47 protein-coding genes (1 of these 47 cut by a window edge) are annotated in these 57,671 nt (G+C 59.3%); 11 read left to right on the forward strand and 36 right to left on the reverse strand.

Annotated features, from left to right (window positions below; all coding sequences use genetic code 11):
* From eno to whiA, 7 genes are all read right to left on the reverse strand, one after another.
* Window positions 1–609 carry the 5' end (the start) of a phosphopyruvate hydratase gene (gene eno, locus VB144_02875; protein MEA4882599.1) on the reverse strand. 675 nt of this gene lie to the left of the window's left edge, so only the first 609 of its 1,284 coding nucleotides appear in the window; the start codon lies at window positions 607–609; its stop codon lies beyond the left edge, outside the window.
* A gap of 76 nt (window positions 610–685) precedes the next feature.
* Complete coding sequence (tpiA, locus tag VB144_02880) at window positions 686–1,462, reverse strand: triose-phosphate isomerase (GenBank protein MEA4882600.1); 777 nt, start codon at window positions 1,460–1,462, stop codon at window positions 686–688.
* Complete coding sequence (locus tag VB144_02885) at window positions 1,459–2,655, reverse strand: phosphoglycerate kinase (GenBank protein MEA4882601.1); 1,197 nt, start codon at window positions 2,653–2,655, stop codon at window positions 1,459–1,461. Before VB144_02885 ends, tpiA begins: the two co-directional genes overlap by 4 nt.
* Before the next feature lie 55 nt (window positions 2,656–2,710).
* The gene (gap, locus tag VB144_02890) at window positions 2,711–3,715 is read right to left on the reverse strand and encodes a type I glyceraldehyde-3-phosphate dehydrogenase (GenBank protein ID MEA4882602.1); all 1,005 of its coding nucleotides are present in this window, start codon (window positions 3,713–3,715) and stop codon (window positions 2,711–2,713) included.
* A gap of 33 nt (window positions 3,716–3,748) precedes the next feature.
* Window positions 3,749–4,804: a sugar-binding domain-containing protein gene (locus tag VB144_02895; protein MEA4882603.1), complete on the reverse strand. Its 1,056-nt coding sequence runs from the start codon at window positions 4,802–4,804 to the stop codon at window positions 3,749–3,751.
* Window positions 4,805–4,981: 177 nt separating this feature from the next.
* Window positions 4,982–6,412 (reverse strand): RNA polymerase factor sigma-54, encoded by a 1,431-nt coding sequence (rpoN, locus tag VB144_02900; protein ID MEA4882604.1) that lies wholly within the window; start codon window positions 6,410–6,412, stop codon window positions 4,982–4,984.
* Between the two features lie 6 nt (window positions 6,413–6,418).
* Window positions 6,419–7,366 carry a DNA-binding protein WhiA gene (gene whiA / locus VB144_02905; protein MEA4882605.1) on the reverse strand — a complete coding sequence of 316 codons (948 nt, stop codon included), beginning with the start codon at window positions 7,364–7,366 and terminating at the stop codon, window positions 6,419–6,421.
* Between the two features lie 132 nt (window positions 7,367–7,498).
* Here whiA and VB144_02910 point away from each other — a divergent pair, with 132 nt between their 5' ends.
* A complete protein-coding gene (locus VB144_02910; GenBank protein ID MEA4882606.1) occupies window positions 7,499–8,101 on the forward strand; it encodes a nucleoside recognition domain-containing protein in 603 nt (200 codons plus the stop codon).
* On the forward strand, window positions 8,098–8,631 hold the full coding sequence (locus VB144_02915; protein ID MEA4882607.1) for a spore maturation protein: 534 nt from the start codon (window positions 8,098–8,100) through the stop codon (window positions 8,629–8,631). The genes VB144_02910 and VB144_02915 overlap by 4 nt, the downstream gene beginning before the upstream one ends.
* Here the strand turns inward: VB144_02915 and VB144_02920 are convergent.
* Genes VB144_02920 through VB144_02935 form a run of 4 tightly spaced genes read right to left on the reverse strand, consistent with a single transcriptional unit; the run spans window position 8,606 to window position 12,952 of the window.
* Window positions 8,606–9,610: a gluconeogenesis factor YvcK family protein gene (locus tag VB144_02920; GenBank protein ID MEA4882608.1), complete on the reverse strand. Its 1,005-nt coding sequence runs from the start codon at window positions 9,608–9,610 to the stop codon at window positions 8,606–8,608. The genes VB144_02915 and VB144_02920 overlap by 26 nt on opposite strands.
* Before the next feature lie 8 nt (window positions 9,611–9,618).
* Window positions 9,619–10,521: an RNase adapter RapZ gene (gene rapZ, locus VB144_02925; protein ID MEA4882609.1), complete on the reverse strand. Its 903-nt coding sequence runs from the start codon at window positions 10,519–10,521 to the stop codon at window positions 9,619–9,621.
* A gap of 20 nt (window positions 10,522–10,541) precedes the next feature.
* Window positions 10,542–11,336 (reverse strand): glucose-6-phosphate isomerase family protein, encoded by a 795-nt coding sequence (locus tag VB144_02930; protein MEA4882610.1) that lies wholly within the window; start codon window positions 11,334–11,336, stop codon window positions 10,542–10,544.
* A 41-nt stretch (window positions 11,337–11,377) separates the two neighbouring features.
* Window positions 11,378–12,952, reverse strand: a complete 1,575-nt coding sequence (locus tag VB144_02935; protein ID MEA4882611.1) for a 1,4-alpha-glucan branching protein domain-containing protein — start codon at window positions 12,950–12,952, stop codon at window positions 11,378–11,380.
* A gap of 174 nt (window positions 12,953–13,126) precedes the next feature.
* On the opposite strand from VB144_02935, the gene VB144_02940 reads away from it, so the two are divergent.
* Both VB144_02940 and VB144_02945 read left to right on the forward strand, forming a co-directional pair.
* Window positions 13,127–14,032, forward strand: coding sequence for a DUF4912 domain-containing protein (locus VB144_02940; GenBank protein ID MEA4882612.1), 906 nt, complete (start codon window positions 13,127–13,129; stop codon window positions 14,030–14,032).
* The gene (locus VB144_02945) at window positions 14,032–15,633 is read left to right on the forward strand and encodes a 1,4-alpha-glucan branching protein domain-containing protein (GenBank protein MEA4882613.1); all 1,602 of its coding nucleotides are present in this window, start codon (window positions 14,032–14,034) and stop codon (window positions 15,631–15,633) included. Before VB144_02940 ends, VB144_02945 begins: the two co-directional genes overlap by 1 nt.
* A gap of 28 nt (window positions 15,634–15,661) precedes the next feature.
* Here the strand turns inward: VB144_02945 and VB144_02950 are convergent, their stop codons facing one another.
* From VB144_02950 to ugpC, 6 genes are all read right to left on the reverse strand, one after another.
* A complete protein-coding gene (locus VB144_02950; GenBank protein MEA4882614.1) occupies window positions 15,662–18,124 on the reverse strand; it encodes a sugar phosphate nucleotidyltransferase in 2,463 nt (820 codons plus the stop codon).
* Window positions 18,121–19,314 carry a glycosyltransferase family 4 protein gene (locus VB144_02955; protein MEA4882615.1) on the reverse strand — a complete coding sequence of 398 codons (1,194 nt, stop codon included), beginning with the start codon at window positions 19,312–19,314 and terminating at the stop codon, window positions 18,121–18,123. Before VB144_02955 ends, VB144_02950 begins: the two co-directional genes overlap by 4 nt.
* A gap of 77 nt (window positions 19,315–19,391) precedes the next feature.
* Window positions 19,392–21,818, reverse strand: a complete 2,427-nt coding sequence (locus VB144_02960; protein MEA4882616.1) for a hypothetical protein — start codon at window positions 21,816–21,818, stop codon at window positions 19,392–19,394.
* Between the two features lie 33 nt (window positions 21,819–21,851).
* Window positions 21,852–22,751, reverse strand: a complete 900-nt coding sequence (locus tag VB144_02965) for a glucodextranase DOMON-like domain-containing protein (protein ID MEA4882617.1) — start codon at window positions 22,749–22,751, stop codon at window positions 21,852–21,854.
* 19 nt (window positions 22,752–22,770) lie between these two features.
* Window positions 22,771–23,748 carry an ROK family protein gene (locus VB144_02970; GenBank protein ID MEA4882618.1) on the reverse strand — a complete coding sequence of 326 codons (978 nt, stop codon included), beginning with the start codon at window positions 23,746–23,748 and terminating at the stop codon, window positions 22,771–22,773.
* A 123-nt stretch (window positions 23,749–23,871) separates the two neighbouring features.
* Window positions 23,872–24,972: a sn-glycerol-3-phosphate ABC transporter ATP-binding protein UgpC gene (gene ugpC, locus VB144_02975; GenBank protein MEA4882619.1), complete on the reverse strand. Its 1,101-nt coding sequence runs from the start codon at window positions 24,970–24,972 to the stop codon at window positions 23,872–23,874.
* Window positions 24,973–25,117: 145 nt separating this feature from the next.
* On the opposite strand from ugpC, the gene VB144_02980 reads away from it, so the two are divergent.
* Window positions 25,118–26,329 carry a LysM peptidoglycan-binding domain-containing protein gene (locus tag VB144_02980; GenBank protein ID MEA4882620.1) on the forward strand — a complete coding sequence of 404 codons (1,212 nt, stop codon included), beginning with the start codon at window positions 25,118–25,120 and terminating at the stop codon, window positions 26,327–26,329.
* A 148-nt stretch (window positions 26,330–26,477) separates the two neighbouring features.
* On the opposite strand, the gene VB144_02985 is transcribed toward VB144_02980, so the two are convergent.
* The 10 genes from VB144_02985 to sleB form a co-directional block, all read right to left on the reverse strand.
* Complete coding sequence (locus VB144_02985) at window positions 26,478–27,797, reverse strand: hypothetical protein (protein MEA4882621.1); 1,320 nt, start codon at window positions 27,795–27,797, stop codon at window positions 26,478–26,480.
* Window positions 27,798–28,294: 497 nt separating this feature from the next.
* Complete coding sequence (argF, locus tag VB144_02990; protein MEA4882622.1) at window positions 28,295–29,263, reverse strand: ornithine carbamoyltransferase; 969 nt, start codon at window positions 29,261–29,263, stop codon at window positions 28,295–28,297.
* Window positions 29,264–29,276: 13 nt separating this feature from the next.
* Complete coding sequence (gene amrS / locus VB144_02995) at window positions 29,277–30,284, reverse strand: AmmeMemoRadiSam system radical SAM enzyme (protein MEA4882623.1); 1,008 nt, start codon at window positions 30,282–30,284, stop codon at window positions 29,277–29,279.
* A gap of 7 nt (window positions 30,285–30,291) precedes the next feature.
* On the reverse strand, window positions 30,292–31,692 hold the full coding sequence (gene amrA / locus VB144_03000; protein MEA4882624.1) for an AmmeMemoRadiSam system protein A: 1,401 nt from the start codon (window positions 31,690–31,692) through the stop codon (window positions 30,292–30,294).
* A 2-nt stretch (window positions 31,693–31,694) separates the two neighbouring features.
* Window positions 31,695–32,978 (reverse strand): UDP-N-acetylglucosamine 1-carboxyvinyltransferase, encoded by a 1,284-nt coding sequence (gene murA, locus VB144_03005; protein MEA4882625.1) that lies wholly within the window; start codon window positions 32,976–32,978, stop codon window positions 31,695–31,697.
* 89 nt (window positions 32,979–33,067) lie between these two features.
* Window positions 33,068–34,399 carry an N-acetylmuramoyl-L-alanine amidase gene (locus VB144_03010; GenBank protein ID MEA4882626.1) on the reverse strand — a complete coding sequence of 444 codons (1,332 nt, stop codon included), beginning with the start codon at window positions 34,397–34,399 and terminating at the stop codon, window positions 33,068–33,070.
* 117 nt (window positions 34,400–34,516) lie between these two features.
* Window positions 34,517–35,125 carry a methyltransferase gene (locus tag VB144_03015; GenBank protein MEA4882627.1) on the reverse strand — a complete coding sequence of 203 codons (609 nt, stop codon included), beginning with the start codon at window positions 35,123–35,125 and terminating at the stop codon, window positions 34,517–34,519.
* Window positions 35,126–35,207: 82 nt separating this feature from the next.
* Complete coding sequence (gene ypeB / locus VB144_03020; GenBank protein ID MEA4882628.1) at window positions 35,208–36,632, reverse strand: germination protein YpeB; 1,425 nt, start codon at window positions 36,630–36,632, stop codon at window positions 35,208–35,210.
* A gap of 24 nt (window positions 36,633–36,656) precedes the next feature.
* Complete coding sequence (locus tag VB144_03025; protein ID MEA4882629.1) at window positions 36,657–37,112, reverse strand: cell wall hydrolase; 456 nt, start codon at window positions 37,110–37,112, stop codon at window positions 36,657–36,659.
* A gap of 20 nt (window positions 37,113–37,132) precedes the next feature.
* Window positions 37,133–37,840, reverse strand: coding sequence for a spore cortex-lytic enzyme (sleB, locus tag VB144_03030; protein ID MEA4882630.1), 708 nt, complete (start codon window positions 37,838–37,840; stop codon window positions 37,133–37,135).
* Between the two features lie 290 nt (window positions 37,841–38,130).
* On the opposite strand from sleB, the gene VB144_03035 reads away from it, so the two are divergent.
* Window positions 38,131–39,129, forward strand: coding sequence for an ATP-grasp domain-containing protein (locus VB144_03035; GenBank protein MEA4882631.1), 999 nt, complete (start codon window positions 38,131–38,133; stop codon window positions 39,127–39,129).
* Window positions 39,130–39,304: 175 nt separating this feature from the next.
* Here VB144_03035 and VB144_03040 read toward each other — a convergent pair whose 3' ends face one another.
* Entirely contained in the window at window positions 39,305–39,763 is a 459-nt protein-coding gene (locus VB144_03040) for a MarR family transcriptional regulator (GenBank protein MEA4882632.1), read from the reverse strand.
* 249 nt (window positions 39,764–40,012) lie between these two features.
* On the opposite strand from VB144_03040, the gene VB144_03045 reads away from it, so the two are divergent.
* The 4 genes from VB144_03045 to VB144_03060 all read left to right on the forward strand — a co-directional run bounded on the left by VB144_03045 (window position 40,013) and on the right by VB144_03060 (window position 48,869).
* Window positions 40,013–43,042: a VWA domain-containing protein gene (locus VB144_03045; protein ID MEA4882633.1), complete on the forward strand. Its 3,030-nt coding sequence runs from the start codon at window positions 40,013–40,015 to the stop codon at window positions 43,040–43,042.
* A gap of 177 nt (window positions 43,043–43,219) precedes the next feature.
* On the forward strand, window positions 43,220–44,887 hold the full coding sequence (locus VB144_03050) for a DUF255 domain-containing protein (protein ID MEA4882634.1): 1,668 nt from the start codon (window positions 43,220–43,222) through the stop codon (window positions 44,885–44,887).
* A 113-nt stretch (window positions 44,888–45,000) separates the two neighbouring features.
* Window positions 45,001–46,752, forward strand: a complete 1,752-nt coding sequence (locus VB144_03055) for an ABC transporter ATP-binding protein (GenBank protein MEA4882635.1) — start codon at window positions 45,001–45,003, stop codon at window positions 46,750–46,752.
* A 23-nt stretch (window positions 46,753–46,775) separates the two neighbouring features.
* Window positions 46,776–48,869: an ABC transporter ATP-binding protein gene (locus VB144_03060; protein MEA4882636.1), complete on the forward strand. Its 2,094-nt coding sequence runs from the start codon at window positions 46,776–46,778 to the stop codon at window positions 48,867–48,869.
* 184 nt (window positions 48,870–49,053) lie between these two features.
* Here VB144_03060 and VB144_03065 read toward each other — a convergent pair whose 3' ends face one another.
* From VB144_03065 to VB144_03085, 5 genes are all read right to left on the reverse strand, one after another.
* Window positions 49,054–49,323 carry a spore coat protein gene (locus VB144_03065; protein ID MEA4882637.1) on the reverse strand — a complete coding sequence of 90 codons (270 nt, stop codon included), beginning with the start codon at window positions 49,321–49,323 and terminating at the stop codon, window positions 49,054–49,056.
* 33 nt (window positions 49,324–49,356) lie between these two features.
* Window positions 49,357–49,572, reverse strand: coding sequence for a hypothetical protein (locus VB144_03070; GenBank protein MEA4882638.1), 216 nt, complete (start codon window positions 49,570–49,572; stop codon window positions 49,357–49,359).
* A gap of 223 nt (window positions 49,573–49,795) precedes the next feature.
* Entirely contained in the window at window positions 49,796–50,872 is a 1,077-nt protein-coding gene (locus VB144_03075) for a DUF933 domain-containing protein (GenBank protein ID MEA4882639.1), read from the reverse strand.
* The gene (locus VB144_03080) at window positions 50,869–51,387 is read right to left on the reverse strand and encodes a phosphoribosyltransferase family protein (protein ID MEA4882640.1); all 519 of its coding nucleotides are present in this window, start codon (window positions 51,385–51,387) and stop codon (window positions 50,869–50,871) included. The genes VB144_03075 and VB144_03080 overlap by 4 nt, the downstream gene beginning before the upstream one ends.
* A 24-nt stretch (window positions 51,388–51,411) precedes the next feature.
* A complete protein-coding gene (locus VB144_03085) occupies window positions 51,412–53,097 on the reverse strand; it encodes a nucleoside kinase (protein ID MEA4882641.1) in 1,686 nt (561 codons plus the stop codon).
* Between the two features lie 174 nt (window positions 53,098–53,271).
* Here VB144_03085 and VB144_03090 point away from each other — a divergent pair, with 174 nt between their 5' ends.
* Window positions 53,272–54,348, forward strand: a complete 1,077-nt coding sequence (locus tag VB144_03090; protein ID MEA4882642.1) for a VCBS repeat-containing protein — start codon at window positions 53,272–53,274, stop codon at window positions 54,346–54,348.
* A gap of 80 nt (window positions 54,349–54,428) precedes the next feature.
* Here the strand turns inward: VB144_03090 and VB144_03095 are convergent, their stop codons facing one another.
* The 3 genes from VB144_03095 to VB144_03105 are packed head-to-tail and all read right to left on the reverse strand — an operon-like array spanning window position 54,429 to window position 56,879.
* Window positions 54,429–55,268: a hypothetical protein gene (locus tag VB144_03095; protein MEA4882643.1), complete on the reverse strand. Its 840-nt coding sequence runs from the start codon at window positions 55,266–55,268 to the stop codon at window positions 54,429–54,431.
* 19 nt (window positions 55,269–55,287) lie between these two features.
* Window positions 55,288–56,277, reverse strand: coding sequence for an ABC transporter ATP-binding protein (locus tag VB144_03100; GenBank protein ID MEA4882644.1), 990 nt, complete (start codon window positions 56,275–56,277; stop codon window positions 55,288–55,290).
* Window positions 56,274–56,879 (reverse strand): winged helix-turn-helix domain-containing protein, encoded by a 606-nt coding sequence (locus tag VB144_03105; GenBank protein MEA4882645.1) that lies wholly within the window; start codon window positions 56,877–56,879, stop codon window positions 56,274–56,276. The genes VB144_03100 and VB144_03105 overlap by 4 nt, the downstream gene beginning before the upstream one ends.
* Between the last annotated feature and the right edge of the window lie 792 nt (window positions 56,880–57,671).

Raw genomic sequence — 57,671 nt, forward strand, 5'->3', positions numbered from 1 at the left:
ACCCACGGCGGTTGACAGGTTTCGCTTCTTCAGGACCGACTTGAGCGAATGGTACACCTCGGCGCCAATACGGAGCGCGTCGGAGAAGCTATCTGCGCCGGCCGGGGCGATCATGAACTCCTGGATATCCACGTTGTTATCGGCATGCTTGCCGCCGTTCAGGATGTTCATCATTGGCACCGGCAAGGTGCGTGCATTCACTCCGCCGAGATACTGAAAGAGGGGGAGGCCAACATAGTCGGCGGCAGCGCGAGCCACTGCCAGCGACACTCCAAGAATGGCATTCGCGCCGAGTTTGCCCTTGTTGGGAGTGCCATCCAGTTCCAACATGGTCAGGTCTACCAGCGCCTGCTCCCTCGCGTCCATCCCCACTATCTCATCGGCAATAGGGCCGTTCACGTTATCCACGGCCTTCGCGACACCGCGGCCGAGATACCGCTCGTGCTCGCCATCGCGAAGCTCCAGCGCCTCATGCTGTCCGGTGGATGCGCCTGATGGCACGCAGGCCCTCCCCACAGTGTCATCAGCCAGGGTCACCTCCACCTCGACGGTGGGATTGCCCCTGGAATCGAGGATCTCACGTGCGTATATGTCAGCGATCGTGGACATTCTCAATCGGCGAGCTCGCCTCGCCTCCGCTCCCTTCTCAGCCTTGCTTATTAGGGCCACGCCCCTGCGCGGCGGCTTAGCGCAGTCTCTTCGATTCTATTGTGGCCTGTATGATCCGGGCGAAATCCGATGCCTCAAGGCTTGCTCCTCCAACGAGCGCTCCGTCGATCTCAGGCTGCCGAGCAAACTCCGCCATGTTCGACGCCTTCACACTGCCGCCGTACTGAATCCTCACAGCCTGCGCCACCTCTGAGGAATACAGCCGTAGCAGCGCGCTCCTGATTCCAGAGGCCACGGCATTTGCGTCCTCCCCATTTGAGGCGCGTCCGGCGCCTATGGCCCACACAGGTTCATAGGCAACTACCAGCTTCGCCGCAGCCACTGCAGGAAGGCCCACGACGGCCCCTTCCACCTGTCGCCTAACGACATCGTCAGTGATTCCAAGTTCTCGCTGTTCTAGGGTCTCTCCAACACACACGATGGGCAGAAGCCCGGCCGCCATGGCCGCTTTCACCTTCTGATTCACCGTAGCGTCAGTCTCCCCAAACATCGCACGCCTCTCAGAGTGTCCGATGACCACCCACCGACAGCCTGCGTCAACAAGCATCGTGCAAGACACTTCTCCGGTGAAAGCGCCCTTGGCCTCCCAGTGTACGTTCTGGGCGCCAACCTCTATTCCGGAGCCTGACACCCTCTCGGCAATCGCGGCCAGAGCGGTGAATGGCGGGCATAGCACCACTTCACATTCGCCAGTCAGCTCGTTGGATCTGTTGGCGAGTTCGGAGGCGAGGGCGAGTCCCTCCGGGATCGTCTTGTGCATTTTCCAGTTGCCAGCCACGATACTGCGTCTCACTTCAACCCCTCCGTATCGCCATTATCCCGAAGAGCGGCCACGCCAGGCAACACCCTGCCCTCCAGGAACTCCAGGGAAGCCCCGCCGCCAGTTGACACGTGGGTCATCCTGTCGGCCAATCCGAACTGCTCGCATGCAGCGGCGGAATCGCCCCCTCCCACGATGGTCACCCCTCTTGACGCTGCCATCGCTCGTGCGATCTCTCGAGTGCCGGATGCAAATGGCGCCATCTCGAACACGCCCATTGGGCCATTCCAGATGATCGTTCCCGCTCCACGGATGATCGCAGCAAATCGGCCGGATGTTTCAGGGCCGATATCCAGCACCCTCCACTCCGGAGGTATCTGGTCAACACGGACCACCTTGTGAGGCGAGTCAACGGCGAACCTCTCCGCCGCCACGACATCTGTTGGAATCTCGAACATGATCCCCCGCTCCGTGGCCTTGGCCAGCACTTCTCCGGCGTAGCCCACATGGTCCGGGTCCAGGATTGAGGCGCCAATCTCGTACCCTTTTGCTTTGAGGAAAGTATTCGCCATTCCGCCGCCAATGAGCAACCCATTCACCTTATTGAGGAGGTTGTCGATGACTCCGATCTTGTCCGCGACCTTGGCGCCGCCAAGAATGGCTATGAATGGGCGCGCGGGATCAGCCAGAGCCCGCCCCATCGTGGAGATCTCCTTCTCCAAGAGCAATCCAGCCACTCCAGGGATGTGCCTAGCTATGCCCTCGGTAGATGCATGCGCCCTGTGGGCGGCGCCGAACGCGTCGTTCACGAACAGGTCCGCAAGGGATGCTAAGGCCTGTGCAAACTCAGGGTCGTTCGCCTCCTCTTCCTTGTGAAAGCGGACATTCTCCAAGAGCACGACATCCCCTGGATTCATCTCGGCTACTGCGCGCTCCACCTCGGGCCCAACGCAGTCATCGAGCTTCCGAACAGGCGATCCAAGAAGCTCAGATAGGCGGACAGCGATGGGATCCATGGTTGCAGACGGATCGAACTTGCCCTTAGGACGACCCAGGTGGGAAGCGAGTATGACCTTCGCCCCCCTCCCAGCCAGATCCTTGATAGTGGGAACTGCGGCAGCTATTCTTCTATCATCGGTGATTCGGCGTCCGTCATCCATGGGGACATTGAAATCCACGCGTACGAAAACTCGCTTCCCCATCACCTCGACGTCGCCGCAGGTCATCTTGTTCACCGTAAGTCAGCTCCTTTCCAGGCCCGGTCGCGTCCAGCGCGGCGTGCTACATGGACTTTGCAACGTAGCTGGTCAGGTCGACTACGCGGTTGGAGTAGCCCCACTCATTGTCGTACCAGGCGACCACCTTCACCATGTCTCCATCCATCACCATGGTGCAGAGAGCATCCACGATTGAGGAATGGGCGTTGTGGTTGAAATCGTGGGAGACCAACTCCTCCTCGGTGTAGTCGAGAATCCCCGCGAGGGCGCCTTCGGCCGCCGCTCTGAGCGCGGAGTTGACCTGTTCCACACTGGCCTTCTTCTCCAGATCCGCTACTAGATCGACAACGGAAACATTCGGTGTGGGAACCCTGAGTGAGAAACCATTCAGTTTGCCCTTCAGCTCAGGTAGAACAAGCGCAACCGCAGAGGCCGCACCAGTAGTAGTGGGGATCATCGACATGGCGGCGGCCCTTGCTCGCCTCAGATCATCGTGCGCTAGGTCCAGTATCCGCTGGTCGTTGGTGTAGGAGTGCACCGTGGTCATCAGCCCGCGCCTGATTCCGAACGAATCCAGCAGAACCTTTGCCACAGGCGCCAGGCAGTTTGTGGTGCATGATGCATTGGAGATGATGTTGTGCTTGGCAGGATCGTACTTCTTCTCGTTCACGCCCATCACGATGGTGATATCTTCGTTCTTGGCAGGAGCTGTGATGATGACCTTCTTGGCGCCTCCTGCCAGATGCAATGATGCCTTCTCCTTGGACCGGAAAATGCCTGTTGACTCAATGACGATATCGACGCCCAGATCCCCCCAGGGAAGCTTCGAAGGGTCTTTCTCCTTGTATACTCCTACCTTCTTGCCATCGACCTCTATGTAGTCCTCTCCTGCTGCGATCTTCCCATCGAGAATACCATGAATCGAGTCGTACTTGAGAAGGTGCGCATTGGTCTTGGGGTCGGTAAGATCGTTCACTGCCACGATCTCGATGTCCTTACGGGCCTGCGCCGCCCTGAATACCAACCTTCCGATTCTTCCGAAACCGTTGATTCCTACCTTAACTGCCATTTGAGCCCGCCGCGCCAGGCGGGATTCACCTCCCTACCGATTTTGCCTGTCTGGTTCAGATGCACCCGCCATGAGGCTGATCATGCGTCTAGCGGCGCCCTCGTCCGTGACTGCAATGTGGGAGAAGCCGTTCCTGAGGACGGACGCCAGGGCCTCCGCCTTGCTTGCTCCGCCCCCAACTGATATAACGGTCTCCACCAGTGCAAGGTCAGAAAGACGCAGTCCAAGGCTTGATGTCACATACACGACCTTGCCGCCAGCATCGAAGTAGAACCCGAACGCCTCCCCGACTGCGCCAAGCCCCAGGATCTGCTTGACCTCGGCCGATGTGATGTTTCTTCTGCGGGCCATCTCTTCCGCTGTTCCGACCCCGTGAAGCACCACCCGGGCGCTGCGGATGGTTTCCAACACGTTTCGTATGCGAGGCTCTGCGAGAACCGTCGCCGCCGACTCGCTCCCCAGATCGTCAGGGAGATTGAGCAACTTATAGGCGCCGCCCAGCTTCTTCGCAAGTGCCGCCGCCACAGTATCAGCCTGCTTCTCCACATCTTCTCCGAGTCCGCCCCTTGCCGGCGCCACCACTACATCCCGTTTGCCAGAAGCCTCGACAGCCTCCGACGCCACGGCCGCCATAGTGGTTCCGCCGGTCACAGCCACCACGTCGCCATCGCGGATGACCTCGCGAAGCACCGATGCGCCTGCTCTAGCCATGTCGCGCTTCACAACACCATCGAGGTCGGAATCGCCGGCAACCACGATGGCCCGCTCCAAGCCGAACTCGCGTTTGATGATCTCCTCCAGCTCGCTCATGCCAGCAAGCTTTCGTACGTACTCCGCGAGATCCCACAGGATATCCTCTCCATCTGGAGTAAGGCGGATGCCGTCCGGCGCCACGCGCACCAACCCCGCAGACCTAAGGAGGGCCTCCTCTCGCCTGACGGCGCGCTCTGCCTGGCAGAGCCTGTCAGCCAGGGCCCGTCTTCCGATAGGTTGTGCGTAGCCTACGTGGCGCAGGATGCTGTATCTCAGCACCATCCGATCTGTGAGTTCAGGAGCAACTCGACGTTGAAGCGCGATGACATCCAGCATGGCTCATCTCCTGGACGATAACCGTCCCGCATAGCAGAAATCTGTCCCAGCCTCTGCAAACAAATGATACCATTCCCAACACGCAAGCGCAAGACTAGCGATGGGGCGCGTCTGGGGATGGGCGTGAGGATGAGCGCTACGCCAGACAATCCTGCCCGCGCGGCTCTGCTCTCACCCTCAGTACCTCCGTCGCTTGCCTGAAGACGGAATAGTCATCTCCTCGCGATACTTGGCGACTGTCCTCCTGGAGATCTCGATGCCCTGCTGTCCGAGGATACCTGCAATGCGCTGATCAGAGAGGGGCGCCCCGGAATCCTCGGACGCAATCATCTCTCTTATGTACTTCTTCACGCTGGTCGCTGAGGCAGCGCCTCCCACTGAGGTGCTCACGCCTGATCCGAAGAAGAATCGGAGTTCGAACGTGCCCCTAGGCGTCTCTGCATACTTCCCGGCAGTAGCCCGGCTCACAGTGGATTCGTGAAGGCCCACATCTGTCGCAACCTCGCGAAGGGTAAGGGGTTTGAGCCATAGTATGCCTCGATCAAGGAAATCCCGCTGGTGTGCGATGATCGACCTTGTGACCCTCAGTATAGTGGCGCGCCGCTGCTCAATGGATCTGATCAGCCAAAGGGCGGAGTTCAGCTTGCCTTTCACAAAATCCTTGGCGGTCTGATCCACCGATGAACTCGAAAGCAACCTTCGGTAGCACGCGCTGACGTTGAGCCGGGGCAGGATCGAATCGTTCGGCATCACGATATACTCTCCGTCCACAAGCTCCACGGTAACATCGGGGATGATGTATCTGATAGCGCCTGCGCCGCTACGGAAGCAACTCCCTGGTCGAGGGTTGAGAGAGCGTATGAGGTCCATGGCAGCCTGAACCTCTCGCGCGCTCACGTGAAGCTCCGATGAGATGCGGCCTATCCTCCCAGCGGCCATGTCCTCAAGGTGGCCGCAGACAATCCGGTGTGCGAGGGAGCGGACATCGTAAGGAGCGTTCAATGCTTGGATCTGCAGGTCAAGGCATTCCTCGACACTCCTCGATCCGATTCCCACCGGGTCAAGGCTCTGAATGATATGCAGCACCGATTCGACCTCGTCAGATCCCACTCCAAGTGCATCCGCTATGTCGCCGATGTCTCCTCTGAGGAATCCGGCCTCGTCGATGCACCCCAGGAGGTAATCTCCTATCCTGTGAGTCCTTGCACACTCCGACGCTAGGTGCAATTCCACCTCGAGCCTCTCAGCGAGCGAAGGCTCCCATCTGGCCAGCGCAGCGGTTGTGTCCTCAGAGTCCGCGTCAGGATCTCGCTGCTCCCTTGTGTACCCAGCATCAGTGCCATCAGCGAAGTATCGCTCCCACTCAACCTCATCGGCTTTTGAGTCAGTGCCCGCGCACTCAGCAGCCTCCTCGGCCTGTCCGGAACCACCGGCGCCCTCTGAACCAGGCTCTTGCTCCTCAAGGACGGGATTCTCGAGAATCTGGCTTTCGACGTAATCGGCAAGATCCAGGCTGGGGAGCTGAAGAATCGTGATGGCCTGCCTCAGCTCCGGCGTCATCACCAACCGCTGCTCCTGCCGCAGGCTCATCTCGTATGAAAGCTCCATCTTCGATCACCTCCGCTCCCGGTCCCGCCTGCGAAGGCTGTCGGCGATCGCCCCGAGCCTCCGCATTCTGTGATTGACGCCCGACTTGCCCACAGACGGCGACATCATCCCGCCGAGTTCTGCCAGGCTGACCTCGGGGTTCTCCAGCCTTGCGCAGCATGTGTCCCGCAGCGCCCGCGGAAGGCGCTCGATTCCGATCACCTCATCGATGAGGATGATGTCTTGAACCTGCCGAAGAGAGGCATCGACACTCTTGGCGAGGTTCGCGCTCTCCGCATTCACGAGCCGGTTCACGTCGTTTCGGATCGAGCGCACGATTCTCATGTTCTCCAGATCCAGCAGAGAGTTGGTGGCATCCATCACCCTCAGGAGCTCAACGATATCGTCGCCGTCTTTCAAGTACACGACCCACTTATCACGGCGAGCCACAATACCTGCCCATATTCCAAACTCCGCCAGCATGGCTGCCAGTTGCTGTGCATACGCTTCATCTGGCACGGCTATCTCCAGGTGATAGCCCTTTTCCGGTTCTGCCATGTACCCAGCGCCGAGGAACGCGCCGCGGAGGTGCGCCCTCTTGCAGCATCGCTTCTCCACTACCTTTGGCGAGATTCCGTCGGCATATCCCAGGCTGCTTCGAAGCCCAAGCCTCTTCATGACATCGAAGGCATCGCCCTGGTCTGGGATCCTGATGATGTAGGTGTTCCCCTTCGGCAGGGCTCGTCCTTTCCGAACAGCCATCTCCAGCCTGGGTCGGCCTGTCTCCCGAAGCAGCGACACGATCTTCCGGGCGACGCCTGCATTGGATTCTCTCAGCATGAGCGCGAGCCGCCCCTCGGAGATGCTCAGCACTCCGTCGGTTTTGACAAGCGCCGAAAGCTCTGCCTCTCGGCAGCATTCATGGTCTCCTATTGTGTGGGTAAGCTCATCCTTCATGCGAGAGTAGAATTCCACGGGAACACCGCCCTAAGTGACGCTACTGTTTCTTATTCCCCAGATAGGCGGGATTCCCTGCATCCCACGGGCGGCAGCATATGCGCAGGCGGTACAGGAATAGGATTGGCAAGGGGGAGGGACAATAGGTTGATGAACTATGTCTGGCTTCTCATGCTGGCATCAGGTGCGCTTGTGGCATCGGCGTCCGGAGGTCCGAGCGCTGCAGCAGGGATAGCAATCGCCTCATGCAAAGAGGCGGTGCAGCTATCGTTGGGCCTAGCCGGATCCATAGCTCTATGGTCTGGAATCGGAAGGATCGCCCAGAAGTCGGGCCTCATGGACGCCCTAGCAAGGGCGGTCCGTCCGGTGATATCTCCTCTATTCCCAAGCGTAAGGCGGGATTCGCCCGCACTCGGATCCATATCGGCAAGCATCGCCGCGAACCTGCTTGGGCTCGGATCCGCAGCCACGCCATTCGGCCTTGCAGCCATGGAGCAACTCGGCCTGGATGCAGAGGAATCCCGCCGTGGAAGGCGCCAGAGGCTAGGCGCGCATACCGCCACCGATGCCATGTGCACCTTCGTCGCAGTCACTGCCTCCGGCTTCAGCCTCGCTCCCACTACGGTCATATCGCTTCGCGCTGAGATGGGCTCATCAAATCCAAGCGCAATAATCGGCGCTGTGCTGTTCGCCGGAGTATGCTCCACCACAGCCGCCATCATCGCCGATGCCGCTCTGAGGCGCAGGCCATGATGGGCACAGCTGCATCGACCGCACAGTGGGTACTCCCGGCGCTCCTTCTGGGAGTGCCGGTGTATGCCGCATTACGGAGAGTGGATGTGTACAACGCCTTCGTTGAGGGCGCATCCGACGGGCTCCGAGTAGTGGCGAGGCTTGCCCCCGCAATGATTGCGATCTTCCTCGCAGTAGGGATGTTTCGAGAATCAGGAGCGCTGGCAATTGTCGCGCGCGCAGGAGTATGGCCAGCCAGGGCAGCCGGAATTGATGCGGACATTGTGATGCTGTCTATCCTGAGGCCGATATCGGGATCAGGCTCCCTGGGAATGCTGGCGGGAATAATGAGGAAGCACGGCCCTGACTCGTTTACTGGTATGCTGGCAGGAGCAGTGCAGGGCGCAAGCGACACGGCGCTGTATGTTGTCGCGCTCTACTTTGGGGCGGCAGGAGTCTCGCAGGTTCGTCATTCCATCGCAGCCGCCCTCATCGGAAACGTTGCCGGGCTATTGGGAGCAGCATTCATCTGTGGGCTCCTCTACCGTTGAGTTTCTCTTTCATAGCGATCCTCACTACTTCGGCGGCGAGCTTTCCAGGGTCATGCCTTACTAGATCGCTCTCGCTCAGAACCGGGGCTGCAACCACCCTCACCCCCATGGCCTCAAGAGACCGCCTCCCGAAAACCACAGGCATAGCGCCCTCACGGGAGTATTTTTCGAGCATCTCTCCTGACACCGACGTGTTGTTCACGATGATCCAGTCAGCCGCTCGCGGCCCAGCGTGGTGCAGCACTGCCGCAAGGTGATCCTCTGCAGTGTAGTAATCTGTCTCACCGCGCTGTGTCATCACATTGCACACATAGATCTTGTGGGCGGTCGACAACGCGATTGCCTCGGCCAGGCCCTCAACAAGCAGATTTGGGATGACACTGGTGTAGAGGCTCCCCGGACCTAGCACGATGACATCAGCCTCAGCTATGGCCTTGAGCGCCTCTGGAAGAGGAGGGCACGACTCCGGGATCAGGAAGACACTCTCTATGCGCGAACCGCTTCCGCTAACCGACGTCTCCCCCTTGACTACTCGCCCATCGGCCAGGACAGCGCCGAGAGCGCAATTCACGAGGGTAGCAGGGAGAACCTGGCCGCGCACAAGAAGGACCCTGCTGGATTCCTTCACCGCAAGCTCGAAATCTCCAGTGATGTCGCACATGGCCGCTATGAAAAGGTTGCCAAAGCTGTGGCCTGCCAGCGGCCCATCTCCTGCAAATCTGTAATCGAAGAGCTCTTTCATTAGGGGTTCTGCATCGGCTAGGGCAACGAGGCAGTTCCTGATGTCGCCTGGAGGGAGCATGCCCATCTCTGATCTCAGACGACCGGAACTGCCGCCGTCATCTGTGACCGTGACTATCGCTGTTATCCTGCTAGTATACTCCTTCAGACCGCGCAGCAGAGTTGAAAGCCCGGTGCCTCCCCCCAGCGCCACCACCCGCAGAGTACGCGTAAAGGGTTTCGGCATGGAAATACCCAAGCTCGGACTCACCTCTCGATGCCAGCATCATCCAGCACGTCGCGTGCCATGATCCCAATATCCCTATGCACAGTGCACACCCTGTAGCCGAGTTCGCGTACGTAGTCTGCCAAGGCGTTGGCCACCACCACCGACCTGTGCTTGCCTCCGGTGCATCCAATGCCCACAATCAGATTGGCCTTCCCTTCCTTGGCATACTCGGGGATGAGGAACCGGAATAGATCGAACAGTCTGTCGAGTAGTCTCTTGGTTACTGGCCATCGGAGAACGTACTCAGTGACCTCATCCGAACTGCCGGTGAGATCTCTCAGCGACTCCATGTAGAACGGGTTGGGCAGGAATCTCACATCCAACACCATGTCGGCGTCGCCCGGTATTCCATGCTTGAACCCGAAAGATACGAATGTGATGCCGAGAGATGCAGATGAAGGCCCGTCGCCAAACCTCCTCACAATCTCGGCTCGGAGCTGTCGTGTTGTGAAACCGGTGGTATCGATGACCTCCGTTGAGTGTGTTCGAAGCTCCGCTAGGAGCCTGCGCTCGCGGTCGATTCCATCGAGGATCGTGCCTTGGGTGGAGAGGGGATGAGGGCGCCTGCTTTCCTTGAAACGCTTGACAAGCGTTTCGTCAGACGCTTCGAGGAACACGACCCTGTACGCGAACCCCGAATCCTCAAGGTTTCGAATCACCGATGTGAGCTGCCCGAAGAACTCCTGCCCCCTCACATCGATCACCAGGGCAACCTTGTCGATTCGCCCGGATGTTTCCGAAAGCAGCTCCGCAAGCTTCGGGATGAGGATGACCGGAAGGTTATCAATGCAGAAATAGCCGAGATCCTCGAATGCCCTCACGGCTTCGGATTTCCCGGCGCCAGAAAGCCCGGTAATGACCACGCATGACAAGTCTCTCACGGCCGTCCCAGCAGTCCCTTCTATGCACCTATAATGAACTCGAGCTCATCGGCGACGCCTTCTGGGTCTGTGAGCCATCGAAACCGGTCAGGCGATTCCAGGAACGACTGGTACATGGGCTGCCCATGGGAGAGCGCCAGGGTGGGAAGGTCCCGAGGCTCCAGGCTTCTCAGGGGAGACAGCCCTTCGTGCCTCTTGTTGGGCACGAACCTGCTCGCTCCTGCGGTTTCGGCGATCTCGAAATACGCGCCGCCGTGGAACCGCTTTATCAACCCGTACTCTGATGAGAAGTCGGAGGCCACCCAGTTGGTCATCACCAGTGGCCCATCGCCCGGGTTGATGGTTATGTGTCCGTATCCGGGAGGCATCACTACATGCTGCCCGGCCTCTGCCTCAATAAGCACTGCATCAGTGATGTCGCCGGATCCGGCGTCCGCGCGCTGAAGAAGATAGTGAGCTACGCCGAAAAGCACTTCATACACTTCCGGATAGGTCAACCTCGTTCCCGGTTTGATCGGATGGTAGTGCCCAGCGGTCTTGATGAACTCGTCGCCGACCCTCCCGGGAAGGATAACCGTCACATCGTACCTGAGGTTCCTCGACCGGATCAGTTCCTCATGCTCTGGCATATGCACGTCTCGGTACATGTAATAGATCTCGGAGTCGCCGGCTTTGTCAGGGGCCTGCCACAGTTCCCGCATATCGCCGGTTCGGCGCACCGCCGGAACCACCTTTGGGAGCTCTCGCGCAAACGCCAGCCTCGAATCGTCTCCGAGCGCCAGTGGAAGACCAGATGCCAGGCTCAGATCGAGCATTTTTGTGCACCTCTCATGCATCGTTGGCTGTAACGAGTATATCATAACTTGACGCCGTCCACCCAATCGAAGACCAAGTCCCGTCCTCGCGCCCGCTCCAGGGCCCGGGCACCTTCCTTGCCAGTTAGCGCTTGGAAGTCCGCAAGATGCTGCGCGAACCTCTCCTCTGCGTACTCCCTCGCCTGTCCGGTAGTAACCAGAAACGGCCAGTCGCTTGCCTCCAGAAGAAGCAGTTCGCGCAGAGCCTGGAGAGCTGTTTCTCGCTCTTCTCCCAACAATCTGTCCAGGCCTGCGGCGATCTCGTCGCCGGTCTTCTCTGCCCTGAGAAGGGATGTCCACATCCATTCTGTTTCGTGGTTGAGCCAGGCCGCATGTTTCCCGCCCATCCCCCATGAGCTCTCAGGAATCGCAATCTCCTCAGTTGGGGGGTGAAGCTCCAGATGGCGACCAAGCGTGGATGGGCACACATCTCCGCAGCTTTCCACGATATCGATCAGTGCCGCCAGCCACTCAACCCCCTCGTGCCACCAGTGTCCGAATAGCTCCATGTCGTACGGCGCCACAACGATTCCCTCGCCTCCAGATGCCGCCGAGTACTTGGCGAGCCTTCCCCGAACAAGCTCTGCGAAATGGGCCGCGTGGCCCTTCACCGTGGATATGGCGGCCTCTCTGTTGTACAGCTGCTTCTGGCCCAGGTCGAGCAGTTTGCTCGTGACCCTCCAATATGGAAGTCCGGATACTTCGTCTCTCCTGTGAAATTCGCGGTAGTCTCCATCTCCCGGATACCCATGGTCCTTCGACCACACCTGTGCAGCGGCGGATTCGTCCCGGCCGAAGACGGAGAGCTTTGATCCTGCAAGCCGGTATGGTCTCATGGTGCTCATGCTGGGCAGTTGCGGCTCGATTTCATCCGGGGAATCCGTGTACAGATTGCGCGGGCTTCCGCCGGCAATCGCATGGGTGTCAACGACGAAGTACTGGATCCCACATGCCTCCAAAGCACGCTCCACAGCACCTGGTCGGTATCCGCACTCCGGAAGCCATGCTCCCCGCGGCCGCACTCCGAAGTGATGCTCGCAGGCCTCGCATCCCAGGCTTATCTGGGTGTAAACTCGTTCCGCACTCCCGAGCAGCGGAAGGTAGGCGTGAGTCGCTGCTGTAGCAAGCAACTCCACCGCCCCATCGGTCGCTAGCCTGGAGACAGCAGAAAGCAGGTCACATCGGTAGTGGCCGGTGAAACGTTCTTTGATCCGGGCATAATAGGCAGCAAACCATCTGGCCTGACCGACCCTAGCGTCATCATGAGCGGCCTCATGGCGCTCCACATCCCGTTCAGCGGCGAGCGCCCGCATTTCCAGGTAGTCGAGAAAACGCGACTTCATGTAATCGTCAGCCAGCTGTTCAGCGAGAACCGGAGTGAAACTCATCGTGAGAAACGGTGCTCCAGAGGTAGAACCCCGCGCCTGCCACGCGGAGGAGACTAGGTCCAGGACTGGTATGTACGTCTCGGCCATGGCCTCGAACACCCATTCCTCACCGAAAGGCCATACCCCGGATTTCCGACAATACGGGATATGGGAATGAAGAATGATCGCCAGGTTCCCCATTCTTGGCATCTAGAGGTCCTCCTTCACGGGCATGATGCGGATTGGGCATGAGGTATTCTTGCCCACAGTGAGAAGACTATCCCGCCACGGATAGCTCCCATCCGCGAAGGATAGACTACGCGAGAGATTGCCATGGGTCCGACGCGCCGCATCGCGGTTCTCGCTCCCAAGGAGGTTCGGTCTGTGCACTACTCATGCTATGAGTGCCCTTCGCCGGCGCCTGTTGCGCCGGTCAAGGCAGGGCCTTCTGAGGCCAGCGAGGAGGGGCGTCCGCCCCTGATTCCAGAGCGTTACGGAGTCACCAGAATAGTGCTTCAAGTGCGGGACTCGTTCTGGCTGCACGCGTACTGGGAGATCGCCGATGATGCTTCGAGAGACATGGAGCGCGAGCTAGGAGCGGAGCTCGGCCGATCACACATGGTCATCAGGGTGTATGATGTCACTGGGGTCGCGTTCAATGGTTCCAACGCGCGGAGCAGTCGCGACATTCCGGTGCATCCCTTCGCCGACAACTGGTACGTTGAGATCGACTCACCGGATAGGTCCTACTGCGCTGATCTGGGCCTTGTGACTCCTGCGTCCCAGTTTCACCTCATCGTGAGGTCAAACACGGTGCACACCCCTCCGTCAGGCCCATCTGATGTCGTGGATGAAGAGTGGCTGAGCATCCGCGAGATTCAGCATTTGTCCCCAAAAGGACCCTCGTCCGCGGCTTCCCCAGGGGGGCCAGGCGGTTTCCGCTCAAGGCAGATGGAGCGGGAGATCGCCATTGGCTCTGGCGGAGTGGGCGCCGTGTCAAGCCCTTCCCCCTACCCGCCCGGCGCGATCGCCGCGCAAAACCCGAGGGGATTCTGGTTGACGGCCGATGCTGAACTCATCGTATACGGTGCAACCGAGCCAGGCTCCACAGTGGAGATATGCAACTCACCAGTACGCGTGGCGCCTGACGGAAGCTTCTCAGTTCGTCTTGCGTTCCCGGCGGGTGAAAGCGAGATCCCGGTGCGAGCCAGATCGGCCGATGGAATCATGGAGAGGCACGGATGCCTGAGGATCGCCAGAACGGGAGAGCGGATTGGAGGTGAGCGATGATGCCCCAAGGCTGCCTGGCGCTTGTTCTTCACGCGCACCTTCCATATGTTCGACATCTCGACGGCGATAGCTATCTTGAGGAGAAATGGTTCTACGAGGCGCTCACAGAGACATACCTCCCTATCTACATGATGCTGTCCCGCGTTGCAGATGACGGAGTGCCGTACAGGATCACGATGTCGCTATCTCCAACGCTTGTTTCCATGTTCCTCGACCCTCTTCTCCAGGAGAGGTATGAACGGTACATCAACAGCCTATTGGAACTGGCAGAGAGGGAAGTGGAGCGCACTCGGACCCTGCCTGAGCACACTGAATCCGCAGTGATGTATCGGGACATGTTTGCCAGGGCTCGAGAATGCTATCTAGGCGCCCTTGGAAGGAACATGACGGAGGGCTTTGCGGACCTTTCGCGCAGAGGCGTGGTGGAACTGATCACCACTGGCGCCAGCCACGGATACTTGCCCCTCATGGAGGTGTGCCCAGAGGCCGCAAGGGCACAGGTCATAGCCGCCGTCGACTACCACACGCAGGTCTTCGGAACACCACCTCCAGGGATGTGGCTGCCCGAATGCGGCTACTCTCCTGGAGTAGACACCTGGCTTGCCGAGGCCGGGATCAAGTACTTTTTCACAGACGCCCATGGAATCACAAACGCCGCCCCTCGACCGCGCTATGGGGTGTATGCACCTGTGTACTGCCCTACCGGAGTAGCCGCATTCGGCAGAGACATGGAATCGTCGAAGCAAGTATGGAGCGCCCATGAAGGGTATCCAGGCGACTACGACTACAGGGAATTCTACCGAGACATAGGCCATGACCTTGATTGGGACTACATCAGACCATACATGAACAACTCCCCTGTCCGCACCCAAACGGGGATCAAGTACTACCGTGTTACCGGGCGTGGGGAGCACAAGGAGCCATATGTGCGCAAGTGGGCCATACAGAAAGCACGGGACCATGCGGGAAACTTCGTTTTCAACAGAGAGCGACAGGTTGAGCATCTCGCGCATGTCATGGACAGGCAGCCGATAGTAGTGGCGCCCTACGACGCGGAGCTGTTCGGACACTGGTGGTTCGAAGGGATCGATTTCCTGGAGCACGTGATCCGCACGGTCGCCTCTGGCCAGGGCGTGCTGGGGCTTGCCACTCCATCCGACTACCTGAAGGCATACCCGCGGAACCAGACGGCGACTCCGTCCATGTCATCCTGGGGGTACATGGGCTACAGTGAAGTGTGGCTCGCCGACTGCAACAACTGGGTGTACCGCCACCTGCACATGATGTCCTGGCGAATGGCGGACCTGGCCCGCTCATTTGCCCCGCCGCAGCCCAAACTCGCAGAACGCGCGCTTGCGCAGGCGGCTCGGGAGCTTCTGTTGGCTCAAAGCTCCGACTGGGCATTCATGATGAAGGCAGGCGCCTGCGTGGACTACGCAGTTAATCGGACCCGATCCCATGTGTCAAGGTTCAACAGGCTCTATGATGAGATTAGAGGCAGCGCCATCGATGAAACCTGGCTATCCGACATCGAATCCAAAGACAACATCTTCCCGGATATCGACTACACGGTGTACGCAGGTTCGGCCGGGCCTACGTAAACCTGGCCCAGGCAGGCCAGTCAAACCCCTATTCCCGGCCGTCGGCAATGGCCTCCGAGATTCTGGCCGCGTAGATGCCTGCAATCTCCTCCGCGATCTCCTGGGATTGCGCCTGGGAGTACACGTGGAACACCGGTTCTTCGGAATCGGGCAGGATGAGTGTCCAGCCCTGGTCTCCATACACCTTTATTCCGTCGATGAGCTGCATTTCCTCCCGGTCCGTCTCCTCGATGAGGCGCCTCATCACTTTGCCCTTTGCCTGCCATGGGCAGTCCACTACCTGCTTGGTCATGTACGATCGCGGGATAGACTCAACCGCCGACGAAAGCGTGATTCCCTCCCGGGCCAGGTGTTCGATGAGGATCACCAGGGCGAACAGGCCGTCCAAAACAGGCTGGAATTGAGGCACGCCCGCCCCGCCAGCATGCACCCGCGCCTCGATTGCCTTCTCCATCACAGATCTGGGGTTCGTCTGGGTGCGCACCACACGCCCTCTCAGCCCCATCGCCAGTAGCTCGACGGAATCGGAAGCAGTCACGGGCACCGCCACTGTGTCTCCTCTCCGCGACTTCAGCGCGGCGTAGCATATGAGTGGGAGCAGGTCGTCGGCGGGGATAGCAGTCCCCTGTTCGTCCACCAGAGCAAGCTTCTCCGCGTTTCTGTCCATCACGAAGCCCAGATCAGCCTGGGTTCTCACCACTAGATCCGCTGCATCGGCGACCAACGCAGGCGGATTTTCCTCCGCTGCCAGGTGGATCTCACACCCAAGGGCCTCCATCATGGGCCCTATTAGGGCGCCGACGTAGGCCCCATCATAGGCAGCGGCAATAGCGAATCCCCGCTTTCGAATGGCAGAAGTATCCGCTGATGCTAGGATTGCGCCTAGATACCTTCCTGCCATTCCATCCACAGGGACCACCGTTCCCACGCGTTCCGGCGCCGCTCTGTGGAAATCCTCGGTGAGAAACGCGTTCTCTATCCTCCTCTCAGATGCTTTGTCGATGTTCAACCCGCGTCCGTCGAGGAACTCAATCAGGGTAGCGTTCCTATCGGATGGAGAGATCCTGGCATGGACTCCTCCAGCGGCGCCCATGGCTGCCACTGCGAATCTGGCCACCGCAGCAGAGCCCTCTCCGATGTCAGCAACTGATCTCCCTGAAGAGGACAGGCCCGCTGCCAAAGCCGTCTTCACCATCTTGGAGGACGGATGCACATCAGATCCAACGGCCACTGCGCCGTCCGCCTTGTCTGCCAGAATCGAACCGTAGGCCGCCCCGAGCCTTGCGGCGAAATCCGGAGTGACCTCTATATTCGCTAGCCCCGCGACGCCAAGCCTGCCGAAGAGCCTTCTGGACCAGGGCGCACCCCACACAAGCGACGTGTTCACCTGGGCGCCGCCCTCCACCGCCTTGTCGGGCCATATTTTCACAGATGGCCTCACCTGGGCTCGCTCCCCAATAGAACAGGACGACCCGATGACTGCCCCTTCTCTCACAACGGCGCCTTGCTTGACACTGACGCGGGATCCGAGTATCGCCCCGTACACCTCAGCATCGCGCCCGATGAAACCTCCGCCCCAGACCACTGACCGCCGAACAGAGGCCCCCTCTGCGATGACTGAAGACGGTCCGATCACGGAGTAGTCTCCAACTGACGCCCCGCGTTCGATGTGGACGTCATCTCCGATCACCACTGGAGGACGGATCGAGGCGCCGCGCTCGATCTCAGCGCCTCTGCCCACCCAGATGCCTTCATCCACGAGTTCCCCTCCAATGGTCACCTGAGCCTCACCCCGAAGGATGTCCTGATGGGTCGCGTGGTATTGCTCCAGATTTCCCACATCACACCAGTAGCCGTCGGCCACGTACCCGAACATCGGATACTTATTCGCCAGAAGGTACGGGAACAGGTTCTTGCCGAAATCGAACTCCCGGGAGGTATCCACGAACTGCATGACCTCTGGTTCGAGTATGTAGATGCCGGTGTTGACGGTGTCGCTGAACACCTCTCCCCAGCTGGGCTTCTCTAGGAATCTGGTGATCCTCCCGTCGTCATCCACGATAACCACTCCGTATTCGAGCGGTGTCACTACTCTGGTGAGCACGATCGTGGCCACGGCGCCCTTGTCGGTGTGGAATCGCGCTGCTGCTGCGAGGTCGATGTCGGTGAGGGCATCTCCACTTATCACAAGGAAAGTGCTGTCGAGGAAGCTACCCAAGGCCCGCACGCTGCCAGCAGTTCCGAGCGGCGTCTCTTCTACTGAGTACCGCATCGTGCACCCGTGCACTGAGCCATCCCCGAAGTGCTCCTGAATCACTTCAGGCATGTAGCACAGAGTGCAGGCGAGATCCAGATAGCCCGAACGCCGCAGCAGGTTCACCACATGCTCCATCATCGGCATATTGACCACCGGAACCATCGGCTTTGGAACTGAACATGTGAGAGGCCGCAACCTAGTGCCTTTCCCGCCAGCCATGATGACTGCTTTCACTGCGCGATCTCCTCCCCACGGCCAAGGCTTATCTCGATGGCCGATTGGTAAACCCGAACGGTCTGCCTGGCGATGGCCATCCAATCGTAAGTCTCCAACACATCACGGTAAGCTGCCTCTGCGAGCTTCACCGCCTCCTCGGGGCAGTGCAGCAGATGCAGGATGGCATCGGCAAGGGAATTCGGATTCTCCACGTAGAACTTCCATCCATTCTCGCCGTGCCTCACTATCTCGGAGAGTCCTCCAGTATCGGCTACGACCAGCGGGGTGTGAGCTGCCATGGCTTCCAGTGCGGTTATCCCGAACGGCTCGTATAGACTGGGCACGACCGCTACTCTCGCTGCTCTGTACAGGGCGTTTCTGTCCTGATCCGAGATGAACCCGGTCATGACGACCTTTCCGCCGAGCCCGAGCCGTGCGGCCAGATCACGGAGATCCCCTTCGGCAGGTCCACAGCCTGCGATTACTAGCCTGCCGGACGGCCAGTATGAGAGTATCTTGGGCATCGCCTCTATCAGGAGCTGGACTCCCTTCTCGTGCACAAGCCTGCCAACGTAGAGTATCACATCCTTATCCGGCCGCGCATACTCCGGTGTAGGCGCCACCGCGTCGGAACTTGAGAACTGCTCAGGGCATACTCCATTCGGAATCACTCGCACCTTGTCCTCTGGGAGCCCGAAGATGCGCATCACCTCCGATCGCATGTGGTTCGAACACACAATCACCCTGCACGCCTCGTAGCAGAGATACCACTCGATATCCGAGATCCTTCGCTGGGCAGCGTTGTGAAGGCCGCCGTTGCGCCCCCACTCTGTCGCATGAATGGTCGCTGCCAACGGCGTCCCGAACTCCCTTTTCACTCCTGCCGCCGCCATAGCAGCGAGCCAATCGTGGGCGTGCACGATCTGGAATCCCCCATCCTCCTCAGACAGGCCCGCGGCCCGCGCCAACATGGCGTGGGAGAGCTGTTCAGTCCACCACAGGAAATCGTCGGTGACTGGCCCCAGTGGTTCGACTCTGTGCACCCACACTCCGAAGTCGCGCTCCAGCGGCTTAGCCCCAGGTGAAGAGCAGGTTACTACGTGAACGTCGCACGATCGGGCAATTGCCCTGGCCAGTTCCTGCACATGTCGGGCGAGCCCCCCCACAACCCTTGGCGGGTACTCCCAGCTGATCATCAAGACACGCATTGCTCATCCCTCGCATACACGAAAAAACTGCGGCCCCGAATCAGACCGCAGTCATATGTTTGCTGAGGAGGCCGAAATTATGCAGGACCTCTCTTCTGCTTCTTCCTGTGCCTTGTCGCAATGACCAGCAGTCCCGCCGTGATGGCAACTGCCGCCGCTCCTCCAAGAGCCCATGGCAGTAGGCGCCTTCCCACGGTAGTGTAGCCGCCTGCCAGCTCGACCCTGGAATCAGAAATCGCGGGGAAGAACTCGTGCCGGTTTCCATCTGAGAGAACGGCGCCGGCGTTATTCACAACTGCTCTACGCCCTGTAACTGCTGAGGTCACCATGTCGAATCTGCCATTGGGCATTGGCGCCTTCACTTCCCCGTATCCCCCGGCGCTTCCTGTGCTCATCATGGGAGTATCCACGGTGAATCCGCCCACAAGCTCTCGAAGGATGCAGTTGCGCGTGTAGGAAGGAAGCCCTGCCGCAATCTCGGGGCCACGCCTCTCGATCCACAGCGCCGGAGGCGCCTCGGGGTGAACTCTGCTTCGCGTGTACTTGATAGATATCGATGCCGAGGCTCTGGAGGCCATGAAGATCCTGTACCCCATGGAAAGGCCGCGAGTGAAAAGCCCAGAGTCGGAAGAGACCCATGAAGGAGGAGGAACCCCGGGCCTGCCCCGCGCAGGGATGCCGGGGGATGGTTCCACCTGCACCACAGTTCCTGACAATGCATTAAGCAGCCCAAACCTTCCGCCTGCAGTGAGCGAGCTCGCCGCGAAGCCGGACTGATAGTACACTATGCAATCTCGTCCCGCCTGCGTCAGGACTGGAAATCCAGGGCTGAAGCTGCTCTCCACCGCGAACTCCACCTTCCCTCGCGCGCGAAGGGAGTAATCTATGGTGAATCCGCCCTCTACGGGAGTGAGCCGTTTTCGGAGTTCGCAGCCGCCCTCGTTCCAGCTGAAGGTGGCAGAACCAGTGCCAAGCTCCACATCGTAGTTCTTCGATGCGAGCGAACCAGGACCGGACAGCCAGTCGCGAAGCGCACCCGGCCTGTTGTTCCCGACGCCCACTATCTCCTCCCCGTGTTCCAGGTCGTACCAGTAGAGCAAACGGCCTCCGAACGGCGACACAATGAACATGTCGGCGGAGTTGACTATTACCGCCTCATCAACGCCATCGCGGTCCACATCCTCGCGATACACCGACTCGGCTGGGTGCAGGCTCTGCCAGGCGGCCATGGCCGGAGCATATGCAGCGCGAAGCGCCGCCTCGGAGGAGGCTGATCCGCCTGAAGAGGAGCTCTCGCCTTTCGTGGGCGGTCGGCCAAATCCGTACTGGCTAAAGGCGTACAGAAGCTTCGCCTGATCCAGCAGTGCCGCTGCGGAGGCAGCCTCCGGCCCGGTCTGGACTGCCCCAGCTCCAGCTTTCCGGATGTCAGCCTCAACAGCCTGGATCCGGGAACGAACTTCGCCCTGAAGCTTACGTATGCTCGCAATCTGTGGGGAACTAGATACGTAGGTCTGCCAGTCGGAGAACCCTGCTGCCTTGACCGCCGCACGAACGGAGGCAGGCTCGGCAGCTGGAATCGACGCGACAGCAGGGAGTGTAATTCCCGATTCCATCAGGCCTGAGAGGGTGGATACACTGACCCATGGCTCCGCCTCAACCGCGGTGAGCAGCGCATCGAGGCCTCCCCATTGGGTCTGATCCGAGCCAACGCAGATCTCCCTCGCGTACACCACCACAGAGGCATCACGCGTGTCCCGTGCGTAGGCCGATGCCAGGTAATCCATGGCTGCTGCCGGAGAACCCGTTCGTATGGACTCGTCCACCGCACGCGCGAACGCCTCATCAGCCTGAAAGACCGTGATCTCTCTCCCGCTCCAGCCAGTCCTGACAGGCGCGTTCGGAGGCAGAACCCCGAGGGTCCCCGACGACAGGCGCCAATCAGGGGCGAGTGTGTGAGTGTACCCAGCCGAGCTCAACAGGTGAATGATCTCCTGCCTCCATACGAGTGAGGGATTCCAGAACCCGGTCGGCGCCTCGCCGAAGAGATCCATCGCTGCGTGGGATCCAAGCGCCACAGCGAGTTGCGCATCCCATGGATCCATGGCTGGAAGCACTCCCTCGGCGAATGAGGCGCCCAATAGCTCGAACTGGCCCCTCGAGAGTCCGTCCCTGAGCTGGCGGATAGCTTGTCCGCCTGCCCACGTGAGGCCTGATGCCAGTGTCGCAGAGATTCCCACGGAGAACTTCAGGCCTTCGTGGGCCAAGAGCACATCGAGAAGACGCGAGGCGCTCTCCATGGCCTTTCCGGATTCTGCGGCCGATGCATCCCCGGTCAAGCAGAAGGCGAATGCCACATCAAGCTGCCTATTTGGCAATTGTAACCATGGCCCTGGCTTTGGCGATTGTGCATACCCAGGCGCAGCGGTCAATGGCAGCGCAAACACCGCTGCCAGCAGCATCGCAATGAGAATCGCCATTGGCGCCCACAGCCCATGCTTACGCATCGAAAAGCCCACATCCCGTTCTTAGTGCAGTATCTATCGTCGTCGCCGATCCCTCGCTGCCTTCGCGAGGGCGATGCCTACGGCAGATATGATGGAAAGGCCGATTATGGCCGCCCACACCGCCGCGACAGCCCATCTGGCCTTCGGCTGGGCGTTTGCCGGAACAAGCACCGCATACTGGCGCTTGGCCTCATTCCACGATCCAAGCTGAGCGGCCTGGGAGTTGGGGCCATCGTAAGGCGCCAGGATGTCTAGGACGTTCGGATTGATGCCCAGATCTGAGCCTCCTCCAAACACCCACGCCTCTGAATGAGACACCACCGGTCGGAAACCGTCGGGGCCGTACCCATCCTGCGACGCTACGAGCACGTAGTATTTCCATGTCTCTCTTGGATCGCCAATAAGCCGCCTGGGAACCGTCGCTCGGATGGTCTTGCCGTCGGGAAGAGCCTCCACGAACAGCCCATCCGATCTGCCTGCAGATGAGCCGTCCTGCTCGGCGAGGTAGACACGGCTTCCGCCCCACGGCATCAGCCTCACATTCACATCCCATGCGTAACGGCTGTCGAAGGACACGTTGGCCCCCTCGCGTAGAGTGCCCGACCGGCCCTCTCCAGGCATCGTATCGATGTAGATGTCGATCAATGCGTGGCTGAATCCCTCTTGCGAGTTCCAAGGATTCGAGATCTCTGCAAGCGAGGTCTCGAAGTACACGTTCGCGTCGTCGCACAGCGCCCTGAACCGTGTGACATCGAAAAGCCCGTGAAATGGGGCGAACGCCGGGTTGGTAGGATACGTGTAGCACCCCGGGCCGAAGTCATCTCCCTTCGGATCCTCGGCCTCCCAGAGCACCCGCTCCGAACCCCACACCGCAGTCACACTCGAAACGAGCGTGGCCACGGCAACCGCCACCACGAAGAGCACTTTCCGCACCGCATTCCCTCCGGCTCTTTTAGCTCTTCTCTCCATGCTTCTCCATGGCGTAGCATGCGGCGCCGTACACACCCACATCAGCGCCGAGTGACGCCGGGACTATCGGCGCCTCCTTCGCCATGAATGAGAAGGCACGCAGAGCCACAGTCTGCCTCACTGTGTCGAACAGAATATCGCCTACCTGAGCGACTCCGCCTCCGATGACTACCATCTCCAGATTGAGCATGTTTACCACGTTCGCGATTGCAGTCCCAAGATATTCGAACGCGCTCTTTAATATGGCGCAAGCCGCAGGATCGCCTTCAGATGCCACCCGCGCTATGAGCGCAGCGTCTATCGCGGAAAGGTCACCATCAGCCGCCCGCAGCAGACGACTTCCGACCGCTCTCCGCGCGACCTCACGGCCGCGCCTAGCGATTGCGGTGCCCGAAGCAAGGGCCTCCAAACACCCGCGATTCCCGCACCCGCACATGGGACCATCTGCAAGCATGGTTGTGTGTCCGAGTTCTCCAGCTCCACCAGTAGCGCCGTGGAAGACCTTCCCGTTGAGAACGAGTCCGCTGCCGATTCCAGTGCTGACAGTGACGTACATCATGTGCCTGGTTCCACGGCCGGCGCCCATCCTGTTCTCCGCAAGAGCAGCGGCGTTCGCGTCATTCTCCAGGTATACGGGCCGCCCCAAGCGCTCTGAGAGGATGCGCGTGACAGGCACGTTTCTCCACCTGAGGTTCGGAGCGTCATCAACGATGCCCGCTTCATGGTTGAGAGGGCCTGGAGCCCCGATTCCGATTGCGCATACACCGGAGATGCCTCCAGGCGTCTGCTCCGCAAGGCTCAGCACTGACCCGACGATCCTATCCATGACGGCGTCAGCGCCTTCCTCTGCCTGAGTGGCAAGCCTTACGGAACGTAAGGCCTGCAGAGTATCATCGACCAGCGCCGAGGCGATTTTCGTGCCGCCTAGGTCAACGCCGATGTAGTGCCTTCTATTCTCCACATGCCCCTCCACCACGACACCCCCACTCTACACATTGCTGCGCGGCGGCGCCGCACCGCGGTTTTCCATGGCCTGTACAGGAACGCGCCGGGGCACACGGCCCCGGCAGCGCCGTGGAAGTCACTATATGATGGACTTTTCGGTTTTCGGGTCGAACAGATGGCACTCGTCCATGTTCAGGACAACGGAGTGCCGCTCGCCATCCTTCGCGGCTGTTCTGGGGTTGACCTTCGCCACAAATGAGTGCGGCCCTGTGGTGAGGTACAGATACGCCTCTGAACCCATGGGCTCGAGGACGTCCACCAAGCACTCGACCACTCTATCTTCTGCAGGCTCGGACACGAAATTGATATCCTCGATGTTCTCGGGCCTGATGCCTAGCATGACCTTCTCATCATTGAACTTGCCTATGTCCTTCATTCTCCCGCGGGGCACCTTGACCCTGAAGGTGTCGCAATCGACGATGTAGTCATCGCCCTCCCTGCGAAGCACGCCCGGCATGAAGTTCATCGCTGGGCTTCCGATGAAGCCGGCCACAAACATATTATCTGGATGCCGGTAGATCTCCATGGGAGCTCCCACCTGCTTGATGAAACCATCCTTCATCACGACTATGCGGTCACCCATGGTCATGGCCTCTGTCTGATCGTGAGTGACATAGATGATGGTAGTCTGCAGGCGATTGTGCAGCTTCGACAGCTCTGCCCTCATCTGAACCCTAAGCTTGGCATCGAGGTTCGACAGCGGCTCATCCATGAGGAACACCTTGGGCTCGCGGACGATGGCGCGTCCAACAGCCACGCGCTGCCTCTGGCCTCCCGAGAGCGCCTTCGGCTTGCGATCGAGGAGGTTCTCGATTCCGAGGGTGCCCGCCGCCCCACGCACACGCTTCTCGATCTCAGCCTTGGGGAACTTGCGCAGCTTAAGCCCGAAAGCCATGTTGTTGTACACGTCCATATGAGGATATAGGGCGTAGTTCTGGAACACCATCGCGATGTCGCGATCCTTCGGAGGGATGTCGTTTACCAGTGTCTCGCCGATGAAGATGTTGCCAGATGTGATCTCCTCGAGGCCAGCTATCATTCGGAGAGTCGTTGACTTCCCGCAGCCGGACGGCCCAACTAGCACTAAGAATTCCTTATCATGGATCTCCAGGTTCACATCACTTACTGCGACCACATTGCCAAACTTCTTGCATACGCGTTCCAGCCTGACACCTGCCATGAGTAAACCTCCCAATATATTAATCGGTGGCGCCCCGCGCCCACCTGCCATTTGGCGCTATTCGACATGGCCCTTCAGAATCCTTCAACGATATCGCTCCCAACTGCGTATAATGGGTCAGCAAATCTAGAGGTGGTGATGGCCCTTGGCTGACTGCAAGCCCCTCGTCCTCATGCGAGGCATGAACGTCATTCCTGTTGGCAATGTCCAGGAGCAACTGCACTTCAGGGGATTTCCCCTCGGAGAAGTCGACAACATATTCGGCATCAGGACTGAGTTGGCTGTGAGACAGTTCCAGGCGAGTGTCGGCCTTCCTGAGACGGGAATAGTCGATGCAGAGACATGGCGTCTCCTTTTCGATGGGCTCCCGCTTCCCGCGGATTCCTGCTGCCCCTCTGAACCAAGGGCCGCGTCCGGAGCAGCCCCCTCCGGCGTCAGCGGCAGTCCGGGAGAATCACCTGACCCAAGCCAGTCTGGGGTTGAGAGCGGTTCGCCGTCATCGGGAATGCGGCAGGGACTGTCGCTCCGCATCAGCCTTGCACAGCGTCGACTCTCTCTCCAGCAAGCCGGTGTGGAGATCGCGCACTATCCAGTGGCCATCGGCAAGCCATCCACTCCTACGCCTAGCGGCAACTGGATGGTGCTCAACAAGGCTCTGAACCCAGGTGGAGTATTCGGAACCAGATGGATGGGATTCACTAGGGTGGGGCATGGCATTCACGGGACCAACCAACCTCAGTCGATCGGGCACTCGGTGTCGAACGGCTGTGTGAGGATGTACACCCCGGATGTGGAGGCCGTTTTCGGACAGGCGTACGTGGGAACTCCGGTAGTGGTCTACGCCGGAGTTCCCGCACCCACGCCCACACAGGGCGCCTACATCGTCCAACCGGGCGACACTCTCTTCCTGATAGCGCGCAAGCTTGGAACCACTGTGGACGCGCTGAGAAGTGCTAACGTTCTCGTGAGCGACGCCCTGTCAGTGGGGCAGGTGCTGACAGTCCCGGGGTTCTCCGCGGCGTCTGCAACCACTGGCGTTGACTACATTGTACAGCCAGGCGACACCCTGTTCCTGATCGCGCGCAGGAAGGGCACGACAGTGCAGGCACTCATGGCAACGAACAACCTGACCAGCACGAACCTGTACGTGGGCCAGAGGCTCCGGATTCCCGGAGGGCCCAGATCTTCCGAGCATGCGCGGACAGCGAGCCCGGAATATGTCATCCAGGAAGGCGATACCCTATGGGGAATAGCCTCCGCCTTCGGAACCAGCGAAGAGGCGATAGTGGACCTGAACACCCTGATGAGCACGGGGCTGTACGCAGGGCAGCGGATACGAATTCCGTACGGTCTATGATGGGAACGAACGGACCCGGGGAAGAGAGCATGAGGCAACGAGGAGATCCGGTTCTCACCGGATCTCCTCGTTGATCGGTTGCGCTTCGATCGGCATCCATTCAATCCATGGCATGTCGGCATCAACCGGCAATCCCTGGATCGGGATACTAGAACGATACTTCCATGCCGGCGAAGACCTTGTTAGTGCCGATATTGTTGTAGGTGTAACCTAGGGTCACACCGTTCGGCGCGCCGTACTCGGCCTTGAGTTCCCGGCCTGGAGTTGGCTGGCCATTCGCGTCTGGGGCAGGGTTCGTGTCGAGAAGCCCCGAGAGGCGAACTCCGCTGAGCGCAGGGATGCCTGATGAGACCGATGCGTGGGCCACATGCCTTACGTCGTGGATGGAGAAGTTGGTGACAGTCATGCTGTAGTCGGCAGCCATTCGGATAGCAGGCATGACCTCACGCTCAGCCATGGCGATTCCCAGCCCGGTCTTGTTGGTGACGGTCTCAGCCGCGAGGTTCTGAGTGATTCGGTGCTTCGCCGATAGTCCGAAGCCCATGACGTTGGTAGCGACGGAGGCGCCGATAGAGCGCTCATCATCGAGCTTGCCGTCGTTGTCGGCGCCGAGTATCTCACCGTCGACCACGATTCCGAACCCGCGGACGTTAGTGGATACAGCTCCTGTGATGGCCGCTACTCCGTGCTCGCCTAGGAGAGGATCGTCCTCTCCTCCGAGCCTGTACTTGGGATCGAACTCAGTCGCGGTGCGCCTGTAGCCGGCCGTTGCGGTGATCCCGTAGGGCAGCCCGAAGGCGCCGCCGATCCTAAGTGCGCTTGAGTTGGTAGTTGTCTGGCCAGCATAGATTCCTTCGATCGCCACGTTCGAGATTGGCGTAGCGGCTGCGCTCACCACGTAGTTGTACTCGTCATTCGCTATCTTTGCAATCGCGGCATCGAGGCCAACTCCTGAGATCCTGCCCGCTGCGTGGGCGCCGCGCACTGGAACGCCAGCGTCCCATGCGTAGAATCCGTCGATCGCCATGGGCCCGAAGTTCATTCCCGAGACCGACACTCCATCGAGAATCTTGGTGTCGAGGATATACGGAGAGTACTCGATCTGAAGGTCTCCGAGCCTGGTGGCGACCACCGGGCCGCCTAGCCAGTATGGTCCCACTGCCTCGAGGTAGGCGGTGTCGATGGCTATGGCGCCTACTGGGTTCACTACTGAAGCGACGGTCTTGCCCGTCTCGGACATGAACGTCCACTCGATGGGCTTCAGTTTGATGACGCCCTTGACCGTCTGCCCACCAACGAGTCCAACATTAAGGGCGAGGTCGAGATCGGTAGTGAGCCCCGGACCCTTCCCGAAATCGTACCATACCTCTCCCTTGAGGTTGCCGCCTAGGCTGACTTGCGCGGCCGAGACAGGCAATGCGAATGCTGTGATCATCAGTGCTGCGAGTATTACTGCTAGTCTCTTCATCTGTTTTCCCCCCTGGGTTCCTTCGTTTGCTGTTGCGTCTGTTCTGCGGCTGTTCGTTTCTTACTGCATCTGGTCATGTCTGCTGCTTACTTTGGTGCGACGTGTGCTGCGTCTGGCCTCGGAGCCCACGGAAGTGTTCATGTTTTCTGCCGCACGCCCCTCTGGCACGAGTGCGATGTGTTGCGCCAATGGCATGTCCTCTCGGGATTATTGGGGGGGCACCTCCTTTCGCTCCCGTTTCCACGCCCATGGCATAGTTGTACCGGTTAGAGCAGGGACGAGTGATTCGCCATCACCTGTTCTGGGGTATCAATTCGATCCTCAGCGGGACGTTCCTGCACGTAAATGCGTGTTTGCGGCGTGTAACTTGTGGGGGGAGTGGACATACCCTCCGGTTATTCCATTGAGGAGGAAAAAGGAAGAAGGAAAGCCGTTCCGAGGCGGGGAGGCGCGCCTGGCGCGCGCCCTTCCCCGCCCACACATAGCAGCAGGGCTTCTTAGCTCATCACTAGAGCCAGAATCGCCTTCTGCACATGCAGCCTGTTCTCAGCCTCATCCCAGAGGGCGGAATGAGCTCCATCGGCCACCTCGTCGGTGATCTCCTCTCCGCGATGCGCCGGCAAGCAGTGCATCTCGATGCAGTCTCGCTTCGCATGATCGACGATATCCATGTTCAGCTGGTATGATGCAAGATCTCGAACACGTCTGTCGTGCTCATGCTCCTGACCCATGCTCGCCCACACATCGGTGTAGAGGATGTCGGCGCCTGACACTGCCTCGCGCGGATCGCGCACAATCTCAATGCGGGCCCCAGTCGCGGCGGCGTCGGCCCTGGCGGCCTCCACCACCGACGGGTTCGGATCATATCCTTCAGGGCATCCGCATGTTACGTGCATTCCCATCTTCGCGCCACCGTACATCAGCGAGTGCGCCACGTTGTTCCCGTCCCCAAGGTAGGCAAGCTTGCGCCCCTTCAGATCGCCCTTCTTCTCCATCCCTGTGAACAGGTCCGCCATCACTTGGCACGGATGAAGCAAGTCGGTGAGGCCATTGACAATCGGTATCGACGCCTCCCTGGCAAGCTCGATCACATCGCTGTGAGCGTAGGTCCTGATCATGATGGCGTCTAGGTACCGCGAGAGCACTCGCGCTGTGTCGGCGATAGTCTCTCCCCGCTTAAGCTGAAGATCGTTGGCATTGAGAAAGAGGCCGTACCCACCTAGCTGCCAGATTGCCACTTCGAAGGAAACGCGCGTCCGGGTGGACGCTTTCTGGAAGATCATCCCCAGGGTCTTTCCCTTCAGCACATGGTGGGACACCCCGGCCTTCTGCTCAGCCTTGAGCAGCGCAGCAACGTCCATAACGCGCATGATCTGCTCTGTGGTGAAGTCATGAATGGAAATGAAGTCCCTTCCTGAGAAGCCTCGCCCCAGCTCATCGTGGAGCAGTCCTGTCACCTTAGTCATCGATGCACCACCTTCAGGTTTGATTATGGGCGCACGCGGCTGAATCGAGCCGCACCGGAATGCCTCTGCCACATCTGGGGCAGGCCGCCTCCGCCAGGTGCACCACAACATGAGAATACCCGCGCCGCTCTATGAGCAGCTCACCACAGTCCGGGCAGACCGTGTCGTTTCCTCCCAGGACATCCGCGTTTCCTATGTACACGTAGTTCAGACGCTCCCTGGCCGCCTTTGCGCACCGCTCAAGAGTCTCCACTGGAGTGGCAGCCGCCGTCATCCTGTAGTTCGGATAGTATCTGGATATGTGCAGGGGTATCTCGGGGGAGAGCTCAGCCACCCACGAGGAAAGCTCGCTCATCTCCTGCTCGGAATCGTTGAGCCCCGGCGCCACCAGAGTCGTGAGTTCCACATGGCAACCAGCCTCATGCCAACAGCGAATCGTATCCAGAACAGGCTTAAGCGACCCTCCGCACACCGTGCGGTAGTACTCTTCAGTGAACGCCTTGAGGTCGATGTTCACAGCATCAATCAAGGGAATCAGCTCTGCCAGCGGGTCCGGGTTTATCTCGCCGTTTGTCACCAACACGTTAAGGAGCCCTGCCTCGTGGACCAGTGCTGCGCAGTCGTACACAAACTCGTACCACACGGTGGGTTCTGAGTATGTGTAGGCGACCCCAACCGACTGCTCGCCCACACTGAGCGCGAGTTCCGTGAGTTCCTCAGGGGTGAATTGCTTGGATCTCGCCGCCCGCTGCGATATCTCCCAGTTCTGGCAGTACTCACAGGCTAGATTGCATCCGTAGGTTCCGATAGAGAGGATGCCTGAACCCGGCATGAAATGATAGAGCGGCTTCTTCTCAATAGGATCAATGGATATGGATGTGACTGCCCCGTAGTTCTGGGAGACTATCCGTCCACCCACCATGGCCCGCGCTCGGCACGCCCCTACACTTCCTTCACGGAACCTGCACCCGCGCGGGCACAACCTGCATTCGCCCTTGGATTCCCGGACAGAAGCGTACATCGCCTCTCTACTCGTAGCGCTTCACCTCAAACCTGGCGTACTGAAGAGGCTCACCCGGACCGATGCCCGCCTTACGGCGAGCAATCGATACCTGCTGCTCCACAGAGTCCACCCCGTCGAGATCCGGCAGGAGGAGCCCAACACGGTCTCCACGCCGCACAATCACCCCGTACTTGGCAGGGTCTAGCTCCTCTGGCCCATCTATATCCTCAGGTTCTGAGAGTACATCCACTGAGTAAGCCAAGTCCGCCAGTTCCCTTTGCGCCACAGGCTCGAACCGCGGGTCACGGACTGCGGCGGATATCGCATTGCTGATTATCTCCTCGGCAATGCATGCCTGCATCGGCTCTGTAGTGCCGATGCATCCGCGCAGTTCACGGCCTTTGTGTATGGAACAGAACACACCCGCGCGGCCCCGCATGTTGGCTGGCAGAGGGTCAGGAGCATCAATTACCTGACGCCTAACAACGTACGCCTCCGCGGCATTCCTGGCGAGCGCCGCATGCGCGGATTCCGATCTTCTGCGTGCGTCAGCCCTCAGATGGAGAGCGTTGTTGAGCTCCCCTGCTCTACTGGCTTCACTCTGCCCGGATGGACGGAATGTGGCAACCGCGTATCCGACCCCGAACGGCCCCTCGTAAGAGTGAACCTCCGAGATCACATCGAGGCCATCAATGGCGCCAAGCATCATGAAGATGGCGCGCAGTCCACATTCACCGGCGGAGGCCACGAGCTTGTCATCGAGCCCTGCCAAAGCTGCTGCGTCCCTTGAGGAGAGTGCCTCCACCACCAGCGAATCGAACTGGGCTCCCCTAGGGCTGTAGCCTGCAGGCGCCCCTGGCGCGAGCGCATGGGACAGGTCGCCGCTGGCAATCACGGCAACTCGGCCCGATCCCGCCTCAATCGCCTCGCGGAGTGCGATTCCGAAACTGTAGAGCTCGTTCGGAGCGCCCACCCCCATGGCCACGGGGATCAGACGGAACTCTCGACAATGCTCCCAGATGTATGAGAGGGGCACAAGGGTCCCGTGGTCGAGCTTCCTTGGGATTCTCATGCGAATCATGGCCCGCTCATCAAGGAGCACACACGACACTTCGGCTGCCTCGGCATGATGCACCACGGACCGCGCCAGATCCAAGTCGCACTCGAACGAGAGAGACACGTCCGCGCCAAACTGTGAGAAATCCCCGCTGATCCGCGGTAGCCCGGTTATCGCTATGGCGTCAGCAAACACGGGCCCATGGGGGGATATCACCACCACAGTATCAGGCGCAGCGTCTGCAACCGCAGTCGCAAGCGCCTTCATGCCCTGCACAGTGCGGCTCGCCTTGGGCGTCTCGCTCCCGCCCACCTCAGGGATTATGATGGGCGGATGAGGTGAAAGAGCAGCCAGAACTAGTTCCCCCATACTCACTTCTCCTCTCCCACGGCGGAAGCATGTGTGGCCCCAAACCTGCTCACGCAGGCCCCCAATCGGTTCAGCTTGCCACAGATGCCCTCATAGCATCGGTCAATCTGTTCCACCCCTGATAGTGAAGTCTCACCCTCCGCCGCAAGCCCGGCCAGGATTAGCGCTGCGCCCGTTGCCGGGTCGACAGCCCTTACCATAGCTCCTGTGAGCCTCTCGATGCCCTCGATGATCAGGCTTCTGCTCTCCAGGCGCATGAGCGCGCCCATCCTCCTCAGCTCGTCCACCTGGAGAAAGCGATTATCGAACACCGACTCGGTGAGCACGCTGACTCCAGCGGCGAGAGACATGACCGCCGACAGTTGCGGCTGCATGTCGGTGGGGAATCCCGGGTACGGTCCTGTCTTCGTATCGCACGCTCTTATGGGCCCTGCCATGGCGAGCTCAACGTAGTCAGGTCCGATATCCAGCTCGGCGCCCATCTCCGCGAGCTTCGACAACACTGAATCGAGGTGGGTGGGAATCACGTCCATGACTCTAACCCTTCCCCTGGTGATCAGCCCCGCCGACAAGATGGTGGCTGCCTCTATCCTATCTGGTATCACGCTGTAGGTTACCGGAGACAGCGAATCGACCCCGTCGACCCTTATTGCATCGGTTCCCGCGCCGCGGATGGCGGCGCCCATCAACGTGAGGAAGTTCGCGAGGTCAACCACTTCGGGCTCCTTGGCGGCATTCTCGATAATGCTTGTCCCCTTTGCGAGGCAGGCGCCCATCATGATGCTCTCGGTGGCGCCGACGCTCGGGAAATCCAGGTATATCCTGGCGCCAGACAGGCGGCTCACGCTTGCAGCCACGTATCCGTGCTCCACGGCCACATCTGCTCCAAGCGCTCTCATTCCTTTGAGATGCAGATCCATAGGCCGCGGGCCGATTTGCTCGCCATCGGGCATAGCCACCCTCGCCTTTCCCGTTCGGGCCAGAATGGGCCCAATGAGAAGGCTCGATGCTCTGATCATCTTGCTCAGCTCGTAATCGGGTTCATGATGGATGAGCCTGCGTACGCGCACCTGGAGAACATGGGGATCGCTCCGCCTGACGCCCACCCCGATTCCCTGCAGGATCTGCCCCATCAGCCTGACATCCCCATTGTCCGGAACGTTGTCTATGGTTGTTTCGCCTTCCGCCAGAAGAGAGGCTGCCATCACTGCCAGGGCGGAGTTTCTGCTGCCCCCCACGCCTACATGCCCAGCGAGCCGCCTGCCGCCCGCCACCCGAAGCTCCACGTGCCACAACCTCCAGGCCGCAGCGGTTGATCCGCCGCATGTCAGGGATAGCTATTCTGCATGACCCGCCCCTAATCCTCTCGGAACGCCTATGATCGGAAATGGACAATCGACTGATTGCGTTCGAGAGGTCCCTCGATCTCTACGTGTCCGGAGATAGTATCCAGTAGCTTCCCCTCCACAAGCAGCACTACCTTCTTCACGTATGGGAACTCGGTCATCGTGTTCACGATGGAGTAGATCGTGAGTTCCTCGCCTCGGCTTCCGCCCCAGTGGTTCGCGACGAACTCAGCGCCTAGGTCGACAAAGGCCGTGTCGCCCTGGAGTCGCACTGACCTTAGAACCGTCCCCTTAGGGATCGTGGGCTGAAGTATGCTTTCCCTCCCAGGCCCAGCGATCAGCGCCCCCATGGCGGCAGAGAGCGCCCGAGTTCGCTCCATGCTGCGCAGGCCGGGAATCTCTCTCACCTCTGGCATAAGCGAGTCCTCGAAGTTGGTGGGACCGCCGAAATACAGAACCATCGAATCCGGCGTGACTTGAACAGGCGCATTGTGAGCGCCAGCAGCACTGGGCGCGCCCAAAACGCCCTCGGCGTCTTCAGTGCCTCCGATGTCTACTGGGCCATCCACTCCCACTTTGTGCACAAGCCCCCACTCATCCCCCACACCGGCGCCATCCGGCGCCGATGCAGCCTTGTCCGCGGCGGTCATCAGATATGCGACAATGCCATGGTGTATGGCATCTGCCACTCTCACTCTGTAGGCATGATCAGAGAGAAGCCGTTCCTCACGAGGATTCGAGAGAAATCCGACCTCCACCAGCGCAGATGGAGCAGCCACCTTCCGAAGCAGGTACATGTCGGCGGGTCTGGCGCGCCTGGTATTCGGGCCAAGACGCCGAACTAGCTCCGCCTGTATGTGCTCGGCCAGTTTCCTGCTCTCTTCGGAGACGGGGTTGTAGAAGGTCTGCGCCCCGGACCATTGCGGTTCGGGGAAAGCGTTCGAGTGTATGGTGACGAAGATATCTGGTTTCTCAGCGTTGACCAAGGCCGCTCTCTTGGCCAGTTCGGCACGTTTATCGGGGTTGCTGTTGTTCTCGCCGTTGCCCATGAGGTCATGATCATCGTCGCGCGTCATGACTGTGTACACAGCGACTCTGTTCAGCATCGTCCGCAGCTCTGTGGCAATGTGGAGGTTGATCTCCTTCTCCTTGATCCCCGTCTTTCCACGGGCGCCGGAGTCAGGCCCTCCATGCCCTGCATCGATGGCCACAGTCCGGCCACACACTACATCCCGCAGCGGAGCCAAGACCATCACCGCCCGAGTGGCCAGGAAAAAGGCGAAGGCGCTCAATATCACGACCGCCCCTATGCACGCTGCCGCCTGTATGGGGATCAATCTTTCCATTATTGAGCGTCTCACACCGCAGACCTCCGGCGGCGCTGGGCTCGCGTCCCGCGCCACTCAGAGGATATGCCACACCACTCCAGCGGATGCCAACTCAGCGGAATCCCGGCGCCAACCGGGCCCCGCAGCGAATCACCGAACAGCCCTTATGACCCTGTACCCGCCGCCGATCTCCGGCTCATCCGCACATCCATAGATACCGACAATGAACTCCCGAAGGGATCCTGCGCCCTGCTTTGTTCTGGCGACGGCGTAGAAGCGACCACCCGGTTTCAGCCGGTCGTGCGCCTCCTCCACAAGCCTGTGCACCACAGCCTTCCCGGCGCGTATCGGCGGATTGGCAGCGATCACATCGAACCGCCTGTCTTCAAAGGGAGCGAACCCATCTCCGCAAGCGACTACCACGCGGCCCACGCCGTTCCTCTCGGCGTTCAGCCTCGCTAGTCCGCATGCACGCTCGTTTATGTCGACCATCCATACTCCAGCACTGGGCACTGCTGCCGCGATTGCGATCCCCACTGCTCCGTAACCGCACCCAAGGTCGAGGAAGGATTCGCCATCCCTCACTTCGATTGCCTTCAATAGCTCCTCAGTTCCCCGGTCCACCCGGCCTTTGGAGAAGACCCCGGAGTCCGTTTGGAACTTGAGCGTACGTCCTCCTTTGGTCACGTAAGATACTGTCCTTACCTCATGAGCGGACGTGGGAGAGGCAGTGAAATACTGTTCAGGCAGTGCATACACCCCCGCGTTCTTCTATCCCTGGTATCCTGAGGGTGTCTATTTCGACAGACCGCCACTCCGTCCTCCCGAGAAACGCCGATTATCACATCGTCAGTTTCCCCTCAGGCGTCTTCACTATCTGCAGGAGCTTCTCTTCCCTGCCACTCTCGGCGTTCACGTACACAAAGAACTCATCCCCGTAGGAGGTTCCGTGGAACTCCCAGCAGAATGCCTCCGGCGCCGCTACTGTCTCCACAGGGATTACCGCCAGTTTGGCAGGATCACTGGCGACAAATCCCGGGCTCAGAAGCTCCTTGGCCTCTGTTGACTTCACTTTCGGCTCGGGCAGTTTCCTCGCCGTGTGAGACATGAAGTAGCCGGTGGCATCGTAGCCAATGACATCGCCGGAGTCCAGAGCCACCTTCACTTTGATCAGGTCCGGATAGACCAGCACGTTTCCCTGCTGATATATGAATGGTATCACCGCGGCGTCTGCCGCCTCAGAGACGAAAGTCGGAGTCATGCTGACCATCCCGACCTTCGCCAGGAACTGATGCGCCCGGCTGACGGCATCGTCAAGATCCAGCTTCTTCGGCGCGAGGTCCCTCGCAACATTCATCAGTGTGACATGGCCTCCCACTTTGGTCACGTCAACTACCGCGTTCGGCTTTCCGCTGTTCTTGGGAGCATCGAGCTGTATCCTGTAGGCGGGGATCTTGCTCCTGACCTCCTCTTCAACCTTCGCGGAGTGAGCCGAGGCATCGAATGGGACGAAACGCATGGCGATCTCTTTGGCCTGCTCTGCCGTTATTGGAGCGCCCGTGACCCCTACGGGTTTGCGGGCCTCGATGTGGTCGGAGAACGGCCCATCGTAGATCAGGGTCGGGAAGGTCTGAATCTGCTCGTCCACCTTGGTGAGGCCGTCTGTCACACCATCGACGGCCGTAGTGAGCTTCGCGCCTGTATTCCCTCCCCCGCTCTTCCTGACACCCGCACGCGCCTGTTCCGCAACTCGGACCCAACTGACCTTCCCGGCAGCGGCCTGCGCTTCCATCTTGGAAAGGCCGTTTGACAGGTCCTGAGACTGTGCCTTCATGTCAGACAGCCGTTTCCAGTCCTCTGCGCTCATCATCTGCTGATCCGCTGCCTTACGCGCTGTGGAAAAGGCGAAGTCGCTCACCTGAGTGAGGAATGCGGACGTCCTTACCAGGATACTTTGGGATACCGGAAGGCTATTCAGATTGGCCTGCGCATTCGACGCCTCTCTCCACACGTCGGACAGCGCCCCGACTCTAAGCCTTGGCGAGCCGGCGGCAAGGCTCTTTGCTATCGCGGTGCGCACATTGTCAACATTGCCCAGGAGATCGTAGAAGGCATGGAAATACTGGTTCTCCACTGCAACCTCAAGCCTTTGCTTCGCCTTCATCTGTGCAAAACCATACGTCAGGCTTACCACGGTTATCAACACCAAGAGCGCATATGGCCAATTGTTCGCGGATCGGCGCGCTCCAGCTGAATCATCCGCCATTCGAGATCACCTCTCCCTCCCGCCCTAACGGGCGAATACATGCTTCCCTATGCGCACCGCTATGCCCCTGCCCCATATCCATCCGGACACGGGTTTCGATGGGTTCCAGAAGAAAAGGCAGCCGTATGTCGGGTCCACTCCGTTTAAGGCATCACGTGCGGCCGACCTGGCCTGGTTGCTAGGTGAACGCCTCCATATGAGCCCATTCGACACCGATTCGAACGCAGCCGGCTGGAACACAACGCCCGGAACGGTGTTTGGGAACTTCGAGCTCTCCACACGGTTCAATAGGACTGCCGCCACTGCCACCATTCCCTGGTAAGGTTCGCCCTCCGCCTCCGCAGTCACCAGCCGCGCCAGCAGATCGCCACTTCCACCGCGACCCTGTGCGTCGGCGCCTGGCAGGCGATTCCATGCGAAGGCCACTGTTACTGCACATGCAAGCACCGTGATCGCCACTAGCCGCTTCACCCTGGTCATCATGACCCCTCCTCTCTCGCCTACCGTGCGAAGAGATGCCTTCCTATCTGCACTACGACTCTCCTCGTCCATATCCAGCCCGACACTGGTTTATAGGGGTTCCAGAAAAAGAGCGAGCCATAGCTGGGATCGAATCCATTCACCGCATCCCGCGCCGCGCTGTAGGCAACGCTGTCCGGGCTTCGCCGCCATATCAGTCCGTTCGACACGGATTCAAGTGCATGTGGCTGAAACACCACTGCCGACACACTGTGAGGAAACCCCGATGCAGCCACTCGGTTCAGGATCACAGCGCCCACTGCAACCTGTCCCCTATATGGCTCTCCCCTGGACTCTGCCGCAATCACCCGGGCCAGGAGATCCACTGAAGCGGCGCGAGACGGCATTACGTAGGCTCGCGCGGTCACAGACGGTGCAGGGGCAGTGAATCCGAAGCCCAAGGCGCGCCATGTGGCCCGCCCAACGACCCCATCGGCGGCAAGCCCGTTTTTCCGCTGGAATCCCCGAACTGCGAGAGAGGTTCTCGTGCCGAAGACGCCATCCACAGCGCCTCGATAATACCCCCACTGTGACAGTTTCCACTGGGCAAGCCGCACTGACGCACCGCTAGTGCCCCAATACAGCGTAGGTCTGGTTTCGGCGAATGCCGTGGCCGGTGCGATGAGGATCAGGGCAGCGATGCCCATCGCTGCCAGCACGTGTACAAGTCGCCGACTTCCTAGGCTCATTGCGCAGTCCCACCCCTGTTCTGGTTGGCTCACATGAAACTGCCACTATTCTCCCTGACGAAAGGCATTCGTATGCGCCGCATGTTCACCGGCGCCCACCCAGAAAGCCGTGAGAGCGCAGAATACCGCGCAATGCAGCGGTCTCGCGAGCAGTGCGCAGTATTCCTGCCCATCTCATCTCCAGGTGTTTGCAGACGGCGAAGTGCGGCTTGGACTAGACGTTGCCATGGCAGTATTATCAGTTTGACCCGGATAATCGCCGGACAAACATATGGGGAGCTGTGATATGAATGATGGCCACAGTGGGCATCACCTTCAACCTGAAGAAGGACTTTCCCCACGCCTCCGAAGGAGGCGGCCACGCTCCCGATCTGGCTGCCGAGTGTGAGGAGGAAGAGACGGTCGATACTCTCGCATCCTCGCTCTCGCGCCTGGCAGAGAAGGTAATGCTGTTCCCACACAAACCGGACCTATTGGAGAGACTGGACGAGGCGCGCCCGGATATCGTGTTCAACATCGCCGAAGGCTGGATGGGGCGTAATCGTGAATCCCTCATACCGGCGCTCCTTGAACTCCTAGAGATTCCGTTCACGGGCTCAGATGCACTCACCCTCGGGATCGCCTTGGATAAGGCCATGGCTAAGAGAGTGGCGGCCACGGCAGGAATCAGAACACCACGATCCATCAAGGTCAACTCCGCGCAGGGTCTTGATCAGATCGACCTGCCATTCCCAGTGTTCGTTAAACCCAACTCCGAAGGCTCAAGCAAAGGGATACGCGATTCCTCGAAGGTATGGAGCATCGAAGAGCTGCAAGAGAAGATCCAGTGGATACTCAGCACATACCACCAGCCGGCTCTGGTCGAGGAGTTCCTGCCGGGGCGGGAGTTCACAGCTGGAATCATCGGAAATGGCCGCCCGCACGTACTGCCGATAATGGAGGTATGTCCGGGTGACAGAGACGCCGCAGACCATAAGTTCGTGTATTCCTACGAGACGAAAAGCGAGAACCTAGAGCGGTTCAGAGTGCCAGCTCCGATCCCGGAAGAGCTGGTGCAAGAGATCTCCGACATGGCGGTGGGCGTGTTCGAGGTTCTGGAATGCAGAGACGTCGCGAGAGTGGACTTCAGGCTGAACAGCGCGGGACAGCCGTGTTTCCTCGAGATCAACCCGCTCCCGGGTCTGTCGAAGGTTAGCCTCCTCCCCCTGCAGGCGAAGGCCGCAGGAATGAACTTCGACGACCTGGTGAGCTGGATACTCAGGTCCGCCTGGTCCCGCTACTACGGTTAGCCCGCTCCATTGGGCTGTAGATCAATGCATGGGTTCTTGCCAGGCTAGCGAGAAGGCGCGTCACCTTCCGGGCGGACGATCGCCCTGGGAGACACGCCTTCTCAATGTCAAGCGGTCTTTTGTGGGCCCTGTTGTGGGCTACTTGATGTAGACCCATTCCGGAGTTCCCACGATCCTAACGAACTATATCGCAAGGCTCCACCTTAAGGAAGAACTCGTACAACTTCTGTGCCGCCCCTAAAGTCGCGACCTGGTCATCGGGGCTCAGGTCATGCAGGATCGCGGCGACCATCTCCGAATGGAACACCTCATGGAACCGATACGCATCAAGACCATTCGGGGTTAGGCCGACGAGAACGACCCGCCGATCTTGATCAGGCCTCACCCGAGTGACATACCCCTTGCGCTCAAGACGGTTCATGGAGGTCGTGAGAGTCCCCAGAGTTATGCCGAGCCTTGCGGCGATCTCCGACATTGACCTCCAGCGATCCGCTCCCACTGCCTCCAGCACGTGAATCTCGGTTATGGTGAGTCCTCCTGCGTAGGCCTGGTTGATGACTCTCTCTTCGATGGACAGGATCCTATTGAACAACTTCACCAAGACGTCGTTGAGAGCGCCAGAGTAATCCGGCATCTGATCAGCCTCCAATCCATCTCAATGAGACATAATCCTACAATGATTCTACGAGCAGCTGGGTGATCCTCCTAGGGGGCGGTCTGAGCAGACCAGGTGCGCGTCATTACTCGCCACGGTTCGTCCTCGCCGGGCTGGAACGTTGGAAGGACTTCCCCTTGGTTCGTCGAAGTTGACGCAGTGCCTTGCGCCTGTCCATTCGCACCGCAGCCGGCGCATGAGTCCGCTCGAAGGAGGCGCTATGTGATCATGAGAGCCAAAACGATGCCCGCAATCGCCGTTAACCTTGTCCTTGCGCTGTGCCTTGCACTATCAGGAGTGTGGGCAGTATTCCCATCTGCGGCACAGGCCGCAGATGCACCACAGCTCGCCGATGCGGGCCAGCGGACCTACATCGAGTTCATACTTGACTCCTCGGTGAGCATGACCGCTAAAGTCGAGGGGTTTAGGTCGAGAATGGATGTAGCCAAGGAGGTCATGGAGCAGCTCATCCGCGACCTTCCCGATGATCCGTCGCTGTTCATTGCACTCCGCGTGTACGGGGCAGAGCTGGCGCCGAATGCAGCCGACAAGCCGTGCGACGATACCGTTCTCGTGCAGGAATTCCAGCCTGTCGCGTCGGCGAGGAAGGGCATGATCGACATAGTGCGCTCGATCAAGCCGAAGTCCATGACCCCCATCGCATACTCCCTAGAGCTAGCGGCCAAGGACTTTCCAGAGCCACGCGATGCGCGAAATGTGATAATCCTTGTCACCGATGGCGCCGAAAGCTGCGGTGGAGACCCATGCGTAGTATCCAAGCGTCTACAGGACCAGGGGCTCATCCTCAAGCCATACGTAGTCGGGTTCGCCCTGAGCGCCAAGGAAGCCCCTAAGGTGATGTGCATTGGCGACTACTACGGCGCCACCGACACTCAGAGCCTCAAGAAGGCCTTGAACTCCATCATGGCGCAAGCCATATCCCCATCGATCATCGAAGTCCAGTCGTGGGCGGGCGGAGTGAACGTCACTTCCCGCACCGACATACAAGTGATCAAGCCCTCTGGCGAAGCCGTAGCGGCAGGTGTCACGGTAAGCGTCCCGTCAGCCGCTCGGGTCTCTCTAGAAGAGGGTGCATACACCGTTCGAGGGCGACTCGCCGTCGGAACAGAGATCATCACAGTGGAGCAGGCGGGCGTAGTCGCCAAGCCAGGCCAGACCACCAAGGTAAGGCTGGATTTCGGCACTCTTGAAGGAAGAGTTCGGATAGCCGCGTCTGCGTCTGGAATGGACGTAAGCGGCGAGGTCGACATCCGTGTCCTCAAGGATGGTGCTCCAGTCGCAGCGTCCTGGGCTGGAATCCCACCGAGCGCGCCGCTGCCGGCTGGTGACTACACATTCGTAGTCACCCACAGGCGCTACCCGGAACTAAGCCGAATAGTCGCAGGGTCGATCCTTCCTAATAGAGAGACCTTCCTGTCGGTCGACTTGGGTCAGCTCCCCGCAGCGCTCGAGGTGCGCGTCACCTACATGGGCGCAAGCATCGCGCAGCTGTGCCAGGTGACGGTGTCCGGTTCAACCGTGCAAACGCAGCGAATGCCTGGACCTGACGGAAGCGATGCGTTCCGCCTCACTACGAAACCGGGATCATATGATCTCACCGTACTTTACCAAGGCGAAGTGACGGTTGAAAAGGCAGTTCGTGGCGTGGGTGTCGCAGGAGGCGAAACCAAGCAGGTAAACGTGGATCTCGGCGACGTCCTAGGCGCCCTGCGGGTACGCGTGATGGCCGCTGGCCGAGATGTTACGTCGCAGGCCAGAGTTGTCGCATCCGGCGCCGCTGGACAGATCGAGCTTCCACTGAAGCTGGGAGTGCGCGAAGTCGCCGTGATTCCTGGAGTCTACGGCGCCGAAGCCGTCTACGTGGACGGATACCCAAGCGACGTCCAGGAGGCATATGTGAAGGCTGGCCAGGTCACCGAGGTCGTCATTGAGGTAGAGACGCCTGGAAGGATTGTCCTCATTCCGCTCGTCGCAGGCAAACCGCTAGCACCTGCGAAAGTGTCTGCGATGGCATTCCAGAGTGGCGCGGCAATGGGCGCCTTCAAGGTCCAGCCTGACAGGCTAGAGATCTGGCTGCGGGAAGGCACGTACGACGTTGTGGGAGAGGTCCACGATCCAGTCGGCCAGAAGCGCCAGGCCCAGGGCATCGTGGTCAAATCGGGGGCGACTACCGAGGTCAAAATGGATTTTGATCCCACGGGACTGCTTCAAGTTTCGGTTGTACTCGACGGAAAGCCATATGGCAACGCCAACGTCGGCATCTACCAGGGCGGCGATTTCGTTGCATGGCTCGAGCGCGTCGACAGCGTGAAGAGCGGCGTCTACCAGCTCCGCATCGGCGAGGGCATCTACGATATCAAGATCGACCCCCGCATGGATGGGATCAGCGAGAAGATCATTCGCGACGTCCAGCTCACCGGCGGCGCGACAACTGAGCAACGAGTGGACCTTGGCGGCGCGGGCACAATCCGAGTCACACTCACCCTCGACGGAAAGCCATATGGCAACGCCAACGTCAGCATCTATCAGGGCGGCGATTTCGTTGCATGGCTCGAGCGCGTCGACAGCGCGAAGAGCGGCGTCTACCAGCTCCGCATCGGCGAGGGCATCTACGATATCAAGATCGACCCCTGCATGGATGGGATCAGCGAGAAGATCATCCGCGACGTCCAGATCACCGGCGGCGCGACAACTGAGAAACAGATCGACCTGGGCGCGACGGGGCTCCTCAGAGTGAAGCTCATAACAGCCGGGAAGGCCTTCACCGAAGCAGACGTTTACGTGTACCAGGACTCCGACTATGTCACTACATTAGACTCCAAGGCCAGGGGAGTCTGGGAAGGCAAGCTCCCCGAGGGCGTCTACGAAGTCAGGATCGAATCCCGCGCTGACGGAATTCGCAGTAAGACGGTAAACGACATCGAGGTCAGAGGAGGCGGAACCACAGAGAAGCAGGTTGATCTCGGCGCTGGGCTTTCGGCCACAGTGAGAGTGATCGTCACACTTGATGGCAAGCCGTTCTCCAACGTTGTCGTGAACGTCATAAGCAGTGGAGAGTGGCTAATGGAACTGCCCCACATCGGGCAGGGCCGCTTCGAAGGCAGGCTCGAGCCGGACGTATACAGCTTCGAGATCCACCCGGACGACTACGGCACATACGATTCCGCCTTCCTCGATGACATCGACATAACTGAAGGCGCCCCTGTGGAGTTGAGGGTGCAGATCAAGAAGTACTGAGACAGCAGGCGAAAAGGAAGCGGGAGCGACAGCGCTCCCGCTTCCTTTTCGCCTCCAGTATGCCGCTGCCCCAGCGCTGCCTGGCGATGATCCGGCCCACTCTGGGCATAATAGCCCCTACATCCCGGTGCGAACTTGTATCGAAGCCGGGCCAGGGCAAGAGGAGCTGATGCACTCGTGGAAAAGCGAACGGCAAAGCCGGCAGATGAGCCGGCTTCGGCGCCGGGCACAAGTGGTGGATCTGAGGTGGCATGGCGTCCCTGGAGTCGAGAGGCCTTCAACGATGCGCAGCGAGACCGCAAACCGGTGCTGCTATCCATCTCCGCATCCTGGTGCCACTGGTGTCATGTCATGGACGATGCCACATTCGCCTCCCCAGCAGTCTCATCGCTGATCAACCAGGAGTTCATCCCTGTACGAGTAGATACCGATGTCCGCCCCGATATCAACTCGAAGTACAACATGGGGGGATGGCCCACCGTTGCCATCCTCGATAACCTCGGGCGCGCCATGGATGGCGCGACATATGTCGCCGAGCGACAGATGGAGATCTGGCTTCAATCCGGCCTGCCAGCGTGGCGCGGGGAAATGAGCTCCCGTATCACCGCGGACGAGCTTCAGGCCGAACGTCCGTATGAGTTCACCCCCTCATGGGATGCATACCACGACATAGTCGGAACAGTTATTGCTTCGTACGATCCTGAATATGGCGGATTCGGCACTGCACCCAAGTTCCCCATGTTCGATGCAATCCATCTCGTGTTGGCAGAGCACGTGCGGAACGGCAGGCCCGTGCTGCAGGAAATCGCAACGCGCACCCTCTCAGCGATGACATTAGGGGGCACTTATGATCATGTGGAGGGTGGGCTGTTCCGCTACTCCACAGTGAGGGACTGGAGTGTGCCCCACTACGAGAAGATGCTTCTTGACAACTCCTTGCTCCTCTCCACCCTGGCGCAGGCTACAGCGTCCGCGGGCTTTGAAAAGAAGGCTTTCGAAGCATCGGCTTGGAGCACGGCCCGTTTCCTCAACACGGTCCTATTCGTCCCTGCAGCCAACTGTTGGGCAGGGTCTCAGGACGCTGATGAGGATTACTACTCTCTGCCCGCTGAGAACCGGAGCAAGCGAACCCCGCCCCGGGTTGACAGGCGGATCTACGCAGACTGGAACGGAAGGGCAGTGTCGGGGATGATCCGCGCGGGGCAGGCATTCTCGATGGATGAGTGGATCGCGCAGGCCGTAACCGCCCTGAAAGCAATACTCGGCAGGCATCGTGGCGCCGATCAAGGCCGGCGCCTAGCCATCGCGCACGTGTGCGACGAACAGGGACCCCGTGTGTACGGGCTGGCGAATGATGCGATCTCGGTGGGCGCCGCGTGTCTGGATGCTTTTGACGCCACACATGCCCAGGAGTGGCTTAACATCTCAGCAGGCCTTGCCACTGAACTCAACTCGACCCATGGCGCCGGCAGACTAACCCCTGGCGCAGCAGGGATTCTCTCCCGAATTCCCGGACCCGATGACCCGGCGTCGTTTGGGAAGCCCAACAGGGACTTTCACGAAAATGCCTACGCCGCCATTTGGTTTTCCCGGCTCTCCCAGCTATCATCGGATCCACGGACCGCCGAGTCATTTCGGGCCGCCGCCCACTCCTGCCTGGCGTTCTGCAACGTCCACTACAGGGCATACGGAGTCTTGGGCGCCGCTTATGCATTGGCCCTCGGCCAGTGCCTAGAGCATCTGGCAGTTCCCGCCCGAGAGGACGCGAACGCCATTAGGTCTCCGCTGCGCACCGTTCCTGCCGAAGTGGAATGTGAAGGAGGTGTCTGCCGGGTCAAGGCCTAGTGCTTCAGGTGTTGTCTTCAGGCGTTCAGGCGTTATCTCCTTCCAAGTGCTTCGCGTCTGTCGTATAATATTAAGGTGTCGTCTCGCGATGTTCTGGGAATCGAGGGATCGTCTTGAAACGCCTCGTCCACCTGAAAGAGTTCCTCATCAGGTACAAGTGGCGGTATATCGTGGGCATACTGTTCCTCTTGTTCGTTGATTCGGTACAACTGGTCGTTCCTCGCCTTCTGGGGCGGCTCACCGACATTCTCCAATCAGGCGCCCTCACCGAGCGCGCGTTGCTTGGTTTCGTGCTCGCGGTCATTGGGCTTGCGCTCGCGACTGCAGTTGGCCGATTCCTGTGGCGCATATACATCATGGGGACTGCAAGGCTCCTCGATTTCCACCTGCGAAACCTGCTCTTCGCGCATTTGCAGAGGCTTTCGGCGCGGTACTTCAACGATCACAAGACTGGCGATCTGATGGCGCATGCCACAAACGACATACCAGCGGTCCGGCAGGCGCTGGGTCAGGGCCTCATATTGCTGACTGATGCAGTCTTCATGACCGTGGCAACCCTGGCCATTCTGCTGAAAACTGCACCGATTCGTCTTGCGATCACGAGTCTGCTGCCGTTTCCGTTTCTGGCGGTCGGCACGTGGGCATTCAGCAAGCTGATCAACACTCGCTTCCGAGCAGTCCAGGAGGCCTTCTCAGACCTTACAGACAAGGCGCAAGAGAACATCGCGGGGATCCGTGTCGTGAAGGCTTTCGTGCAGGAGTCCCCAGAGGTGAACAAGTTCATGCGCTCCGCTCAGCGAAACGTGGATCAGAACATGAGACTAGTGCGGGTATGGGGTTTCATGAGCCCCATGAGCGGGCTCGCCGCCACCCTCGCGTTCGCGGCTGTGCTCAAGTACGGAACCACCATGATCGTGCTGAACGAAATCACCCTCGGGGACTTCGTCTCTTTCACGAGCTACCTTGCAATGCTAGTATGGCCGATGATCGCAATGGGATGGGTGATCAATGTCCTCCAGAGGGGCTACGCCTCCCTTGATCGGATCAATGCCATAATCGACGAGACTCCCGATGTGGCTGATGAGCTCGGATCAGTCAACCTCACTGATGTCGCGGGAGATATTGAGTTCCGAAACCTGACTTTCTCATACAGTGAAGGCGCGCCTCCAGTCCTCTCCAACGTGTCGTTCTCTGTACCGGCAGGCAAGACCCTCGCAGTGGTCGGGCGCACGGGAAGCGGAAAGAGCACAATAGTCAGCCTCCTTGAAAGGCTCTACAACCCTCCGAAGGGCACAGTGTTCGTGGATGGCCAGGACATCCGGGAGGTGACTCTCGCCTCTCTCCGCCGTCATATCGGGTGCGTACCCCAGGATACATTCCTGTTCTCGGCTACTGTCGCCCAGAACATCTCCTTCTCTGCTGATGATTGCCCTAGAGAACGGATCGAGCACTTCGCCAAGTTGGCACAGGTGCACAAGGATATCATTGACTTCCCCAACGGCTTCGAAACTACAGTCGGTGAGCGCGGGGTCACACTTTCGGGCGGTCAGAAGCAGAGGATATGCATCGCGCGGGCTCTCATCAAGGAGCCCAGGATTTTGATTCTCGATGACTGCCTGTCCGCCGTCGATACTCAAACAGAGGAGAGCATACTCCGGGGACTTAAGGAATACAGGGCCGGTCGAACAAGTATAATCGTGTCTCACCGCATCTCGACCATTAAGGACGCTGACGAGATCATCGTCTTGGACGACGGAGTCATCGTGGAACGTGGGACCCACGAGTCCCTTGTGACACAGGGCGGTCTCTACCAGGAACTACACCAGAAGCAGCTCCTCGAAGAAGAGATCGAGACCAGGAACTAGCGTGAAGGAGGCGAGAGGCGGAAATGCAGCAACCCCAGGAAGACGAGGTCATAGGAAAAGCATATGATTCGAGGCTTATGCGCCGCCTGATGTCCTACGCCAAGCCGTATCGCGCGTGGTTCATCGTAGTTCTGGTTGTTCTCATGTTGATAGCCGCATCCGACCTCGTAAGGCCATATGTCATCAAGATGGCCATCGATGAACACGTGACAGGATTCGAGTCACCGATGGCCAGATACCTCCCTGCCGAGGCGCCGGCAGAGGTGCGTGGAAGGAACAGAATGGCCTACGGCGGCCATGTGTACGTGCGATCAGAGCACCTTCCTGAACGCCTCCGTGAACAGGAAGGCTACGCCCACTACCAGCTTCTTAACGTTTCGGGGAAGTACGTTCTCATCTCCGAGGTCCTGCCGAAGGACCATGGCCTGCTCCAACTCGGGAAGGACGAAACGGGCGGCGCCATCCTCCGAGCCGATGGACTCAGCTATCCCGCGGCGGTAATCGATCCAGGCGGAATCATGGCCTTTCGCGGGCAGGATATCTCCGCCATCAGCAGGCTCGCCATGATCCTGCTAGCCGTGGGGGTTGGAGCATTCTTCCTCAACTACGCACAGGCGCTAGCTCTCCAGTTCGTGGGGCAGAGGATAGTGTACAGCATACGCGAGGAGTTGTTCACTCACCTCCAGCGAATGGACCTGGCCTTCTTCGACAAGAACCCGGTAGGGCGTCTGGTTACCAGAGTCACGAACGACACTGAGACCCTGAACGAGATGTACACGTCCGTGGTCGTCAACCTCTTCAAGGATGTGTTCATGCTGATCGGCATAATCGTGGTCATGTTCAGACTCCACGCTGGTCTTGCTCTCGTCTCCCTTGTCACGCTTCCGCTGATCGCGGTGGCGACGGTGGTGTTCAGAGTGAAGGCGCGCGAGGCGTACCGCATGGTTAGAACCACTCTCGCGCGGATCAACGCCGCCATGGCGGAGAACATCTCTGGCATGCGGGTGGTGCAGATCTTCAACCGCGAGCGCAGAAAGTATGAGGAGTTTGAGAAGATAAACGACGACTATTATCGCGCGGGCGTAGGCGAGATGATGGTCTATGCGGTCTTCAGGCCAATCATGGAGCTTATAGGCGCCCTCTCTCTCTCCCTGGTGATATGGTTCGGCGGGCGGCGGGTTCTTGGAGGGACCGTGCAGTTCGGAGTGCTTTATGCGATCATCAACTACGTCGGCCAGTTCTTCGGACCAATCAACGACCTAACTGAGAAATACAACATCCTGCAGTCAGCGATGGCCTCGTCAGAAAGAATCTTCGGGCTTCTCGATACTCCGATCACCGTCTCTGAACCGGAGAATCCAGTGGAAATCGACAGGTTAAGCGGCGATATTGAGTTCAAGAACGTGTGGTTCGCCTACAACAATGAAGACTGGGTTCTGCGGGACGTGAGTTTCAGCATCAAGCCAGGCGAGGTAGTTGCCTTCGTGGGCGCCACAGGAGCTGGCAAGACATCCATCATCAGCCTGATCAACAGGTTCTACGACATCCAGAAAGGCCAGATCCTTGTAGATGGGCGCGATGTCCGACAGTATCGCACAGCCGACCTGCGGCGGAATGTAGCCACGGTTCTCCAAGATGTGTTCCTGTTCACGGGCGACATAGAGACCAACATCAGGCTGAACAACAAGAGCATCAGCGACGAGACAGTTCGCAAAGCGGCCGAGCACGTGAACGCTGACCGCTTCATCTCGAGGCTCCCCAAGGGTTACGATGAGCCAGTCACCGAGCGAGGGTCCACCCTCTCCGCGGGTCAGCGCCAGTTGCTCGCATTCGCGCGCGCGCTCGCGTTCGATCCCGCGATACTAGTGCTCGATGAGGCCACAGCGAACATCGATACCGAAACTGAGCTCCTGATCCAGGACGCCCTGCCCAGGCTGATCGCTGGGCGCACCACGATCGTAGTGGCGCATCGTCTATCGACGATCCAACATGCCGACAGGATCATTGTCATACACAAGGGCAAGGTGCGCGAAACAGGCACTCACCAGGAGCTTCTCGCCAAGAAGGGCATATACTACGACCTGTGCCGCCTGCAGTATGTGGGTTTTCCACACTGAACCTCCCCGCCTGACGAGGTCGGGGCGAACGCCATTGCGCCATTGCCATGAGTAATTCGCCAGTTTGAGCCCGATTCCTATGGGCGCGCGGCGCCGGAAAATGGATCGGCGGCTGGGGATTCGCTCCCCCCGCCGCCCAATTGCCAATACTGCCGTTCAGTTCTGCCACGCCTGCCAGGGCCTATTACATCATCCCCGGCGGTTTGGCTCTGCTGGTGCTCGCCTGCCCCTGAGTCTGCGTGGCATTCTGCACTGGATACCACCCTTTGGAGTACATGGTCTCCCACAGCTCACGCTGCTCCTTCATACAGTCATCGTGTCCATTCATGAAGGTGCTGCGTACACTGGCGTTCGCTGCCTCGATGGTGGCCATGTGGTATCCAAGCGCCATTTCCTTGAGATCGCTCAGCAGGTCGGCTGCAATGTCCTTATCTGTCAGCCTGCCTTCGTCCAAATGTTTCCCCCCTCCGAACTTGTGCTTGGGATGCTACATCAGATTCTGGCCCGCCGTCCCAACCATGCCCTGGAGCGCATTCAGGTGTTTCTGGCATGAGTTCATCATCCTCTGAATACTCCCCTTTAGCTGCGGATCCTGAATCTGGTTCGCATATATCCCGCACTTCTTGAGGCATAGCTGCTCCTTGTGGAGCTGCTCGTTGGCAAACCAGCTCTCGGTTTGCGTGATCCCCTGGTTCTGAGCCAATCGTGCACCCCCTCCCGCTCGCGCGACGTACCGCGCATCGTGCGAGCCTTACGCTAGGAGTAATATCCCTCCACATATACGAGGGTATTCAGCCTGCACTTGCTAAAGACAGCGCCGATGATCGTGACCCATGCAGCGTCAAGCCGGCCTCCACGCCTCAACGGAAGGAGGCGCAGAGGCCGGCGAATCGGCTCCATGAAGGCGCTGGCGCCTGCTGCTCTCGCTATTTCGGTGGACTGAAGCGGAAGTTCACTATGTCGCCGTCGGCCATGACGTACTCCTTCCCCTCAAGACGGAACAGGCCCGCAGCCTTGGCTGCAGCGAACGAACCGCATCGGACAAGATCGTCATAGGCAACGGTCTCCGCGCGGATGAATCCGTGCTCCATGTCGGAGTGGACTTTCCCGGCAGCACGTCGGGCAACAGTGCCAGCGTGAATTGGCCATGCTCTGACCTCATCCTCTCCGACCGTAAAGAAGGATATCAATCCCAGGCTGTTGTACACTGCCCGTGACACCTGCTCCACTCCACTAACGGAGATGCCATACTCAGACATGAACGCCTCTCGCTCATCCGGAGCGAGTTCCGCTATCTCCACCTCGATCCTCGCGGCCAGCTCCACGAGGGGAACTCCCCGCTCAGCGCAGTAGGCCCGGAGGTCGTCACGGCGCGGATACCCGCTCGCCGAGAACTGCTCCTCGCTCATGTTCGCCACGAGCAGAACAGGCTTCACCGACAGAAGCCCATATCCTCGAAGCGCCGCCATATCCTCGGGTGGGATCTGAATCTCGCGCATTCCGCGTCCTTCGCCAAGCTCCGATGCAAGGCGTGTCATGATCCGGAGTTCCTCGTCCTCCTCCGAACTTCTCTTCTTCGATTCAGACAGCCGCTCCACCCTTGCCTCAGCCACAGCTAAGTCCGCGAGTATCAGCTCGTCGTTCAGGGCGGCGGCCTCCCCTAGTGGATCGGCAGGTCCATCCTCCGGAGATTCGAAAACCCGCACAACGTCCACCAAGGCGTCCACCACTCTCATGTGGTTCGTTAGCCGTGCAAGGCCTCTGGAATCGGAGCGGTCCGCCCCACCTGAGCCAGATGCTCCGGAGGCCAGGTCCACCACTTCGGTTTGAGCATAGACCGTTTTCTTCGGCTTGAACATCGCGCTAAGGAAGTTGATGCGCGCATCAGGCACTCGAGCCATTCCGATGCTCACATCCTGCCGTCCCATCGGATCGGCCCCAGTTAGAAGGCGGAACAGCGTCGTCTTGCCCGCACGAGGAAGTCCGACGATTCCAACTCTCATTCCAACCCGTCCCTTCCTTCATCAGCCATGGCCTTCACCCGTGCCTCCGCAAGTTGCGCGAGGCGAGCGGGGTCCCAGGGGTAAACGATCCAGCCGTCCACTGTGGCGCCGTAGTAATCGGGCTTCAGGTCGGGAAAGGCGGATTGGGTGGGTTTGTAGTGCAGCACCGCCACACTGGGAACACCGCCCACCTGTTCGATTCGCTGTTTCACAGCTACCACAGTCCTGCCCGAATCCCACACATCATCCACCACAAGCACTCGCTTTCCGGCGAGGTACGGATCAGCTGGGAACTGGAGGAATACAGGTTTGTCCAACGTCTTGCCTATCCCGGTGTAGAACATCACCGCCGCGGCGAGGATGTTTCTCTGGTCGATTCTCTCGGAAATCAGGCATGCCGGCACCATGCCTCCGCGGGTTATGCACAATAGGGCATCGAATTCCCCATCCAGTTTCCCTACTAGTGCGTCAACTAGCTCCTCGATGTCTTGCCACGACAGATGCGTCTTCTTCAAGCCATAGCCTCCTCGCGTCAGGCGTTATGGATGCCTCCTGTAGAAGCATGAACCGCCTATGAACTCCCGCATTATGGAGTTGGGCGGAATGTCCGCATCCTCCACAGGGGAAATATAGGTGAGAAACCGCCTGAGCCGCTTGGCCTCAGTATACTCAGGCTCGTCCTCCCTAATCACGTTCAGAAGCCGCTCGGCGTGGGGTTTCAGCACCGCGAGCTCATATGCCAGAGCGGTGTTGAACATGACGTCGGCGGTCTCCTGGAATGGGAAGATGTTTCGCTCCTCCCCTGCCCTCACCTTCTGCCACATACCTATAGTATCCTGCGCGCTGTGTCCACGGAAGAGGTTATCCCTCACAATTCTGCGGAGGATGCGCACGTCAGTCGTTGGTATTCTGTTGTGATCGTCAATGTTCAGGTGCGTCAGGGCCGAGGCGTATATCTTGAACTTGCGTCCCATGGGTATCGACTGAGTGAGCTTGTCGTTCAACCCGTGGATGCCCTCGATTATCAACATCTGGTTCCGCTCGATCTTGATCGGCCTTCCGTATGGAGAACGCCGGCCCTCTATGAAATCGAACACCGGGATCTCCACCTCCTCGCCTTGTATGAGACGGGTAATGTGATCGTTCAGAAGCGCAAGGTCAATTGCATCGATAGACTCGAAGTCGGCGTCGCCGAGCTCATCAGTTGGTGTCGAATCGCGGTCGACGAAGTAGTCATCGAGTGAAACGGGCACAGGGTTCAAACCGTTCACCTTGAGCTGCACCCACAGCCGCTGGGCAAAGGTGGTCTTGCCTGATGAAGAAGGCCCGGCGATCAACACGACCGCAGTGCGGTCTCGCGTAGCGTTGATCATGTCGGCGATCTGAGCAACCTTCTTCTCGTGCAGCGCCTCCACAATCTGAATGAACGGGTTGATCTTTCCAGACGCTATCACATCGTTCAGCGAGGCAACATCGGTAACCCCGATGACTTTGCCCCACTTCTCCGCCTCGAAATACACGTTCGCGAGTTTTCCCTGCTCGACGTATTCGGGGACCTCCAGCGGGTTGCCCCTCCTTGGAAACTCCAGAATGAAGCCTGGCAAATAGTGGCGAAGCCTGAACGCCGTGAGGTATCCAGTACGCGGCGCCATGTAGCCGTACAGGTAGTCATTCAGCCACCCACATTGGTAGATGTTCACAGTGTCGATGTTCCTGTATTTCAGCAGCCTAACCTTGTCCATCTGTCCGTCTGCGCGGAACAGCTCCACGGCATCATCCACCGTCATCGTTTTCCTGACTATCGGCTTGTCCGCCTCGGCGATCTCGCGCATCCGATTCTCCACCGAACGAACGTCCGCCTCCGAAAGAGGCCTTCTCCACTTGATCTCCCCGTACAACCCATTGGACAGGGAGTGCCGAATCATAACCCGACACCCCTCGAGAACCTCACGGGCCGCTTTGACTAGCACAAGGATTCCGGTGCGTCGATAGATTCTCATTCCATCCTCTGAACTCACGTCGATAAACTCCACTCTAGCATCGCGCGTAAGCGCGTACGTGAGCTCTCGGAGGTCGTTGTCGACCTTTGCAGCCATAACGAGCCAGGCACACCCGTGCGGCACGACGGACGCAGCCTCCTCAAGAGTTGCTCCCGCCGCAACCGAATGCTGGCTGCCATCGGGCAGAGTTATCAGGATCGTGCCTTGCGAAGTCGCAGTGTTCATTGGTCTCCTCCGATGCCAGGTTCCTGGTATGTAGTAGGGGTTTCGACAGACGAGCCGCTGCTTCCTCCATAAGTTGCTGTGGAGCAAGGCTCCGAATGGCCGAAGGGATAACGAAATCGGCTCATATGCCGATACATGCTTTAGAGTACTCAAAGCCCGGGGGGGAATGCACGGATGCAAGTGAAAGACTCCACAATAGCCATGTCGTCTAGCTATGTGCGTGCGCGCAAGCACACCAAATCAGAGTCGCTCACAGCCTGGATCGGATCCAGGCCAGACCAAGCTCCACAGGGACGTGGGATTACTAGCGCCCCCTTCTCCGACCGTGTCGCCATATCGGATGAAGCGCGAACAGCATTGGCTGAGAGGGCCCGGGGCAGTGCGGCAACACAGAGCGTGACCGATCCGCTGAACGACGAGGATGCAGGGCTCGATTCGAAGACCCGCATGGCAAAGAGAATCATCGAACTCCTGACCGGCATCAAGATCGAGACGATCAACATCACCAAGATCAAGGACGCCCAGGCGGCGGAAGCTGCCTCGCAGGCCTCCGCGGCTACAGGCAATGCTGCAAATGACGCTGATTGGGGTGCAGAGTACCAATCGACCGAGACGACCACGGATACTCAGGAGATGTCGTTCGAGGCAGAGGGACTGATCACTACCGCCGATGGACAAGCTGTCAGATTCACCTTGGGCCTTTCGATGCGGAGTGAGGAGACGTTCACGAGGAGTATCTCTGCGCGATTTGGAAACGCAAAGAAAGTGGATCCCATAGTGCTGAATCTCACAGGAGAGGCCGCTCAGCTCACCGATGACCTGTTCGAGTTCGATCTCAATGCCGATGGTGCAACCGAGATGATCTCCCACCTCCGTCCGGGCAGTGGTTTTCTTGTATTCGATAGGAACGGCGACGGCGCGGTGAACGACGGAAGCGAGCTCTTCGGGCCCACCTCAGGCAATGGCATGTCGGAGCTTTCGGAGCTAGATACAGACGGCAGTGGATGGATCGATGAAGGAGACGATGCCTGGAGCCAGCTATACGTGTGGACGCGCGACTCGGCAGGCAAGGACGCGCTGACGACTCCATCGTCTGCCGGGGTAGGGGCCATCTTCCTTGGAAGCGTCGACGCTCAGTTCGAAATCAAGGACAGCACGAACAGAACGGCTGGGGAGCTGGCCCGGATGGGGCTGTATCTTCGCACCGACAAGACAGTCCGCACAGTCCAGCAGGTGGATCTGGTTGTGTAGAATGCGGATCACGCGCCACGCCTGCATATAGAAGCCCGCAATCCCGCCGCGGTCACGAGCCTCTCCGACCGCGGCGCTCGCTATGCTTTTGTAAGCAGGCCCCGCTGTGCTGCCCAGCGGAAGGCGAGGTTGAACAGCACAATCCCAATGACTAGATGTGAAGCGCAGGCCGCCATCGAAGTCCACAGAATACCCGTGGATGCGAAATGCTGGAGCGACATCCCTCTGAAGGCGATGTCTCGAGCCATTCTGTAGCATGGCCCAAATGGAACTACCATCTCCAACGTACGGCGCCAGCCCGACGAAGCTGGATCTCCTGCGAACACCATGGCAAATAGCCCCATTGATACGAGGTTCACGAGCGCTCCCACCCTCTTGCTCATTAGCGCAACCCCGCCTAGGGCAAACCCCATCCCCAGGACTCCCATGCGCATGATGCCCATGGGAAGGCAGGCGCCTGGCGGCGGAGAAGCGAAACGCACCCCGGTGGTAACCGACACTGCAGCCACTATCACGGCGATATCCGGGAGAATACTGATCATCGATGCGATATCGCGGAGAATGACTATGCGCCACAGGGGTGCGGAGGAGACACACAGCTGCTCCAGAATACCGGATCCTGGTTCCTCCGTGGAAAGCCGGGCTGCACTCTGGAGTGCGCTGAGGCATAAGAACACGGCGCAGAAGCCGAACAGCATCTCCTGCCCGGGAGACCCATGGGCGCCCAGCCTGATGCATGCCGCCGATACCGCGGCTCCACCCCGTTCTGCCGTGGCCGCTCGCCCCGCCGTCACCCCAAGGACAGCTCCTGCCATGAACACGTACACTGCGAAGACCTCTGCGATCTGCTCCACAGGGCTTCTCAGCTTGCGTGTGAACCCCCGCTTCATCTCAACCCACAGTATCGCAAGGTCCACCACTGCTGCGCGCCTCCTTCTCCTACCTGGCATACCTGGGCTTTCCCGTGAGTTCAAGGAACACCTTCTCAAGGCATGGCTCAACCCGCCCCACCGACTCGACTCCGATCTGCGCTGCGCGCAGCAGATCCATGGCCTCGAAGAGGCGCGCCTGGCTCGCAACGTCTATCCATACCACAGTCCTGCCATCTTCGCGAGAGATCCTCACCCGACCGATTCTGCCGAGCCCATCGCGTGCGGCAGACTCGAGTTCTCCGGTCAGATCTATGCGGTACGCGCGCGCAGCAAACAGAGAGAGAAGCGCGCTTACCCTGTCCAGCGCGAGCACCCTGCCCTCGCTGAGAATGCACACCCTGTCGCACACATCCTGAGCCATATCCATCTGATGCGTGCTTATGATGACCGAACGGCCCTCGTCTTGTGCGAGGCGTCGGATAAGCGCGCGCAGCTCGACTGAGGATTGGACATCCAGGCCCAGCGTAGGCTCGTCCATGAGCAGCACCTGCGGGCGGGCGCACAAAGACGCAGCGATCGACACCTTCTGTCGCATGCCCATGGACAGGTCGTTGACTGGCATAGCGACCCACCTTTCCATGCCGAAGAAGCGTATCCATTCACGTGAGGCCGCCGAGAGCGCCCTCCGGCCCCCTGCACCCCTGAGTGCAGCGAAGTACTCGATATTCTCGTATGCCGTCATCCTAGGGTAGAGGGTCCGGCCCCTGTCGAAGACCATTCCTATCCGTGCCACCGCGTCCCTCCGCCGCCGTACGATGTCTGCTCCCCCGATTAGGATGCGCCCTGCAGTTGGAGTGATGAGCCCCGCCATCATGCCAAGCGCGGTGGACTTGCCTGCTCCGTTCGGCCCGAGAAGCCCGACGACCTCTCCGGCCTCAACCGAGAGAGTGAGGTCCGCAACTGCGGGTGCGCGCACCGCCGTATCCCGCCGCAGTCTGCGTTGGGCCGGGTACTCCTTCCACACACTGTGCAGTTCCACACTGGAATGCATGGTCATCCGCGATTCTCCTCAGGGCGGGCAGTAGGGTCTCCGCCGGTGACGGATGTGGGGTACACGGCAAGCGCCATGGAGTAGACAGTGGCCACGTTCTCATCTCCACTCGCCCTGAACTCCTCTGCCAGCTCAGCAAGCCTTTCGGCGAAGCACGTGGCCACCTCTCTGCTCATCGGGACATTGATCAGCTGCGCATTCACGACGTGATCCCTTTCATTCGCATCCTCGATACACTCGATAGCGCCACGGATGTCCCGGGTTATCGCCTCCAGTGCGATGCCCGGCGCTTCCCGCGCGCCTCCCAGAGACTGATGCACCACGAAATCCCTAGCCACAGCCTGATAGCGCTTTTCGACTATCCCGGATTTCTCCTTGGTATGCACAAGCTTGACGAGCCCTGCCCGTTCCAGAACCTTCACATGGTAGTGAAGGCTGGCCGGCATTAGCTGCAGCCTATCTGCCAGCTGTTTCACCGAAAGCGGCTCCTCCGCCAGGAGTTTCAGGGCTGCGATCCGTCTCCGGTCGAGCAGTGCACGGAGTTCCTCTATTGTGCTCGCGACATGCACAGCAGCAGGAGCCCACTGCACGCCATCCCCCTTCCTCATTTGGCACACTCCTATTATGTTGTTCCCATTTCATGATAGCCTTTCCCATATTTGACGTCAATACCCATTTGCGCGTTCCTGGCGCTACGATATGGTATCCCTGTTTCCTTCCACTGACCTTTGACCGTTGTTCGATGAATTCAGGTTCGTCGGACGGTTGCCGGCTATTGTGATGCTCTCAGCCGCACGCTATGTACCCGGAAACGCGAGGCACACAGCCATGCTTGATGATGCGACCGAACAGATGGTCCGGATTCGTCCAGCGGGTGGTCAATATCTGTCCAGCGAATAGCAGGGGCTGGACCGCAAGTATCCACCCGGCGTCGCTCACCCGTCGGTGACCTCCGCATCGCGCGGAAACTACGACCAGAATGGCGGAAACCGGGGCTCAGGATAGCTCCACACGCCCTCAAAACACAGTCTCATGCCGTAGGTGGCCAATTGCAGTCCAGCAAAGCGCGAAGGCTGCAAACAAACTGACCAGGGGGTGGATCAAGACGGTTCATCCTTGAATCGACATGGAGCCTCGATAGCCAAAAAGGAAGCCGGCGACGAATCTCCATTTCTATTGCGGCGGCATGCTCAGATTTGCCGGTGACCGTAGTCGAACACTAACAACGTGGTACGGTCAGATTACCTATAAGAGAGCTTACTATCACTGCAAGCGGTGCGGGGCCTCCAGGGTTCCCCTTGATGAGCAGCTAGGGGTTTAGCGACGGCGCGGTATGGATCTGGAACCTGGTCGACACCTACTTCCCAGAGGTGGTGCGGATCATGGACTGGTATCACGTG

This window comes from Clostridia bacterium, assembly GCA_034926675.1.
In the GTDB taxonomy this organism is placed as follows: Bacteria; Bacillota; DTU025; order DTU025; family DTU025; genus JAYFQW01.

Bases quoted from the DNA above. Each gene is read 5' to 3' on its own strand.
- VB144_02885 (MEA4882601.1), bottom strand. From the start codon at position 2,655: ATGACCTGCGGCGACGTCGAGGTGATGGGGAAGCGAGTTTTCGTACGC.
- gap (MEA4882602.1), bottom strand. From the start codon at position 3,715: ATGGCAGTTAAGGTAGGAATCAACGGTTTCGGAAGAATCGGAAGGTTG.
- VB144_02895 (MEA4882603.1), bottom strand. From the start codon at position 4,804: ATGCTGGATGTCATCGCGCTTCAACGTCGAGTTGCTCCTGAACTCACA.
- rpoN (MEA4882604.1), bottom strand. From the start codon at position 6,412: ATGGAGCTTTCATACGAGATGAGCCTGCGGCAGGAGCAGCGGTTGGTG.
- VB144_02910 (MEA4882606.1), top strand. From the start codon at position 7,499: ATGAACTATGTCTGGCTTCTCATGCTGGCATCAGGTGCGCTTGTGGCA.
- VB144_02915 (MEA4882607.1), top strand. From the start codon at position 8,098: ATGATGGGCACAGCTGCATCGACCGCACAGTGGGTACTCCCGGCGCTC.
- VB144_02930 (MEA4882610.1), bottom strand. From the start codon at position 11,336: ATGCTCGATCTGAGCCTGGCATCTGGTCTTCCACTGGCGCTCGGAGAC.
- VB144_02935 (MEA4882611.1), bottom strand. From the start codon at position 12,952: ATGCCAAGAATGGGGAACCTGGCGATCATTCTTCATTCCCATATCCCG.
- VB144_02945 (MEA4882613.1), top strand. From the start codon at position 14,032: ATGCCCCAAGGCTGCCTGGCGCTTGTTCTTCACGCGCACCTTCCATAT.
- VB144_02955 (MEA4882615.1), bottom strand. From the start codon at position 19,314: ATGCGTGTCTTGATGATCAGCTGGGAGTACCCGCCAAGGGTTGTGGGG.
- VB144_02960 (MEA4882616.1), bottom strand. From the start codon at position 21,818: ATGCGTAAGCATGGGCTGTGGGCGCCAATGGCGATTCTCATTGCGATG.
- ugpC (MEA4882619.1), bottom strand. From the start codon at position 24,972: ATGGCAGGTGTCAGGCTGGAACGCGTATGCAAGAAGTTTGGCAATGTG.
- VB144_02985 (MEA4882621.1), bottom strand. From the start codon at position 27,797: ATGAAGAGACTAGCAGTAATACTCGCAGCACTGATGATCACAGCATTC.
- argF (MEA4882622.1), bottom strand. From the start codon at position 29,263: ATGACTAAGGTGACAGGACTGCTCCACGATGAGCTGGGGCGAGGCTTC.
- amrS (MEA4882623.1), bottom strand. From the start codon at position 30,284: ATGTACGCTTCTGTCCGGGAATCCAAGGGCGAATGCAGGTTGTGCCCG.
- amrA (MEA4882624.1), bottom strand. From the start codon at position 31,692: ATGGGGGAACTAGTTCTGGCTGCTCTTTCACCTCATCCGCCCATCATA.
- ypeB (MEA4882628.1), bottom strand. From the start codon at position 36,632: ATGGCGGATGATTCAGCTGGAGCGCGCCGATCCGCGAACAATTGGCCA.
- VB144_03025 (MEA4882629.1), bottom strand. From the start codon at position 37,112: ATGACCAGGGTGAAGCGGCTAGTGGCGATCACGGTGCTTGCATGTGCA.
- sleB (MEA4882630.1), bottom strand. From the start codon at position 37,840: ATGAGCCTAGGAAGTCGGCGACTTGTACACGTGCTGGCAGCGATGGGC.
- VB144_03035 (MEA4882631.1), top strand. From the start codon at position 38,131: ATGATGGCCACAGTGGGCATCACCTTCAACCTGAAGAAGGACTTTCCC.
- VB144_03040 (MEA4882632.1), bottom strand. From the start codon at position 39,763: ATGCCGGATTACTCTGGCGCTCTCAACGACGTCTTGGTGAAGTTGTTC.
- VB144_03045 (MEA4882633.1), top strand. From the start codon at position 40,013: ATGAGAGCCAAAACGATGCCCGCAATCGCCGTTAACCTTGTCCTTGCG.
- VB144_03060 (MEA4882636.1), top strand. From the start codon at position 46,776: ATGCAGCAACCCCAGGAAGACGAGGTCATAGGAAAAGCATATGATTCG.
- VB144_03075 (MEA4882639.1), bottom strand. From the start codon at position 50,872: ATGAGAGTTGGAATCGTCGGACTTCCTCGTGCGGGCAAGACGACGCTG.
- VB144_03085 (MEA4882641.1), bottom strand. From the start codon at position 53,097: ATGAACACTGCGACTTCGCAAGGCACGATCCTGATAACTCTGCCCGAT.
- VB144_03090 (MEA4882642.1), top strand. From the start codon at position 53,272: ATGCAAGTGAAAGACTCCACAATAGCCATGTCGTCTAGCTATGTGCGT.
- VB144_03100 (MEA4882644.1), bottom strand. From the start codon at position 56,277: ATGACCATGCATTCCAGTGTGGAACTGCACAGTGTGTGGAAGGAGTAC.
- VB144_03105 (MEA4882645.1), bottom strand. From the start codon at position 56,879: ATGAGGAAGGGGGATGGCGTGCAGTGGGCTCCTGCTGCTGTGCATGTC.